The sequence below is a fragment of the Enterobacter cloacae complex sp. P14RS genome (genome assembly GCF_014895895.1).
Lineage (GTDB): Bacteria > Pseudomonadota > Gammaproteobacteria > Enterobacterales > Enterobacteriaceae > Enterobacter > Enterobacter bugandensis.
Genome location: NZ_JADBQM010000012.1, coordinates 1 through 53,937, shown reverse-complemented (window position 1 = coordinate 53,937; position 53,937 = coordinate 1). Strand labels below are relative to the sequence as shown.

58 protein-coding genes, 2 tRNA genes, 1 pseudogene and 1 riboswitch (1 of these 62 only partly in view) are annotated in these 53,937 nt (G+C 58.9%); of the genes and pseudogenes, 31 read left to right on the top strand and 30 right to left on the bottom strand.

Going from position 1 to position 53,937, the window contains the following annotated elements; all coding sequences use genetic code 11:
* Together uraD and uraH are read left to right on the top strand one after the other, a co-directional pair.
* Nucleotides 1–264: the 3' portion of a 2-oxo-4-hydroxy-4-carboxy-5-ureidoimidazoline decarboxylase gene (uraD, locus tag IM295_RS11170; RefSeq protein ID WP_193066695.1), read on the top strand. Its footprint begins 237 nt before the window's first position; 264 of the gene's 501 nt are visible here — the last part of the coding sequence; its start codon lies off the left edge, out of view; it ends in the stop codon at nucleotides 262–264.
* The gene (gene uraH / locus IM295_RS11165; protein WP_045630051.1) at nucleotides 261–584 is read left to right on the top strand and encodes a hydroxyisourate hydrolase; all 324 of its coding nucleotides are present in this window, start codon (nucleotides 261–263) and stop codon (nucleotides 582–584) included. The genes uraD and uraH overlap by 4 nt, the downstream gene beginning before the upstream one ends.
* On the opposite strand, the gene guaD is transcribed toward uraH, so the two are convergent.
* Nucleotides 564–1,880: a guanine deaminase gene (gene guaD, locus IM295_RS11160; RefSeq protein ID WP_193066694.1), complete on the bottom strand. Its 1,317-nt coding sequence runs from the start codon at nucleotides 1,878–1,880 to the stop codon at nucleotides 564–566. The two genes, uraH and guaD, sit on opposite strands and share 21 nt — an antisense overlap.
* 101 nt (nucleotides 1,881–1,981) lie before the next feature.
* A complete protein-coding gene (locus IM295_RS11155) occupies nucleotides 1,982–3,478 on the bottom strand; it encodes an NCS1 family nucleobase:cation symporter-1 (RefSeq protein WP_047364244.1) in 1,497 nt (498 codons plus the stop codon).
* Between the two features lie 144 nt (nucleotides 3,479–3,622).
* On the opposite strand from IM295_RS11155, the gene IM295_RS11150 reads away from it, so the two are divergent.
* From IM295_RS11150 to puuE, 3 genes and pseudogenes are all read left to right on the top strand, one after another.
* Nucleotides 3,623–4,339 (top strand): GntR family transcriptional regulator, encoded by a 717-nt coding sequence (locus IM295_RS11150; RefSeq protein ID WP_045630054.1) that lies wholly within the window; start codon nucleotides 3,623–3,625, stop codon nucleotides 4,337–4,339.
* Nucleotides 4,339–5,212 (top strand): annotated as a pseudogene (gene hpxA / locus IM295_RS11145) (allantoin racemase). Before IM295_RS11150 ends, hpxA begins: the two are co-directional and overlap by 1 nt.
* The gene (gene puuE / locus IM295_RS11140) at nucleotides 5,130–6,029 is read left to right on the top strand and encodes an allantoinase PuuE (protein WP_370551810.1); all 900 of its coding nucleotides are present in this window, start codon (nucleotides 5,130–5,132) and stop codon (nucleotides 6,027–6,029) included. The pseudogene hpxA and the gene puuE overlap by 83 nt, the downstream one beginning before the upstream one ends.
* A gap of 48 nt (nucleotides 6,030–6,077) precedes the next feature.
* On the opposite strand, the gene hpxZ is transcribed toward puuE, so the two are convergent.
* The 4 genes from hpxZ to hpxW are packed head-to-tail and all read right to left on the bottom strand — an operon-like array spanning nucleotide 6,078 to nucleotide 9,637.
* Nucleotides 6,078–6,464 carry an oxalurate catabolism protein HpxZ gene (hpxZ, locus tag IM295_RS11135; protein WP_045261685.1) on the bottom strand — a complete coding sequence of 129 codons (387 nt, stop codon included), beginning with the start codon at nucleotides 6,462–6,464 and terminating at the stop codon, nucleotides 6,078–6,080.
* Nucleotides 6,461–7,858, bottom strand: coding sequence for an AtzE family amidohydrolase (locus IM295_RS11130; protein WP_193066691.1), 1,398 nt, complete (start codon nucleotides 7,856–7,858; stop codon nucleotides 6,461–6,463). The genes hpxZ and IM295_RS11130 overlap by 4 nt, the downstream gene beginning before the upstream one ends.
* Nucleotides 7,855–8,043 carry an oxalurate catabolism protein HpxX gene (gene hpxX, locus IM295_RS11125; RefSeq protein WP_028012637.1) on the bottom strand — a complete coding sequence of 63 codons (189 nt, stop codon included), beginning with the start codon at nucleotides 8,041–8,043 and terminating at the stop codon, nucleotides 7,855–7,857. Before hpxX ends, IM295_RS11130 begins: the two co-directional genes overlap by 4 nt.
* A 10-nt stretch (nucleotides 8,044–8,053) precedes the next feature.
* Entirely contained in the window at nucleotides 8,054–9,637 is a 1,584-nt protein-coding gene (hpxW, locus tag IM295_RS11120; RefSeq protein WP_193066690.1) for an oxamate amidohydrolase, read from the bottom strand.
* Nucleotides 9,638–9,780: 143 nt separating this feature from the next.
* Between hpxW and hpxU the strand changes: the two genes are divergently transcribed.
* The 7 genes from hpxU to hpxK all read left to right on the top strand — a co-directional run bounded on the left by hpxU (nucleotide 9,781) and on the right by hpxK (nucleotide 16,152).
* A complete protein-coding gene (gene hpxU, locus IM295_RS11115; RefSeq protein WP_045261682.1) occupies nucleotides 9,781–10,620 on the top strand; it encodes a MurR/RpiR family transcriptional regulator HpxU in 840 nt (279 codons plus the stop codon).
* Between the two features lie 191 nt (nucleotides 10,621–10,811).
* A complete protein-coding gene (locus IM295_RS11110; RefSeq protein WP_045261681.1) occupies nucleotides 10,812–11,594 on the top strand; it encodes a transporter substrate-binding domain-containing protein in 783 nt (260 codons plus the stop codon).
* A gap of 4 nt (nucleotides 11,595–11,598) precedes the next feature.
* Complete coding sequence (locus IM295_RS11105) at nucleotides 11,599–12,264, top strand: amino acid ABC transporter permease (protein WP_041912033.1); 666 nt, start codon at nucleotides 11,599–11,601, stop codon at nucleotides 12,262–12,264.
* Entirely contained in the window at nucleotides 12,264–12,920 is a 657-nt protein-coding gene (locus IM295_RS11100; RefSeq protein WP_014883296.1) for an amino acid ABC transporter permease, read from the top strand. Before IM295_RS11105 ends, IM295_RS11100 begins: the two co-directional genes overlap by 1 nt.
* Nucleotides 12,901–13,638, top strand: coding sequence for an amino acid ABC transporter ATP-binding protein (locus IM295_RS11095; protein ID WP_008499843.1), 738 nt, complete (start codon nucleotides 12,901–12,903; stop codon nucleotides 13,636–13,638). The genes IM295_RS11100 and IM295_RS11095 overlap by 20 nt, the downstream gene beginning before the upstream one ends.
* A 13-nt stretch (nucleotides 13,639–13,651) precedes the next feature.
* The gene (locus IM295_RS11090) at nucleotides 13,652–14,893 is read left to right on the top strand and encodes an alanine--glyoxylate aminotransferase family protein (protein WP_028012642.1); all 1,242 of its coding nucleotides are present in this window, start codon (nucleotides 13,652–13,654) and stop codon (nucleotides 14,891–14,893) included.
* Nucleotides 14,890–16,152 (top strand): allantoate amidohydrolase, encoded by a 1,263-nt coding sequence (gene hpxK / locus IM295_RS11085; RefSeq protein WP_193066689.1) that lies wholly within the window; start codon nucleotides 14,890–14,892, stop codon nucleotides 16,150–16,152. The genes IM295_RS11090 and hpxK overlap by 4 nt, the downstream gene beginning before the upstream one ends.
* Here hpxK and IM295_RS11080 read toward each other — a convergent pair.
* The gene (locus tag IM295_RS11080) at nucleotides 16,118–17,119 is read right to left on the bottom strand and encodes a magnesium transporter (protein ID WP_193066688.1); all 1,002 of its coding nucleotides are present in this window, start codon (nucleotides 17,117–17,119) and stop codon (nucleotides 16,118–16,120) included. The two genes, hpxK and IM295_RS11080, sit on opposite strands and share 35 nt — an antisense overlap.
* Before the next feature lie 60 nt (nucleotides 17,120–17,179).
* Nucleotides 17,180–17,349, bottom strand: a riboswitch (M-box (ykoK) riboswitch).
* Between the two features lie 154 nt (nucleotides 17,350–17,503).
* Here IM295_RS11080 and IM295_RS11075 point away from each other — a divergent pair.
* Nucleotides 17,504–18,007, top strand: coding sequence for a DedA family protein (locus IM295_RS11075; protein ID WP_193066687.1), 504 nt, complete (start codon nucleotides 17,504–17,506; stop codon nucleotides 18,005–18,007).
* A gap of 1 nt (nucleotide 18,008) precedes the next feature.
* Here IM295_RS11075 and IM295_RS11070 read toward each other — a convergent pair whose 3' ends face one another.
* A complete protein-coding gene (locus IM295_RS11070) occupies nucleotides 18,009–18,758 on the bottom strand; it encodes an SDR family oxidoreductase (protein WP_028012645.1) in 750 nt (249 codons plus the stop codon).
* Nucleotides 18,759–18,858: 100 nt separating this feature from the next.
* On the opposite strand from IM295_RS11070, the gene IM295_RS11065 reads away from it, so the two are divergent.
* Nucleotides 18,859–19,218: a helix-turn-helix domain-containing protein gene (locus IM295_RS11065; protein WP_023335206.1), complete on the top strand. Its 360-nt coding sequence runs from the start codon at nucleotides 18,859–18,861 to the stop codon at nucleotides 19,216–19,218.
* 1 nt (nucleotide 19,219) lies between these two features.
* Here the strand turns inward: IM295_RS11065 and IM295_RS11060 are convergent, their stop codons facing one another.
* A complete protein-coding gene (locus IM295_RS11060; protein ID WP_028012646.1) occupies nucleotides 19,220–20,014 on the bottom strand; it encodes an SDR family oxidoreductase in 795 nt (264 codons plus the stop codon).
* Between the two features lie 125 nt (nucleotides 20,015–20,139).
* Nucleotides 20,140–20,583, bottom strand: coding sequence for a helix-turn-helix domain-containing protein (locus IM295_RS11055; RefSeq protein WP_193066686.1), 444 nt, complete (start codon nucleotides 20,581–20,583; stop codon nucleotides 20,140–20,142).
* 152 nt (nucleotides 20,584–20,735) lie between these two features.
* On the opposite strand from IM295_RS11055, the gene agp reads away from it, so the two are divergent.
* Nucleotides 20,736–21,977 carry a bifunctional glucose-1-phosphatase/inositol phosphatase gene (gene agp, locus IM295_RS11050; protein ID WP_193066685.1) on the top strand — a complete coding sequence of 414 codons (1,242 nt, stop codon included), beginning with the start codon at nucleotides 20,736–20,738 and terminating at the stop codon, nucleotides 21,975–21,977.
* 32 nt (nucleotides 21,978–22,009) lie between these two features.
* Here agp and IM295_RS11045 read toward each other — a convergent pair whose 3' ends face one another.
* Together IM295_RS11045 and wrbA are read right to left on the bottom strand one after the other, a co-directional pair.
* Nucleotides 22,010–22,237, bottom strand: a complete 228-nt coding sequence (locus tag IM295_RS11045) for a YccJ family protein (protein ID WP_028012649.1) — start codon at nucleotides 22,235–22,237, stop codon at nucleotides 22,010–22,012.
* Nucleotides 22,238–22,255: 18 nt separating this feature from the next.
* A complete protein-coding gene (gene wrbA / locus IM295_RS11040) occupies nucleotides 22,256–22,852 on the bottom strand; it encodes an NAD(P)H:quinone oxidoreductase (RefSeq protein WP_041910554.1) in 597 nt (198 codons plus the stop codon).
* A 390-nt stretch (nucleotides 22,853–23,242) separates the two neighbouring features.
* On the opposite strand from wrbA, the gene IM295_RS11035 reads away from it, so the two are divergent.
* The 4 genes from IM295_RS11035 (at nucleotide 23,243) to IM295_RS11020 (ending at nucleotide 25,306) form a co-directional block, all read left to right on the top strand.
* Nucleotides 23,243–23,413, top strand: coding sequence for a general stress protein (locus IM295_RS11035; RefSeq protein WP_001273664.1), 171 nt, complete (start codon nucleotides 23,243–23,245; stop codon nucleotides 23,411–23,413).
* A gap of 116 nt (nucleotides 23,414–23,529) precedes the next feature.
* The gene (locus IM295_RS11030) at nucleotides 23,530–24,447 is read left to right on the top strand and encodes a DMT family transporter (protein WP_193066684.1); all 918 of its coding nucleotides are present in this window, start codon (nucleotides 23,530–23,532) and stop codon (nucleotides 24,445–24,447) included.
* 61 nt (nucleotides 24,448–24,508) lie between these two features.
* Nucleotides 24,509–24,778: a DUF1778 domain-containing protein gene (locus IM295_RS11025; protein WP_008499829.1), complete on the top strand. Its 270-nt coding sequence runs from the start codon at nucleotides 24,509–24,511 to the stop codon at nucleotides 24,776–24,778.
* 27 nt (nucleotides 24,779–24,805) lie between these two features.
* Entirely contained in the window at nucleotides 24,806–25,306 is a 501-nt protein-coding gene (locus tag IM295_RS11020; RefSeq protein ID WP_192971185.1) for a GNAT family N-acetyltransferase, read from the top strand.
* A 58-nt stretch (nucleotides 25,307–25,364) separates the two neighbouring features.
* Here IM295_RS11020 and rutG read toward each other — a convergent pair whose 3' ends face one another.
* Genes rutG through rutA form a run of 7 tightly spaced genes read right to left on the bottom strand, consistent with a single transcriptional unit; the run spans nucleotide 25,365 to nucleotide 30,799 of the window.
* Nucleotides 25,365–26,687, bottom strand: a complete 1,323-nt coding sequence (gene rutG / locus IM295_RS11015; protein WP_193066683.1) for a pyrimidine utilization transport protein G — start codon at nucleotides 26,685–26,687, stop codon at nucleotides 25,365–25,367.
* 21 nt (nucleotides 26,688–26,708) lie between these two features.
* Entirely contained in the window at nucleotides 26,709–27,203 is a 495-nt protein-coding gene (rutF, locus tag IM295_RS11010; protein ID WP_193066682.1) for an NADH-dependent FMN reductase RutF, read from the bottom strand.
* A gap of 9 nt (nucleotides 27,204–27,212) precedes the next feature.
* On the bottom strand, nucleotides 27,213–27,803 hold the full coding sequence (locus IM295_RS11005) for a malonic semialdehyde reductase (protein ID WP_023327079.1): 591 nt from the start codon (nucleotides 27,801–27,803) through the stop codon (nucleotides 27,213–27,215).
* Between the two features lie 9 nt (nucleotides 27,804–27,812).
* Entirely contained in the window at nucleotides 27,813–28,613 is an 801-nt protein-coding gene (gene rutD / locus IM295_RS11000) for a pyrimidine utilization protein D (RefSeq protein WP_023327080.1), read from the bottom strand.
* 7 nt (nucleotides 28,614–28,620) lie between these two features.
* On the bottom strand, nucleotides 28,621–29,007 hold the full coding sequence (rutC, locus tag IM295_RS10995; RefSeq protein ID WP_008499822.1) for a pyrimidine utilization protein C: 387 nt from the start codon (nucleotides 29,005–29,007) through the stop codon (nucleotides 28,621–28,623).
* An 11-nt stretch (nucleotides 29,008–29,018) separates the two neighbouring features.
* Complete coding sequence (gene rutB, locus IM295_RS10990) at nucleotides 29,019–29,708, bottom strand: pyrimidine utilization protein B (RefSeq protein ID WP_193066681.1); 690 nt, start codon at nucleotides 29,706–29,708, stop codon at nucleotides 29,019–29,021.
* Nucleotides 29,708–30,799: a pyrimidine utilization protein A gene (rutA, locus tag IM295_RS10985; protein ID WP_028012658.1), complete on the bottom strand. Its 1,092-nt coding sequence runs from the start codon at nucleotides 30,797–30,799 to the stop codon at nucleotides 29,708–29,710. Before rutA ends, rutB begins: the two co-directional genes overlap by 1 nt.
* A 245-nt stretch (nucleotides 30,800–31,044) precedes the next feature.
* On the opposite strand from rutA, the gene rutR reads away from it, so the two are divergent.
* Nucleotides 31,045–31,683, top strand: coding sequence for an HTH-type transcriptional regulator RutR (gene rutR / locus IM295_RS10980; RefSeq protein ID WP_028012659.1), 639 nt, complete (start codon nucleotides 31,045–31,047; stop codon nucleotides 31,681–31,683).
* Here the strand turns inward: rutR and IM295_RS10975 are convergent.
* Nucleotides 31,680–32,075 carry a lysozyme inhibitor LprI family protein gene (locus IM295_RS10975; protein ID WP_041910548.1) on the bottom strand — a complete coding sequence of 132 codons (396 nt, stop codon included), beginning with the start codon at nucleotides 32,073–32,075 and terminating at the stop codon, nucleotides 31,680–31,682. The genes rutR and IM295_RS10975 overlap by 4 nt on opposite strands.
* Nucleotides 32,076–32,126: 51 nt before the next feature.
* Complete coding sequence (gene putA, locus IM295_RS10970) at nucleotides 32,127–36,089, bottom strand: trifunctional transcriptional regulator/proline dehydrogenase/L-glutamate gamma-semialdehyde dehydrogenase (protein ID WP_193066680.1); 3,963 nt, start codon at nucleotides 36,087–36,089, stop codon at nucleotides 32,127–32,129.
* Nucleotides 36,090–36,511: 422 nt separating this feature from the next.
* Here putA and putP point away from each other — a divergent pair, with 422 nt between their 5' ends.
* A complete protein-coding gene (gene putP, locus IM295_RS10965; RefSeq protein ID WP_193066679.1) occupies nucleotides 36,512–38,020 on the top strand; it encodes a sodium/proline symporter PutP in 1,509 nt (502 codons plus the stop codon).
* A gap of 115 nt (nucleotides 38,021–38,135) precedes the next feature.
* A complete protein-coding gene (locus IM295_RS10960; RefSeq protein ID WP_193066678.1) occupies nucleotides 38,136–38,555 on the top strand; it encodes a DUF3574 domain-containing protein in 420 nt (139 codons plus the stop codon).
* A gap of 48 nt (nucleotides 38,556–38,603) precedes the next feature.
* Here the strand turns inward: IM295_RS10960 and IM295_RS10955 are convergent, their stop codons facing one another.
* On the bottom strand, nucleotides 38,604–39,788 hold the full coding sequence (locus IM295_RS10955) for a NupC/NupG family nucleoside CNT transporter (RefSeq protein ID WP_047368266.1): 1,185 nt from the start codon (nucleotides 39,786–39,788) through the stop codon (nucleotides 38,604–38,606).
* A gap of 251 nt (nucleotides 39,789–40,039) precedes the next feature.
* Between IM295_RS10955 and efeU the strand changes: the two genes are divergently transcribed.
* From efeU to phoH, 4 genes are all read left to right on the top strand, one after another.
* The gene (gene efeU, locus IM295_RS10950) at nucleotides 40,040–40,873 is read left to right on the top strand and encodes an iron uptake transporter permease EfeU (protein WP_028012665.1); all 834 of its coding nucleotides are present in this window, start codon (nucleotides 40,040–40,042) and stop codon (nucleotides 40,871–40,873) included.
* Nucleotides 40,874–40,913: 40 nt separating this feature from the next.
* A complete protein-coding gene (gene efeO / locus IM295_RS10945) occupies nucleotides 40,914–42,041 on the top strand; it encodes an iron uptake system protein EfeO (protein WP_028012666.1) in 1,128 nt (375 codons plus the stop codon).
* Nucleotides 42,042–42,046: 5 nt separating this feature from the next.
* A complete protein-coding gene (gene efeB / locus IM295_RS10940; RefSeq protein WP_193066677.1) occupies nucleotides 42,047–43,330 on the top strand; it encodes an iron uptake transporter deferrochelatase/peroxidase subunit in 1,284 nt (427 codons plus the stop codon).
* A gap of 499 nt (nucleotides 43,331–43,829) precedes the next feature.
* A complete protein-coding gene (gene phoH / locus IM295_RS10935; RefSeq protein WP_024908976.1) occupies nucleotides 43,830–44,618 on the top strand; it encodes a phosphate starvation-inducible protein PhoH in 789 nt (262 codons plus the stop codon).
* A 291-nt stretch (nucleotides 44,619–44,909) separates the two neighbouring features.
* On the opposite strand, the gene IM295_RS10930 is transcribed toward phoH, so the two are convergent.
* The 3 genes from IM295_RS10930 to IM295_RS10920 form a co-directional block, all read right to left on the bottom strand.
* A tRNA-Ser gene (locus IM295_RS10930) sits at nucleotides 44,910–44,997 on the bottom strand.
* Between the two features lie 137 nt (nucleotides 44,998–45,134).
* Nucleotides 45,135–45,812 carry an isochorismatase family protein gene (locus IM295_RS10925; RefSeq protein WP_025755865.1) on the bottom strand — a complete coding sequence of 226 codons (678 nt, stop codon included), beginning with the start codon at nucleotides 45,810–45,812 and terminating at the stop codon, nucleotides 45,135–45,137.
* A 20-nt stretch (nucleotides 45,813–45,832) separates the two neighbouring features.
* Nucleotides 45,833–46,693: a pirin family protein gene (locus tag IM295_RS10920; RefSeq protein WP_193066676.1), complete on the bottom strand. Its 861-nt coding sequence runs from the start codon at nucleotides 46,691–46,693 to the stop codon at nucleotides 45,833–45,835.
* Nucleotides 46,694–46,802: 109 nt separating this feature from the next.
* Between IM295_RS10920 and IM295_RS10915 the strand changes: the two genes are divergently transcribed.
* Entirely contained in the window at nucleotides 46,803–47,708 is a 906-nt protein-coding gene (locus IM295_RS10915; RefSeq protein WP_028012669.1) for a LysR family transcriptional regulator, read from the top strand.
* 242 nt (nucleotides 47,709–47,950) lie between these two features.
* Here IM295_RS10915 and IM295_RS10910 read toward each other — a convergent pair.
* Nucleotides 47,951–48,038, bottom strand: a tRNA-Ser gene (locus IM295_RS10910).
* Nucleotides 48,039–48,270: 232 nt separating this feature from the next.
* On the opposite strand from IM295_RS10910, the gene ghrA reads away from it, so the two are divergent.
* The 4 genes from ghrA to IM295_RS10890 all read left to right on the top strand — a co-directional run bounded on the left by ghrA (nucleotide 48,271) and on the right by IM295_RS10890 (nucleotide 51,185).
* Complete coding sequence (gene ghrA, locus IM295_RS10905; RefSeq protein WP_028012670.1) at nucleotides 48,271–49,209, top strand: glyoxylate/hydroxypyruvate reductase GhrA; 939 nt, start codon at nucleotides 48,271–48,273, stop codon at nucleotides 49,207–49,209.
* Nucleotides 49,210–49,293: 84 nt separating this feature from the next.
* A complete protein-coding gene (locus IM295_RS10900) occupies nucleotides 49,294–50,031 on the top strand; it encodes a phosphatase (protein WP_028012671.1) in 738 nt (245 codons plus the stop codon).
* Nucleotides 50,032–50,051: 20 nt separating this feature from the next.
* Nucleotides 50,052–50,606, top strand: a complete 555-nt coding sequence (locus tag IM295_RS10895; protein ID WP_028012672.1) for a molecular chaperone — start codon at nucleotides 50,052–50,054, stop codon at nucleotides 50,604–50,606.
* A gap of 96 nt (nucleotides 50,607–50,702) precedes the next feature.
* Complete coding sequence (locus tag IM295_RS10890; protein WP_072201771.1) at nucleotides 50,703–51,185, top strand: DUF1097 domain-containing protein; 483 nt, start codon at nucleotides 50,703–50,705, stop codon at nucleotides 51,183–51,185.
* 45 nt (nucleotides 51,186–51,230) lie between these two features.
* On the opposite strand, the gene csgG is transcribed toward IM295_RS10890, so the two are convergent.
* The 4 genes from csgG to csgD are packed head-to-tail and all read right to left on the bottom strand — an operon-like array spanning nucleotide 51,231 to nucleotide 53,572.
* On the bottom strand, nucleotides 51,231–52,064 hold the full coding sequence (gene csgG / locus IM295_RS10885; RefSeq protein WP_028012674.1) for a curli production assembly/transport protein CsgG: 834 nt from the start codon (nucleotides 52,062–52,064) through the stop codon (nucleotides 51,231–51,233).
* 26 nt (nucleotides 52,065–52,090) lie between these two features.
* Entirely contained in the window at nucleotides 52,091–52,504 is a 414-nt protein-coding gene (csgF, locus tag IM295_RS10880; RefSeq protein WP_028012675.1) for a curli production assembly/transport protein CsgF, read from the bottom strand.
* Nucleotides 52,505–52,527: 23 nt separating this feature from the next.
* Nucleotides 52,528–52,917, bottom strand: a complete 390-nt coding sequence (gene csgE, locus IM295_RS10875) for a curli production assembly/transport protein CsgE (protein WP_028012676.1) — start codon at nucleotides 52,915–52,917, stop codon at nucleotides 52,528–52,530.
* Between the two features lie 4 nt (nucleotides 52,918–52,921).
* Nucleotides 52,922–53,572, bottom strand: a complete 651-nt coding sequence (csgD, locus tag IM295_RS10870; RefSeq protein ID WP_028012677.1) for a biofilm master transcriptional regulator CsgD — start codon at nucleotides 53,570–53,572, stop codon at nucleotides 52,922–52,924.
* Nucleotides 53,573–53,937: the final 365 nt, after the last annotated feature.

The following is a 53,937-nucleotide window of genomic DNA, read 5'->3' as shown; positions in this document are numbered from 1 at the left end:
GAGGCGGCGCTGTCGCGTCAGGAGCAGGGCGCGGTGAATGACCGTGACGCGGCGCTTGCACAGGCGCTGCGCGAGGGTAACGCCTGCTACGAGGCCCGCTTCGGCCGGGTGTTTCTGATCCGCGCGAAGGGCCGGAGCGGCGAGGACATTCTACAGATACTGAATGCGCGGCTGGAGAACAGCGACGCGCAGGAAGTTCAGGCGGCGCTGGAACAGCTGCGGGAAATTACGCTGCTGCGGCTGGAAGGAGTGATTAGCGAATGAGCACGCTCAGCACCCATATTCTCGATATTTCAACGGGCAAACCCGCCGCGGGCGTGACGGTTCACCTAGAACGGGAGGGCGAAATCATGGCGACGGGCGTGACCAACGCTAATGGTCGCATCACCGAATTTGTCCCTTTCCTGCCAGCAGGCCGCTATCGGCTGGTGGCGGAGATCGGCGGGTGGTTTCGCGCAACCGGCCGGGAGACGATTTACCCCTGCGCGCAAATTGAGTTTGTGACGGGAGAAGCGGCAGACGAGCACTTCCATCTGCCGTTTGTGATTGCGCCAGGCGGGTGGTCAACCTACCGGGGCAGTTGACCACACCCGCTCGCCGTTGACCCAGGTCGCACTGATGTTGCGCTCGTCGCCCAGGGTCATCAGCACAAATAGCTGCTCGTAGATATCCTGACAGCGGCGATTGCGCAGGCGCTGCAGCGGCGTCACGTCAGGATCGATAACCACAAAATCCGCCTCTTTGCCGGGGGCGAAGTTGCCAATCTTATCGTCCAGCCTGAGGGCGTGCGCGCCGCCCAGCGTGGCGTGATAAAACGCCTCGCTGGCGCGCAGGCGGTAGCTCTGCAGCTGGCCGACCTTGTAGGCTTCTCCCAGGGTGCGCAGCATGCTGAAGGTGGTGCCCGCGCCGACGTCGGTGCCGATGCCCATCCGCACCTTGTGCTGCCAGCAGGCGGGCAGGCGAAACAGCCCGCTGCCGAGAAACAGGTTCGAGGTGGGGCAAAACGCCACCGCCGAACCGGTGTCGTGCAGGCACTGCCACTCGCTGTGGTGCAGATGAATCGCGTGGGCAAACACGCTGCGCTCTCCGGTCAGGCCGTAGTGGTGATATACGTCCAGATAGCGCTCGTGCTCCGGCCAGAGATCGTTCACCCAGGCCACTTCGTTTGGGTTTTCGCTGAGATGGGTCTGCAGCCAGGTATCCGGAAACTCCTCTCTGAGCAGGCTGACCGCGGCGAGCAGCTCGGGAGAGGACGTTGGGGCAAAGCGCGGCGTAATGGCATACCCCAGCCGACCCCGTTGATGCCAGCGCTGGATCAGCTCCCGCGTCTGCCGGTAGCTCTGCTTTGCATCTTCGCTCAGGTAGTCCGGCGCGTGCCGGTCCATCATCACCTTTCCGGCGATAAGGCGCATGTTGAGGCGCAGGGCTTCGGTAAACAGCGCTTCGACCGATTGCGGATGCAGCGTGCAAAACACCAGCGCGGTGGTGGTGCCGTTGCTCACCAGTTGGTTAATGAAAAATTCGGCGATCTCTTTCGCGTAGGCTTCATCGGCAAACTGGCTCTCCACCGGGAAGGTGTAGGTGGTTAGCCACTCCAGCAGCTGTTCGCCAAAGGCGCCGATCATCTCCGTTTGTGGATAATGAACGTGGGTGTCGACAAAACCGGGCAGCAGCAGCCTGCCGCGCAGGTCCGTGTAGCCTTTGTGGGGGTCGAGATACTGCTCGCCCTCCTGCCACGCCATGTGCGCCAGAATTTTTCCGTTCTGGATAAACAGCAGTCCGTCCTCAAGGTAGCGGGCGTGTTGGGCAATCGCGTCTGCGCTGTCGCAGACCTGGGCGATATCGAAAAATGCACCGCGTATCGCAGTCTGGTATTCCATCGTGGGTCCTGCCTTAGTGTTTGCGTAGCGGGGTGAAAAAGCTCAGCAAGAACGGTGCCAGAATGAACGGGCCGCAGATAAACTGCGGCCGGGGGGAGGGGTTACTCTTTTTGCGTCGCCACGCGGGAGCTGAACGAGGCCGCGCCTGCCGTCTCGCGCTCTTCCCGCGCCAGCCAGCGGTAGGTCACGCCGCCGAGGAAGACGCCGATAAACCAGCTGAAGTTTGCCACTTCATGCAGGGCCGGGATAAAGCCAATCACCAGACCTACGGCTACGGATGGGATCAGCGCGCCAATGGCCTTCGGGTTAAAGCCGTTGCGGTACCAGTATTTGCCCTTTGGCGTATCGTCGAAGAGATCGTCTACCGACACCTTGCCGCGCTTAATCAGGTAGAAATCGGCAATCAGAATGCCGAACAGCGGGCCGATAAACGCCCCGAGCACGTCCAGGGTGTAATGGATGAGCTCTGGCGAGTTGAACAGGTTCCACGGGGTGAGCAGGATCGAGCCGACGGCGGCAATCATCCCCCCGGTGCGGAAGCTGATCTTCTGCGGCGAGCAGTTAGAGAAATCAAACGCCGGTGAGACAAAGTTCGCGACGATGTTGATCCCGATGGTGGCGGTGATCATCGTCAGCAGGCCAATTGCCACGGCCAGATCGTTACCTACGCGGCTGACGGTTTCGATCGGGTCGGTGATCATGCGGCCAAACAGCGACTGGGTGCCGGAGACAATCACCACGGTGACGATGGAGAACAGCAGGAAGTTAAACGGCAGCCCCCAGCGGTTGCCACGGCGGATCTCACCCATGCTTTTGCCGTAGCGGGAGAAGTCGCCAAAGTTTAGAAGCGGGCCGGAGAAGTAGGAGACCACCAGCGCGGTCGCGGTGATCATCTGCCAGGTCTGCTCGCCCGCGCTCAGGGATTTGCTGGCGAGGGTGAAAGAGATCCCGTCAAAACCGGTCTTGTATACAATCCAGCCCGCGAGGGCCAGCATCACCACATAGACCGCCGGACCGGCGATATCAATAAAGCGCTTAATGGCGCTCATGCCGTGCCAGAAGACCATCGCCTGAAGAACCCACATGATGGCAAAGCAGATCCAGCCCAGCGGCGACAGGCCCAGGAAGGCACCGGTGGTAAGGCTCGCCAGAGAAGGCCAGAACTTCAGCACCACCAGCATCAGCGCGTTGGCGGCAAGCCAGGTCTGGATGCCGTACCACGCAAAGGCGATGAGCCCGCGGATCACCGCCGGAATATTGGCCCCGAAGACGCCAAACGCCTGACGGCTGATCACCGCATAGGGCACGCCCGCCATCTGGCTCGGTTTGGCTACCAGGTTGGCGCACAGCTGCACAATGCAGATCCCCACCAGCAGGCAGAGCAGTACCTGCCAGCTTGCCAGCCCGAGCGTAAAGAAGCTCGCGGCAACAACGTAACCCCCCATGCTGTGAACGTCGGACATCCAGAAAGAAAAGATGTTGTACCAGCTCCAGTTCTGGTCACGCGTCGGTGCCAGATCCTCATTGCAAAGACGTGGGCTGTAAACCGCACCGGAATCAGCGGCCGTACTCTGCTGTGCGTTTTGACTGTTTGGCATGAAACCTGCTCCTGTGAATGAAAACCCGTTGAGTGGGAGTGCAAACGGTGTTGCAGGATCCAGGCCAAAATAATAAATCTTGTATGCAATATTTAATTTTTATGTATACGATTCGATAACGGAAAGTAAAATTCGGAGTGGTGAATGAACAACATAAACGCCCTGCAGACCGCGCCAGACCTGCATGACAAAGACGAAACCATCTTCCAGGCGCTGATGACCGCGATTGTGGAACATCAGCTGCTGCCGGGGAGCAAATTGCCGGAAGAGGCGCTGGCCGAGGTGTTTGGCGTGAGCCGCACGGGCATCCGCAAGGTGCTTCAACGACTCGCCGCTGTGCAAATGGTCACCCTGACGCCCAAACGTGGTGCACACGTCGCCAGCCCGACGGTGGAAGAGGCGCGGCACATCTTCCGCACCCGCGCGCTGCTGGAGGTCGCTAACCTTCCGGACGTGCTGGCGCACTGTCAGCCGCCGCACCTTGCCGCGCTGGAGGCCATTATTCGTCAGGAGCAGCAGGCGCACGAGGCGTACGACGGCCCGGCGGCAATCCGACATTCCGCCAGTTTCCACATACAACTGCAGGCCATCTCCGGTAACCAGGTGCTGACGGAGATGGTGACAAGCCTGAGCCAGCGCTCCTCGCTGGTGATTGCTACCTGGGGCGCGCCGTGGCGTCAGGGCTGTCGCTGCAACGACCACGAACAGCTTGTAGATCTGCTGCGTCAGAAGGCGCTGCAGCCGCTAAGCGATGCCCTCATGCACCATTTTGAACATATCGTTGCCAGCCTCTGCTTCGAGCGGGCGGGCGAGTGCCTGCCTGATTTTGCCCGGCTGTTTGCCGGCCACAAGGAGTCGTAATGTCATCTGTCTGTATACAAGTGATCAACCCCAACACCAGCCTCGCGATGACGGAAACCATCGGCGCGGCGGCCCGCGCGGTGGCGGCGCCGGGGACGGAAATCCTCGCGGTTTGCCCGAGCGCGGGCGTGCCGTCTATAGAAGGCCACTTTGATGAGGCCATCGCCGCCGTCGGTGTCCTGGAACAGATCAAAAAAGGCAGGGAGCAGGGCGTGGACGGTCACGTGATTGCCTGCTTTGGCGATCCGGGACTGCTGGCGGCGCGCGAGCTGGCGCAGGGGCCGGTTATCGGCATTGCCGAAGCCGCTATGCATATGGCGACGCTGGTGGCGACGCGCTTTTCGGTGGTTACCACGCTGCCGCGCACGCTGATTATTGCCCGCCATCTGTTGCACCAGTATGGCTTTCAGGACCACTGCGCAGCGCTGCACGCCATCGACCTTCCGGTGCTGGCGCTGGAGGACGGCAGCGGTCTGGCGCAGGAGAAGGTGCGCGCGCGCTGTATACAGGCGCTGAAAGAGGATGGCTGCGGCGCCATCGTGCTCGGCTGCGGCGGCATGGCGACGCTGGCGCAGGAGCTGACCCGCGAGCTGCGCGTGCCGGTGATCGACGGCGTCAGCGCGGCGGTGAAGATGGTGGAGTCGCTGGTGGCGCTGGGGCTCTCGACCAGCAAGCATGGGGATCTGGCCTTCCCGGAGAACAAACCGTTAAGCGGGCATTTTCAGGCATTGAATCCATTTTAACTTTTGGGGGTGGTATGGGGCTTTTCGAACAGGATTATCCGCGGGATCTGCGCGGCTACGCGGGCAACCCGCCGCACGCGCGGTGGCCGAATCAGGCGCGCATCGCGGTGCAGTTTGTGCTCAATTATGAAGAAGGGGCGGAAAACCACGTTCTGCACGGCGATGCCGGGTCCGAGCAGTTCCTGTCGGACATCATCGGCGCGGCCAGCTACCCGGACAAACACATGTCGATGGACTCCCTCTACGAATACGGCAGTCGCGCCGGGTTCTGGCGGATCCACAATGAATTTCAAAAACGCGGCCTGCCGCTGACGGTCTTTGGCGTGGCAATGGCGCTGGCGCGTCACCCGGAGATCGTTGAGGCGATTAAGACGGCGGATTACGACGTGGTCAGCCACGGCTGGCGCTGGATCCACTATCAGAATATGGACATCAGCCAGGAGCGCGAACATCTGCACAAGGCGGTGCACGTTCTGACCGACCTGTTCGGCAAGCCGCCGACGGGCTGGTACACCGGGCGCGACAGCCCCAACACCCGCCAGCTGGTGGTGGAGCACGGCGGCTTTGACTACGACAGCGACTACTACGGCGATGATTTGCCCTTCTGGACGGAAGTGGCCTGCGGCGACGGCACCCAAAAGCCGCACCTGATCGTGCCCTATACGCTGGATGCGAACGACATGCGCTTTGCGACCGCGCAGGGGTTTAACACCGCCGAGCAGTTTTATACGTACCTGAAGGACAGCTTTGACGTGCTGTACGAGGAGGGGGAGAGCGCGCCAAAGATGATGTCCCTCGGCATGCACTGCCGCCTGCTGGGAAGGCCGGGGCGTTTTCGCGCGCTGCAACGGTTTCTGGATTACGTGCAGCAGCACGATCGGGTGTGGGTCTGTACCCGCCAGCAGATTGCTGACCACTGGCGGGAAGTGCATCCGTTTCAGAAGTAATTGTGCGATGTTTTGCCGGGTGGCGGTTGCGCCTTACCCGGCCTACGGCTACGACATCAAACTCACCTGCGCCGCCACGATCCGCCACCCGCAGGCAAACCTTACCCACGTCTGCTGCTGGCGGCCAATCCGCTCCGTACCTTCACGGGTAAACTCGGTGCTGCACACGGCATAATCCTCCCCGAAGGTGGTAATCACGGTGTGGCGCAGCGTCCGCTGAAGCCCGGCAGACGGGCGCGCCGCCCTAAAGGCGCGGATTTCATCGATCCCGTACAGATTTTCCCCCGCCCCCAGACGCACCGTGTTTTTGTCGTGCCAGAACAGCTCGTCCAGCACGGCAATGTTGTTACTCACCAGCGCGTCCTCGTAGCGGTAAAACGCGGCGGTCACCTCGGCAACCACCCACGGCAGGTTAATGTCATCGTGATTGATCATGCTGCAACCTCCGCCGGGCGGGCATCGGTGATGCCGCTCTCTTCCAGCACGCGCGCGACGCGCAGGCAGGCCTGCTCGTTAAACGGCGCGGCAATCAGCTGCAGGCCAATCGGCGCGCCATGTGCGGTGCGCAGCGGAACGGTGGTCACGGGCAGGCCCAAAAATGAAATCGGCTGGGTCAGCATCCCCATGCTGGCGCGGATGGGGAGCGGCTGACCGTTAATCTCCATGGTTTGCTCGCCGATCCGCGTGGCGCTGCGCGGCGTCGCGGGGGCGATCAGCACGTCGGCCTGGGCAAACAGCGCGTGAAACGCCTGCCGCGCCTGCGCGCGGAACCGCTGGGCCTGAATATACCAGGCGGAGGGGATCATCGCGCCTGCCAGCAGTCGCTCCCGGGAGTGCGGCTCAAAGCGCTCGGGCTCGCGGCGAAGCGCGGGCAGGTACTGATTTCCCCCTTCGGAGGCGCTGATGATAAACGCCGCGGAGCGCGCCAGCTCGGCGTCCGGAAACTGCAGCTCATCCTGCACGTCGAGCGCCTTCGCCACCCGCGCCACGGCGTCTCTGGCCTGTGCGTCGCACCAGGTGGTGAAGTAGCCGCCGAGCACCGCGCAGCGCAGGCCGTCAAGCCCGCGGTCTAGCAGGGGGCGCGTCTGCTCGCGCGAGCTCTCTGCCTGAAAACGGTCGCTGCTGTCCCGGCCCTGAAGCGCGTCGTACACGGACGCCAGGTCGCACACGCGGCGGGCGAAGGGGCCTATATGATCCAGGCTCGCGACAAACGGATGGCTGCCGGATCGTGACAGGCGGCCAAAGGTGGGCTTGAGGCCATAGATGCCGCACAGCGAGGCCGGAACGCGAATCGACCCGTTGGTGTCGGTGCCGAGCGAAAAGTGCACCAGCCCGGCGGCTACGGCGGCGGCTGAACCGCCAGAAGACCCGCCCGCAATGCGCGTCAGGTCGTGCGGGTTACGCGTCGCGCCGTAGTGGCTGTTCTCGGTGGTAAAGCCGTAGGCGTAGGCGTCCATATTCACCATCCCGGACAGCAGCCCGCCCGCGCTGCGCAGCTGGCGCACGGCGAAGCTGTCAGCGGCCGCTGCGGGACGCTGGCTGAACAGCTCGGCGCCAGCGAGGGGGGTGTGTCCGGCAACGTCGAACAGGTTTTTCACCGCGTAGGGCACGCCCGCCAGCGGCGGCAGGGGGCGCTTTTCGCGGCGCAGGGTGTCGATGTTCTCGGCCTCGGCGAGCATGCGTGCTTCCGTCACGGTGGTCCAGGCATTGATCTGCGGATTAACGCGCCCAATCGCCTCCAGCGTCTGGCGGGCAATCTCATGGGCGCTCAGCTCGCCCGCACTCAGCGCCTGTTGAATGTCGCTGATACTCATCTCGTGTAGCGTCATGCTTTATACACTCCTGCGATCTCCAGACGGTCGTCGAGCGGCAGCGCCATCAGCGGGGCGGCCATGCTGGCAATGCGGCTGAACTGCAACTGCAGCTCAGCGCGGCGGGCATCGTCCAGCGTCACGCCGAGCACGGACTCCATTTGCGCAAGATACGCCTGCCAGTCGGGTTGTTGTGTCGTCATTGTTTTCTCCTCAGTATCCGGCGGCCGCGCCGTTGCTGCGCGGGTCAAACGCCCCTTCAAACAGCCCGTTGGGGTGGCGGACAATCGCGCCCGCGTGGCCCATCGCTTCACTGAAGTCAGGGAATATTTCTACCTCATGTCCGAGTACCTGAAGCCGTAAGACCGTCTCAGCGGTAAAGCGTCCTTCCAGCTTTAACGTGTCTGAGGTTTGTCCCCAGGTGCGCCCCAGCAGCCAGCGCGGGCGGGAAATGCTTTCCTGCAAGGGCACGCCCTGAACCACGTAGCGGGTAAAGAGCGCGGCCTGGGTTTGCGGCTGTCCGTCACCGCCCATCGATCCGTAGACCATTACGCGCCCGTCCTTAAGACGCGCCGCCGCCGGGTTCAGGGTATGGAAAGGCTGTTTGCCCGGCGCGAGGGCCAGAAGATGAGCGGGGTCGAGGCTGAACGACGCCCCCCGGTTCTGCCAGACGATGCCGGTATCGGGCAGCACCACGCCGCTGCCGAACTCGTGATAAATACTCTGGATAAACGACACGGCAAGCCCGCTGTTATCCATCACCCCCATCCACACCGTATCGCCGGGCCCTTTTCCGGTTCCCCACGGTGCGGCGTGGCCGTCGTCAACCCTGTCGGCAAGCGCCTGCAGGGCGGCGGGATCCAGCAGTTTCTGAATCTCGGTTTTCAGTTCACGCGGGTCGGTAATGTGGGCATCGCGCAGGCCAAAGGCCAGCTTGGTGGCTTCAACGATGCGGTGAATGGTGTCCGCGTCGTCGGCCTCTGCCATATTCAGGCGGTCGGTGATGCCGAGTATCGCCAGCGAGACCAGCCCCTGCGTCGGCGGTGCGTGGTTAAAGATCTCCCCCTGCTGATGCTGCAGCTTCAGCGGCGCGGTGCGCCGGGCAACGTGCGCGTTAAGATCGGCCAGCGTCACGGGCATGCCCAGCGTCTCCATGCCGTGCGCCAGCACGTTCGCCAGCGGGCCGCGATAAAAGCTGTCCAGACCGTCCTCTACGAGGCGCGTCAGGGTTGAGGCCATGGCGGGCTGGTAAAAATGGCTCCCGACCTGGGGCGGCTTACCGTTCACCAGCCACGTTTCCGCGAAGCCGGGGATGGCCTTAAGCTCGTCGAATTTACTGGCCGTGGCATGGGCCTGTGAGGCCGTGACCGGGGTGCCGTGCTGCGCATAGTCAATGGCGTCGGCCAGCAGGCGGGCCAGCGGCAGCGACTTGCCGGTCATCTCGCGGGAGACTTTCAGCGCCTCGTCCCAGCCGCTCACCGTGCCGGCGACGGTCAGCGCCGCCTGCGGCCCGCGATGGGGAATGTGCGTGTGCCCGTCGTAGGCGGCAAGCGTCGCGCGCGATCCCGCCGCGCCGCTGGCGTCAATGGCGATGGGGTCGCCTTCTGGCGGCACGATAAGCCAGAAGCCATCGCCGCCCAGCCCGTTCATATGGGGGTAAACCACGGCGATGGTGGCCGCCGCCGCGACCATCGCTTCAATCGCGCTGCCGCCTTCGCGCAGCACCGCCAGCGCGCTCTGGCTGGCAAGATGGTGGGGCGCAACGGCCATGCCGTGCGTGGAGACGTTGCTTTGCATGAGAAGTCCTCGTAACACTGAAAGTCACAAGGCGCTGCAAAAGCTGTTCCAGTTCTGAAAGAAAAGTTTCAGTAAACTGGCACGTATAATGAATACGTATAAAGAAAGGTATAATGTGATGAAACAAAAGTTACAGAGGCGCTATGGAACAACTCGATGAACGTCTGAAAGCACAATACCCGTCGCTGTCGCCGCAGGAGCAACGGGTGGCAGACTTTATATTCGATCATTTTGACGACCTGATCAGTTACAACAGCGCCGAGCTGGCGCAGCTGAGCGGGGTGTCGAAAGCCACGGTCAGCCGCCTGTTTAAGCGTCTGGGCTATGAGAAATATAAGGATATGCGCGACGAGCTGCGCACCCTGCGCCAGAGCGGGATGCCGCTCACCGATAACCGCGACGCGGTGCAGGGCAACACGCTGCTGGCGCGCCACTACAAGCAGGAGATGGCGAACCTGACCCAGTGGGTCAATGCCCTTGACGCGCAGCAGTTTGCCGACGCCATGGCCTGCATGGTCAAGGCGCGGCGCATCGTCATTATTGGCATGCGTAACGCTTATCCGGCGGCGCTCCACCTGCGCCAGCAGCTGCTGCAGGCGCGCGGTCAGGTGCTGGTCCTGCCGCAGCCGGGCCAGAGCCTGAGCGAGGAGCTGGTGGACTTAACGCCGGACGATCTGGTGGTGATGATGGCCTTCCGCCGCCGCCCGCGCATCATTCGTCCGCTGATGCAGCAGCTTCAGAGTAGCGGTATTCCGGTGCTGCTGATGTGCGAGCCGCAGGCCCACAGCCTGTTTCCGCTGGCGAGCTGGCAGCTCTGCGCCCCGCTGGACAGCGTCTCCGCCTATGACAGCTACTCCTCCGTCAACAGCCTGATCAACCTGCTGGCGAACGCCTTCCTGCATGACATTCTCGATAAAGGCCGTCCGCGCATTCACGAGATTGCCTCCCTCTACCAGCAGCTGGACGAACTCGAACAACGATAATGGGGCATCAGACTGGTGCTTTGCATTGAAATGGTGCAATTGAACGGGGCGAAAATAGAGAGTATTTTCGCCCCGTCCGCGTTTTATCAGGCTTTAAGAGAAAATTCCCCGCTTCGCCTTATCTGGCACATTAGTTGCAAAATCACATTCAAAGAATCTTTTGTTTCATGTTAACGTTACGGGGAAGCACCATGAAAAAACTGTTTATTGCACTGGCCGGGGCCGCCTGTCTCTTCACTCAGCTGCCCGCAAAGGCTGACCAGCTTCAGGATATCGAGAAGCGCGGCACCATTCGCATTGCCGTTCCGCAGGATTTCCCGCCGTTTGGCTCGGTAGGGACCGATCTGCAGCCGCAGGGCTACGACATAGACATGGCGCGCTATCTGGCGAAACAGATGAAGCTCAAGCTGCAGCTGGTGCCGGTGACCAGCGCCAACCGCGTGCCGTACCTGCAAACCGATAAGGTGGACCTGGTCATTTCCAGCCTCGGTAAAAACCCGGAGCGCGAGAAGGTGATCGACTTCAGCCGCGCCTACGCGCCGTTCTTCCTCGGCGTGTTTGGCCCGAAAGGGGCCGAGCTGAAGGACGCCGCCGCGCTGAGCGGAAAAACCATCGGCGTGACGCGCGGGGCAGTGGAGGATATGGTGCTGACCGGCCTGGCACCGAAAGACGCCAACGTGAAACGCTACGAAGACAACAACACTACGCTCTCGGCCTACCTCTCCGGCCAGGTGCAGTACGTGGCGACCGGCAACCTCGTGGTGGCGGCCATTTCGCGCCAGAACGCGGATAAAGCCCCGGTGCCGAGCTTTATGCTGAAAGACTCACCGTGCTTTATCGGCCTGAAGAAGAACGAACCGGCCCTGAAGGCAAAAGTGGATGCGCTGATTGAGCAGGGCATCAAGGACGGCACGCTGAACGGCCTGTCTGAGCAATGGCTGAAGGCCCCGCTGCCGGCAAACCTTGGCGCCTGAGCCGATGACGGAGCAACTTGATTTTTCAGCCCTCTGGCCGCACTGGCCGGAGCTGCTGGCGGGATTGTGGGTCACCATTCAGCTGACGGTAATGGCAACCGTCGGTGGGCTGGCAATCGGGATTTTCGGCGCGGCGATCCGCAGCGGACGCACCACCTGGTACAGCCGGATCTGGGGCGGCTACGTGGAGATCATCCGCAACACGCCATTTGTGGTGCAGCTGTTTTTCATCGTCTTCGGCCTGCCGAATCTTGGCCTGAAGATGACGGCGGGGGAGGCGGCGCTGCTGGCAATGGTGGTGAACCTGGGCGCGTACAGCACCGAAATTATCCGCGCGGGCATTCAGGTCACGCCGAAAGGACAGTGGGAGGCCGGGCGCGTGCTGGGGCTAACCCGTCTGCAGACGTTTATTCGCGTGGTGCTGCCGCCCGCGCTGCAGCGCATTTATCCGGCGCTGGTGAGCCAGTGCATCATCGTGATGCTCGGCTCGTCGGTGGTGTCGCAGGTCTCGTATGAAGAGCTGACCTTCGCCGCTAACCTGATCCAGTCCAGAACGTTTTTGAGCTTTGAGGTCTATCTGGTGACAACCGGGATTTACTTAGCGCTGTCGATTACCCTGCGCCAGCTGATGATGGCGGCAGGACGCAAATGGCTGGGAGTGCAGGCATGATGACCACCTTTACCGACTGGGACATTATTCGCAACCTGCTGCTGGCCGGACGCTGGACGGTACTGCTGTCGCTGGTGGCGTTTGTCGGCGGGGCGGTGGTAACGCTGCCGCTCCTGCTGCTGCGCCTGACGGGCGGACGCACGGTGAAGCGCATTATCCGCGGCTATATCGAGCTGTTTCAGGGCACCCCGCTGCTGATGCAGCTGTTCCTGGCCTTCTTCGGCGTGGCGCTGTTCGGCATCGACGTCTCGCCGTGGACCGCCGCCTCGCTGGCGTTAACCTTCTACACCAGCGCATTTCTGCTCGATATCTGGTACGGCAGCATTCGCGCCCTGCCGAAGGGACAGTGGGAAGCCTCGCGCTGCCTGGGCCTGACCTTCGGCCAGACCCTGTTTCGCGTGGTCGCTCCTCAGGCGCTGCGCATCGGCATCGCCCCGACGGTGGGCTTTGCGGTGCAGGTGATCAAAGGTACCGCGCTGGCGTCGATTATCGGCTTCATCGAGCTGACCAAGGCCGGCACCATGCTGACCAACGTGACCTATCAGCCGTTTAAGGTCTTTGCGCTGGTGGCGCTGGGCTACTTTATTCTGTGTTATCCGCTGTCGCGCTACAGCCGCTATCTGGAGACCAAATTCAATGCCTCTCATCACCATTAATCAGGTGCAGAAGTACTACGGCGATAACCACGTGCTCAAGGGCGTCGATCTGGATATCGATATGGGCCAGGTGATCTCCATTATCGGGCGCAGCGGATCGGGCAAAAGCACGCTGCTGCGCTGCATCAACGGCCTGGAAGGGTATCAGGACGGAAGCATCAAGCTGGGCGGCATGACCATTACCGACCGGGATTCTCAGGCGCGCGAAATCAGCCGCTCGGTCGGGATGGTGTTCCAGAGCTTCAACCTGTTCCCGCACATGACGGCGCTGGAGAACGTGATGCTCGCCCCGCGTCGGGTGCTGAAGAAAAGCGCCGCCGAATGCCGCGAACTGGCCCAGCGCATGCTGGAGAAAGTGGGGCTTGGCGATCGTCTGGATTACTACCCGTCGAGCCTCTCCGGCGGCCAGCAGCAGCGCGTGGCGATTGCCCGCGCGCTGGCGATGTCGCCTAAAGTTTTACTCTGCGACGAGATCACCTCCGCGCTTGACCCGGAGCTGGTGGGCGAAGTGCTCAAAGTGCTGGAGCAGCTGGCGGCCGAGGGGATGACCCTGATTCTCGTGACCCATGAAATGAATTTTGCCCGCGAAGTGGGCGACCGCGTGGTGTTTATGCACCAGGGGAAAGTCTGGGAGCAGGGCGACAGCAAAACGCTGTTCGCCAACCCGCAGACCACGGAACTGAAGCAGTTCATCTCCTCCGTGCGCGGCCTCAACTGATAAGGACTTAACAATGGATATCGCACACTTTCCGCAAATCAACCCGCCCCAGCGCCTGCTGATGGGGCCGGGGCCGATCAACGCCGACCCGCGCGTGCTGCGCGCTATGTCGAGCCAGCTGATCGGCCAGTACGATCCGGCCATGACCCATTACATGAACGAGGTGATGACGCTCTATCGCGGCGTGTTTCGCACCGAGAACCGCTGGACGATGCTGGTGGACGGCACCTCCCGGGCGGGGATTGAAGCCATTCTGGTCTCCGCCATCCGCCCCGGAGATAAAGTGCTGGTGCCGGTCTTTGGCCGCTTTGGACACCTGCTGTGCGAAATTGCCCGCCGCTGCCGCGCGGAGGTGCATACCATCGAGGTGCCGTGGGGCGAGGTGTTCACCCCGGACCAGGTGGAGGATGCGATTAAGCGTATTCGTCCGCGCCTGCTGCTGACCGTGCAGGGCGACACCTCCACCACCATGCTGCAGCCGCTCGCGGAGCTCGGCGCCATCTGCCGCCGCTACGACGTGCTGTTTTACACCGATGCCACCGCGTCGCTCGGCGGCAACGCGCTGGAGACCGACGCATGGGGGCTGGACGCCGTCTCGGCCGGGATGCAGAAGTGCCTCGGCGGCCCGTCGGGCACGTCGCCGATTACCCTGAGCGCGCGCATGGAGGAGGCGATCCGCCGCCGCAAATGCGTTGAGGAGGGCATTCGCACCGACGCCCACAGAGACGGCGATGAGGAGATGATCTACTCCAACTACTTCGATCTCGGCATGGTGATGGACTACTGGGGGCCGGAGCGCCTCAACCACCACACCGAAGCGACCACCGCGCTGTTTGGCGCCCGCGAGTGCGCGCGTCTGATCCTGCAAGAAGGGCTGGATAACGGCATCGCCCGCCACAGGCTGCACGGCGATGCGCTGCTGAAGGGCATTCAGGCGATGGGGCTGGAGACCTTTGGCGATCTGAAGCACAAGATGAACAATGTGCTGGGCGTGGTCATCCCGCAGGGCATCAACGGCGACCAGGTGCGTAAGCTGATGCTGGAGGATTTCGGGATTGAAATCGGCACCTCGTTTGGCCCGCTGCACGGCAAGGTGTGGCGCATTGGCACCATGGGCTATAACGCGCGCAAGGACTGCGTGATGACCACCCTGAGCGCGCTGGAGTCGGTGCTGAACTACCTGAAATTCACCACCACGCAGGGCGCGGCGATGCAGGCCGCGTGGGACCACTATCGCCGCGAGACGCCGCAATGAGCCCGGCGGCAGAACGGGTGATGGCGCGCGCCGACGCGCTGGCCGCCATCAGCGAAACCCCGGATGCGCTGACCCGGGTCTATCTCTCGGTGCAGCATCTTCAGGCCAACCAGCTGGTGGGGCAGTGGATGAGCCAGGCGGGCATGACCGTCTGGCAGGACAGCGTGGGCAACATCTGTGGACGCTATGAGGGGGCGCAGGAAGGGGCGCAGTCGGTGCTGCTTGGATCGCATCTGGATACCGTGCGCAACGCGGGACGCTACGACGGCATGCTCGGGGTGCTCACGGCCATTGAAGTGGTGGACAGCCTGCATCAGCAGGGGGTGCATCTGGCGCAGGCCATCGAGATTGTCGGCTTTTGCGATGAAGAGGGCACCCGCTTCGGCATTACGCTGTTAGGCAGCCGGGGGCTGACGGGCACCTGGCCGCAGGGCTGGCTGGAAAAAACCGACGCCAGCGGCATCAGCGTGGCGCAGGCGATGACACAGGCGGGGCTCGATCCTGCCCGCGTGTCGCATGCCGCAAGGCGTCAGGAAGATTTCAGCGCCTATCTCGAGCTGCATATTGAGCAGGGGCCGTGCCTTGAGCAGGAGGCGCTCGCGCTTGGCGTGGTGGAAGCCATTAACGGCGCCCGTCGCCTGAACTGTCGCTTCACCGGCGAGGCCGGACATGCGGGAACCGTGCCGATGCTCCACCGCAGGGACGCGCTGGCCGCCGCCGCCGAGTGGATGGTTATCATTGAAAACGCTACCCGACAGCAGGGCGGCAATCTTGTGGCGACGGTCGGGGAATTGCGCTGTCTGCCGGGAGCGGTGAACGTGATCCCCGGTGAGGTTCAGCTCTCGCTCGATATTCGCGGCCCGCAGGATGCACCGCTGGACAGGTTGCTCAACGAGCTGCTGGAACATGCCCGGGCGATCGCATCGCGCCGCGGGCTGGCATTTAGCGCCGAGGAGTTTTACCGCATTGCCGCCACGCCGTGCGATCTGCACCTGCAGAACGTGCTGGGGGAGACCGTCAAATCGGTACAGGGACGCTCGCTGTCGCTGCCCAGCGGCGCGGGCCACGATGCGATTGCCATCGCGGAACGCTGGCCGGTGGGCATGCTGTTCGTGCGCTGCAGGGGCGGAGTCAGCCACCACCCGGCGGAATCGGTGATGGCTGAGGATGTTGCGCTGGCGATTGAGGCGTTTTCGCGTGCGGTGATTCAGTTGGCGGATCGCGTTACTCCAGCCCCAGCGTATACTGCGCGATCTTAAAGTAGATAATCAGCCCGGTACCGTCGATAAGCGTCGCGATAAACGGCGCGGAGACGACCGCCGGGTCAATGCCGCAGCGCTTGAGCACCATCGGGATCACTGACGACACAATCGCGCTCCAGAGCGTAATGCATACCAGCGTCAGGCTGACGATAAGCGTGATTTCCAGCCCGATACCCATCATCCAGGCGCGGATGCACCCGGCAATACCGAGCGTCACGGCAATCATCAGCGAGGTGGTCATCTCTTTGCGCAGCACGCGACCCACGTCGCGCAGATGCACTTCACCCAGCGCCATGGCGCGCACCAGCGTGGAGGTGATCTGCGTTCCGCTGTTGCCGCCCGTGCCGATCAGCAGCGGAATAAAGAACGCCAGCGCGATGGCAGACTCCAGCGCCTCTTCGAAGTGCTGGATCACCGAGCTGGTGTAGGCTTCCGCGACAAACAGCAGCAGCAGCCAGACGGAGCGTTTCTTCCACAGGCTGAAGGCGCTGGTTTCCAGATAGGGCTTCTCCAGCGGCAGCGTCGCCCCCTGAAGCTGGGCGTCTTCGGTGACGTCATCTTCCAGCAGATGGGCGATTTCGCGCTCGGTCAGGCAGCCGACGAGCTTGCCGTGGGTCACCACCGGCACGACGTCCGCGTCGCCGTGGGCCAGAAGTCCGGCGACATCGGCTCGTTCATCTTCCGGTTTGACCTGCAAAAACTGTGAAATCATCAGGCTTTTAATTGGCTGCGCGGTATCCGTGACCTGCAATAATTTGCGTACCGCAATCATGCCCGCCAGGCGTCCATGGTCTTCAATAAAAATATGCGACGGAATATCATCGTCTTTTAATTTTTCGAAGAATTGCTCGCGCGCCAGCGCCACGCATAATGAAACGTCGAGGACAATAAAATCGGTATTCATATATTGCGCGACCGCGCTGTCATTGAATGCCAGGTTGTGGTTGTGAATAGCGTAAGACATAGTGAATTCCCTTTGAATAATAAAATCTCTCAGGGGCGAGCAAGACAGGGCATGTCGGAAAGGAGATCCCCACGTCCTGGGTTCAGCACTGTACACCGTATCCCGCAAGGGAAGTTATACTGACAAAGCCTTGATTCGACAGTGCCTGTTTTACCCTGTGCCGGTTCTCTCGAACCCACCAGAGCGATAACGTGTATTTGTACAGGAGCCTCGCCATAACGAGATCGTTGTAAAGCGTGAGGAATAATACGCCTGTTTAAATTTATCGCTCAGGAAATTAAATAATGTTTAAGGAAGGTTTAGGTAAATCTTATTAATAAAATGTTGAGGGTTTATTTAAGGTTATTCCTTTTAAATGGAGGATTAATTAACGGGGGAAGGAAAATGGCGTGGTTTGATAATCTGCTGAATCATTTTGCGCTTTATCCGGCACATCTGTTCGCGCTGTTATTCATAATGGCGCTGAGCAAGTCCACGGTGCTGATCTCCTCCGTGCTGCCACCCGCCTCGGTGATGCTGCTGGCGGGCATCGGCGTCAGCCAGGGGAGCATGCACCCGGCGCTGGCGTGGCTCGCCGTGGTGCTGGGGGCAACGGCGGGATCGGTGCTGAACTACCATATCGGCCAGCTGATGGGGCACACCCGGCTGGTCGCGCGCTTTACGGCGAAGCATGCCGCTACGTTTTTACGGGTTCAGCATCAGCTGCAAAAAAACGGTGTCATCGTACTGTTTACGTCGCGCTTTCTGGCGGTGTTGCGTTATGTCGTGCCGCTGGCGGCGGGGATGCTCAGGCTGAACGCCGTCAAAGTTTACGTCGTCAGCCTGCTTTCCGCCTGTGCATGGGCGGCGCTGTATGTCGGCGCGGTCACCGGCATCAGCGCCTTTTGAGTTACAGGCTTCCCATTCCGCCGTCCACCAGCAGTTCCGTTCCTACCGTGTAGCTCGACTCGTCGGACGCCAGATAGAGCGCGGCTTTTGCCAGCTCCGTCGTCGAGCCCATTCTGCCGAGCGGCACCAGCTTGATGATCTCCGCCATCATCGCGTTAAGCGTCTCTTCGCTTAAGCCCGTCTTCGTAAATGCCGGCGTTTCCACCGGACCGGGGCTCAACCCGTTGACGCGGATCCCGCGCGGCAGCAGCTCCGCCGACAGCGTACGCGCCAGCGACAGGAGGGCGGCCTTGCTCGCGGCATACACGCTGCTGGTGGGCAGGCCGATGCGTGCGCTCACGGAGCCGCAGAGGATCACCGACGACGGGTTATTCAGCAGCGGCAGCAGCGCCTGAATTAAAAAGAACGGTCCCTTCAGGTTGATGCCCATCAGGCGGTCCCACGCATCCTCCTGCCAGGCTTCCAGCGGCGCGTGCGTCACGTCGCCAGCGTTGAGAAACACCGCGTCCAGGCGTGGCCAGCGAGCGGCGAGAGTTTCCGCCAGCGCTTTTTGCGACGCGATATCGCCTGCGTCGGTTGGGATCACCCAGGCCTTATCGCCCAGAATGCGCTCTGCTTCGGCGAGGGTGTCCGGGTTGCGTCCGGTTACGGCGACGCGCGCCCCTTCGGCGATAAACGCCTGCGCTGTGGCAAGACCAATGCCGCTGGTGCCGCCGGTAATCAGCGTATATTTATCGGTTAAACGACCCATGTTCTTCTCCTGAAATGTCACTGGAGAAAGCACTATAGAAACGTTAGTATCGAAAGGAAACCAGGTACCAAATGGATACTAACGAGGCAAGAGGTGTGCTATGGCAGAAATGCTGGAGGTGTGCTGCGAAAAAAAATCTGAGGCGTATACCTGCCCGATGACGCAGTTTGTCAACCTGATATCCGGTAAGTGGGCGATCCCCATTCTCTATCGCCTGATTGTGTTCAACACGCCCGTACGCTTTGGCGATCTGCTGCGTGCCGCTGCCCCCATCACGCAGAAAGAGCTGACGAAGCAGCTCCGCCTGTTTGAGCAGCGCGGGCTGGTGACGCGGACGGTCTACCCGGAGATCCCCCCGCGCGTGGAGTATCAAATTACCGAGCTGGGGTTAACCCTGCAGGACGCACTTTCGCCGCTGGCCGCCTGGATGAGCGAGTACGGCGACCAGCTTGAGCGTTAGGCTACTGTTTAACGTAGCGCGGTGCTGGAACCCCGGTGCGCGCGCTGTTAAACAGCTCAAGGCGCGCCGCTTCGTAGCGATCCCACAGGGCGGCGTCATGCATCGGCGGAATAGTGATCTGTTCGCCCTGATCCAGACCCGCCAGTGACGCATCGACCATATCGTCGGTGGTCATCACCGACCCTTCCGGCAGATCGTTCACCGTAACCCCTGAATGGCTCCAGATCTCCGTCGCCGTCGCGGCGGGCAGCACGGCCTGAATGCGCACGCTGCTATCGGCAAATTCTTCCTGCAGTCCGCGGGTAAAGCTCAGTACCCAGGCTTTGGTGGCGCTGTACAGCGCGCTGCCCGCACGGACATGGAGCGATAACACCGAGGCGATATTGATCAGCGTCCCGCGATTGTTCTGCGCCAGGCGGGGCAGGATGGCGTAGGTCAGACGCATCAGCGCCGTGGTGTTGAGGGTGTTGATGGCCTGATGCTGCGCCACATCGCCCGCGAGGAACGGGGCCATCTGCGCGGTGCCCGCGTTGTTTACCAGCGTATCGATGGCGGTATTGTGACGCAGTTCATTTTCCACGGCGCGGATCCCGGCTTCATCGCTGAGATCGGCCACCAGTATAGCGACGGCCACTCCATAGCGCGCGCGCAGGTCGGCGGCGAGGGTTTTCAGGCGATCCTCGCGGCGGGCGACCAGGACCAGGTTAGCGCCGCGCGCGGCCAGGCGATCGGCATAGACGGCCCCGATCCCGGAAGAGGCGCCGGTAATTAAGGCGGTGGTGATTTGCGTAGTCATCATGTGTTACCTCAAAGCAAAGTAGGTTATTTGGTTTCAATATGAAACTGAATTAACTCTCTGCTATTTGGTTTTATAATGCAACTATTTTGCCGGGCATTTTGTGCTTTTGCCGTTGGGAACGATCAGGAGGGGACTTTAGCCACGATCTCATCAGGCGTCAGCTCGCGCCCATCGTCGGCGATAAGCGCCAGTTTACGCAGGGGTTTGCGCTGTTCGCTATCGACGAGAACGGTGCCGCATTCGTTTTCCGCGAACAAAAATTCATTGCCCCACAGGGAGAGAGCAACCAGCACCGTCTGGAGCGCGCGTCCCTTGTCGGTCAGAACGTATTCCTGCCAGGCGCTGCCGTCGGAGGCGGGCTGAAGCCGGAGGATGCCTTCATCGACCAGCAGCTTCAGCCGCGAGGTGAGCATGTTTTTCGCGATACCGAGGCTTTTCTGAAACTCACCGAAGCGTTTAATCCCGCGCAGCGCGTCGCGAACGATCAGCAGCGACCACCAGTCGCCAATGATATCCAGCGAACGGGCGACGGGGCAGGTGCTCTCTTCAAGGCGGGTGCGTTTCACGGTCAGGTCTCCGGGGGGGTGTGGTTTTATTATAAAACTAATTAGCGCCCACCGTAAGCACGTTAATCATCAGTTTGAGAAATGCTTCCCGAAAAAACTGTCACGAATCTGTCACACTCACTGGAATATTAAAAAAACGTGAGGAACGAGGGATGAGAAAAGCACTACTCGCAGTGGCCGTGGCAGGTACCCTTTCAATGCCCTTTGGCGCACAGGCGCAGGAGACGCCGAAAGGCTATCAGCTGGAGCAGGTGTTAATCATGAGCCGTCACAACCTGCGCGCGCCGCTCGCCAACAACGGCAGCGTGCTGGAGCAGTCCACGCCGAAGCAGTGGCCGGAGTGGGACGTGCCGGGCGGTCAGCTCACCACCAAAGGCGGCGTGCTGGAAGTCTATATGGGCCATTACATGCGCGAGTGGCTGGCAGAGCAGGGGATGGTGAAGACGGGAGAGTGTCCGCCAGCGGATAGCGTTTATGCTTACGCCAACAGCCTGCAGCGTACCGTCGCCACCGCGCAGTTCTTTATCACCGGCGCGTTCCCGGGCTGCGACGTTCCCGTGCATCATCAGGAAAAAATGGGCACCATGGACCCGACCTTTAATCCGGTGATTACCGACAACTCGCCTGAATTCCGCGAAAAAGCACTGAAGGCGATGGAGTCCGAGCGGCAGAAAATGCAGCTTGGTGAAAGCTATAAGCTGCTGGAGCAGTTGACGAACTACGCTGACTCTCCGTCCTGCAAAGAGAAAAAGGTCTGCTCCCTGGCGGACGCGAAAGATACCTTCAGCGCCGACTATGAAAAAGAGCCTGGCGTATCCGGGCCGCTGAAGGTGGGTAACTCGCTGGTGGACGCGTTCACGCTGCAGTATTACGAAGGGTTCCCGGCCGACCAGGTGGCCTGGGGTGAAATCAAGACCGACCAGCAGTGGCGCGTGCTGTCGAAGCTGAAGAACGGCTATCAGGACTCGCTGTTTACCTCCACCGAGGTGGCGCAAAACGTGGCGAAGCCGCTGGTGAAATATATCGATAAAACGCTGGTCACCGAACAGGCGAAAGCGCCTAAGATTACTCTGCTGGTAGGGCACGATTCGAACATCGCTTCACTGCTCACCGCGCTGGATTTCAAGCCGTATCAGCTGCATGACCAGCAGGAACGGACCCCGATTGGCGGCAAGATTGTCTTCCAGCGTTGGCACGACAAAAACAGCAATCAGGAGCTGATGAAAATTGAGTATGTCTACCAGAGCGCGGAGCAGCTGCGCAACGCCAGCGTGCTGTCATTGCAGTCGCCCGCGCAGCGCGTGACGCTGGAGCTGAAGGGCTGTCCGGTGGACGCGAACGGCTTCTGTCCGGTTGATAAATTCAATGCGGTCATGAATAACGCGGCGAAGTAAAAGAGAACCCCCCGCATGGCGGGGGGAAACGCTTAGACGTTTTTACGTTCGATGGTTTGCTCGCCCCAGAAGAGCGAGTCTTTGTCCGTTTTTTCGAAGGCGCGAATCAGCACTTCATCGTTGCCTTCTTCCCAAATCTGCTCGGCCAGCTTTTCGTCGTAGTTCGCGACTTCAAAGATGGCTTCGGCAATCTCCGGTGAGGTGTTGCGTAAACTTGCCCATTCGCCCACGTGGTGAGCTTTGGATTCCTGTGTTGGCATACTTTTCCTCCTGTTGGGTTAGCCGTTCAGTTTTTTAGCGAGACCCGCGACGTATTCACCCTGATAGCGGGCGATAGAGAGTTCTTCATTGCTTGGCTGACGTGAGCCATCCCCACCAGCAATGGTGGTTGCGCCGTACGGCGTCCCGCCGCGCACCTGAGAAACGTCAAACAGCTCCTGCGCGCCGTAGCCAATTGGCACAATCACCATTCCATGATGAGCAAGGGTAGTCCAGGTTGAGGTAATCGTCTGCTCCTGGCCGCCGCCGGTGCCGGTAGAGCTGAATACGCTGGCGAGTTTGCCGTACAGCGCCCCGGATGCCCAGAGCCCGCCGGTTTGATCGAGGAAGGTACGCATCTGGCCAGACATATTGCCGAAGCGGGTCGGGGTGCCGAAGATAATGGCATCATACTCCGCCAGCTCCTGCGGGGTCGCGACCGGGGCATTTTGTGTTTTTCCCCCGGCTTTGGCGAACGCTTCCGCCTGCATGGTTTCCGGTACGCGTTTAACCACAACCTCAACGCCGTCCACTCTGTTTGCACCTTCTGCTACCGCGTGAGCCATGGTTTCAATGTGTCCATACATGGAATAATAGAGCACCAGAACTTTTGCCATTTTGCATCACTCCTCGTTGGTTTTTCTGACAGCGGATCGCTGCGTTCATTTAAAGATATGACATCACGGCCAGACTGCAAAAATGAACGGCATTTCTTTGATTTATAACAACATGGTTACAATACGGTGCTGTAGCAAAATGAAACAACTTTCTGGTCGTCGAATTTTAAAATGATAAGAAAGGCTTATAGATTTCCGTCGCGTTATCTGACCCGAAAGGCGGATATCATGTTGCAGAATATTACCCGTGGCTTGCCGGATAGCCTCAGTCCACTAAGCTTAGTTTCACGCGGCACAGATAAAGGCCCTGTCCTTTAGCCGCGAGGTGAAAGAATCCTCTTTTACTGAATGCAATATGATGTCTAATGTTTCACACTCTGGAGGTTAGAGATGGCAAACCATCGTGGTGGTTCAGGTAATTTCGCTGAAGACCGTGAAAGAGCATCAGAAGCAGGTCGTAAAGGTGGCCAGTCTAGCGGGGGTAACTTCAAGAACGACCCTCAGCGTGCATCAGAGGCTGGTAAAAAAGGGGGTAAAAATAGCCACGGCAGCAATAAGTAGTACGCCGGGTTGACTCCCTGCCGCCGGGTTTCCCGGCGGTTTTTTTATGTCTGCAACATTGAACTGTAACCAAAGGCAACGCACACTACAGAATTGATCTCACTTGTTGGTGTCGCATGTCCGTCACACGCTTTAAATTCTCCATAAAACCGCAGGAAGCCATCCTTATTCTCATCACCATGTTCTGGGGCGGGACCTTTCTTGCCGTCCAGTACGCGGTGACCCTCAGCGATCCGTTCTTTTTTGTCGGCCTGCGCTTTGCGACGGCGGCGATAGCCGTGGGGCTGATCTTCCTTAAAACGCTGCCGGGTCTTACGCTTAAGGAACTTAAGGCCGGCGTGGCGATTGGGATTGCGATAGCGATGGGCTACAGCCTGCAGACGTGGGGATTGCAGACCATCTCCAGCAGCAAATCCGCTTTTATTACCGCCATGTACGTGCCGCTGGTACCGCTGCTGCAATGGTTATGCCTCGGGCGGCTACCGGGGCTGATGTCCTGCATTGGCATCGTGCTGGCGTTTATCGGCCTGATTTTATTAGCCGGGCCGGAAAATAACCTGCTGGCGCTGGGGCCGGGCGAGATCATTACCCTCGTCGGGGCCATTGCCATCGCGGCGGAAATTATTCTGATCAGCGCCTGGGCTGGGAAAGTGGACGTCAAGCGCGTGACGGTGGTGCAGCTCGCGACGGCGTCGCTGGTGGCCTTCGCGACGATGGTGCCAGCCGGGGAATCCGTGCCGCCGATGTCCACGGGGCTGGTGGTGGTCGCGCTGGGGCTTGGCATCTTCAGCGCCATTATCCAGGTGACCATGAACTGGGCGCAGCGCAGCGTATCGCCAACGCGGGCGACGGTGATCTACACCGGTGAACCGGTCTGGGCGGGGATTTTCGGACGACTGGCCGGCGAGCGTTTACCGCTGCTGGCGCTGGTGGGTGCGGCGTTTATTGTCGCCGGGGTGCTGGTGAGCGAACTAAAGCTCAGAAAGCGGGGGCGTGAAGCGAGTCATTTGACTGCTGAAAAAGGTTTAGATTGAAAAAAAGCGCAACGTTACTTAGAGTGTGTACGGATTAAAACCGTACACGGTGATGTAAACCATGCCAGCACTTAAAAAACAGCGTATCGATCTTCGCTTAACGGACGAAGACAAAACAATGATTGAAGAAGCGGCGGCGATGACGAATCAAACGATCACCCAGTTTATGGTGAACAGTGCGTCAGAGCGTGCTGCAGAGGTCATCGAGCAGCACCGTCGTCTCGTGTTAAACGAAGCCTCCTGGAATGCGGTGATGGATGCCATCGACAATCCGCCAGAGCCAAATGAACGCCTCAAGCGCGCGGCAAAACGTCTTCGAAACATGGAGTGAAGCGTCTTGGCAAATCTCACGATTGAAATGTTTTCAGAGGGAACCGACTATGATTTCGGGGATTTTGATTGTGGTGAACCCTCGCTAAATGCCTTCCTGAGAGAACACCTGGTACGCCAGCACAATGGACGTATTCTACGAGCCTACCTGCTTAAAGAGCGCGACCATCCGCGCGTGCTGGGCTATTACACGCTATCGGGAAGTTGCTTTGAGAGAGCGATGCTTCCTTCTAAGACCCAGCAGCGTCGGATCCCTTATCTCAACGTACCCAGCGTGACGCTGGGACGTCTGGCTATTCATAAAGAACTACAGGGAAACGAGTGGGGAACAACGCTAGTTGCACACGCTATGCGGGTGGTTTACCTGGCGTCGCAGGCTGTGGGAGTAAACGGAATATTTGTTGATGCCCTTAGCGAGCAGGCTAAACGATTTTATCTGAAGCTGGGGTTCATCCCGCTGGCAGGCGAAAACAGCCATTCTTTGTTCTTCCCGACAAAAGCTATCGAACGACTGTTTGAGCAGGCGTGATCGCTCTTAAGGAGCATGCAGGTCGGGTAAGGCGTAGCCGTCACCCGACATATCGATTTCACGAATCCTGATGCGCCGCGGCGGCCTGCGGCGCGGCAGCCATCCGGCGGCTCAGCAGGGCGTTAAGCAGGATCGCGCCGAAGGTCGCCGTACCAATCCCGCCAATCGTAAACCCGCCCAGCGTCAGGGCAAAATCCCCCGCGCCCAGCACCAGCGTGACGGCCACCATGATCAGGTTACTGTTCTGGCTGAGGTCAACCCGATGCTGCACCCAAATGCGCGCTCCGGCCACGGCGATCAGCCCGAACACCACAATCGACGCGCCGCCGATGACCGGTGACGGAATGGTGTGGATCAGCGCGCCGAACTTTGGTGAGAAACCAAGAAGGATCGCCATTACCGCCGCCGCCACGAAGACCAGCGTTGAGTAGACCTTGGTCACCGCCATCACGCCGATGTTTTCCGCGTAGGTGGTCACGCCGCTGCCGCCCACGGAGCCTGAGAGCATGGTCGCCAGCCCGTCGCCGACGAACGCGCGGCCCATGTACGGATCCATGCTGCGCCCGGTCATTCCCGCCACCGCCTTCAGGTGCCCTAAGTTTTCCGCCACCAGGATCACCGCCACCGGGGCGATAAGCATCATCGCCTGCGTGTTAAAGGTGGGCGAGGTCACCTGCGGCAGACCGAACCAGGCGGCCTGATGAAGCAGGGTAAAATCGACCGGCTTGCCCATGCCGAACACGTTCGCCAGCAGGGCGTAGATTAGACAGGCGACAATCAGCCCGACCAGGATCAGCAGACGCTGGATCATCCCGCGCGTAAAGACTGCCACCAGGCCGATGCACAGCACCGTGATCACCGCCATCCAGCTTTCAAACGGCGAAGCGGAGACGCTTTTCACCGCAATCGGCGCGAGGTTCAGGCCTATTGCCATCACCACCGCGCCGGTGACCACGGGAGGCATCATGCGCTCGATCCAGCGCGTGCCGATCTTCATCACAACGAGACCAATCAGGGTATAGACCAGCCCGCAGGCGATGATGCCGCCGAGGGCCACGCTCAGGTTGGGGTTGATCCCCTGGCCGTTAAAACCGGTAGTGGCGATGACCACGCCGACAAAGGCGGCGCTGGAGCCCAGGTAGCTGGGCACGCGCCCGCCGGTAACAAAAAAGAACAGCAGGGTGCCGATTCCCGACATCAGAATAGACAGGTTGGGATCGAGCCCCATCAGCATCGGCATCAATACCGTCGCGCCAAACATCGCGACCGCATGCTGGACGCCCATCACCATGGTTTGCCCGAGCGGGAGGCTTTCATCCGGCGCGACCACGCCTGCTTCAGTGGAGGTCGATTTCAACTGCCAGTGGGGAAATCCGAACATGGTCTGTCTCCTTAAAGCGCCTTAGCAGGCGGGTCGCATAAGCGCGTGGTAGCTGCGGTCAAACCACACCAGACCTTGCGGTGCGGGGTGGCGAATAATCGATACGATGTCGCAAAACAGAATGTCGTGGGTACCGACGCTGACCACCTGGCTGATGCGGCAGTCAAACGAGGCCAGCGCATCCTCCAGACGCGGGCAGCCCGTGTCGCCCGTTTGCCAGCGGGCGGCGGCGAAGCGTTCTTCCATTGGCGTTTTGCCGCCAAACAGGTTTGAGAGCGGCTCCTGTCCGGCGCTGAGGGTATTCACGCAAAGGGTGCGGTTTTCGCTGAACGTCGGCCAGACGGACGCGCCGCGGTTCAGGCACACCAGCAGGGTGGGCGGTGAATCCGTAACGCTGCACACCGCGCTGGCGGTAAAGCCTGCCAGCCCCGCCGGGCCGTCGGTGGTGATGATGTTCACCGCCGCGCCAACGCAGGCCATGGCGTCGCGAAAGGTTTGCTTATCCGGTGTCGTCATGATCGCTCCTTACGCCAGCCCGCAGGCATCGTCGAAGGTCAGGCGCGGCAGGCGCCCGTAAAGTTTGCCCGGGTCGCCGTAGCCAATGTTGATCAGAAGATTGCTTTTAAGCGTCGTGCCGGTGAAAAAGGCCTCGTCGACCTTTTGTCGGTCAAAGCCCGACATCGGGCCGGTGTCCAGCCCCAGCGCGCGACAGGCGAAAATCATGTACGCGGCCTGCAGCGAGCTGTTGCGAAAGGCGGTCTCTTCCGCCAGCGCGGGGCTTGCGGTAAACCAGCTTCTGGCATCGCCGTGCGGGAACAGTTCAGGCAGGCGCTCGTAGAATTCACTGTCCCAGGCCACAATCGCCGTGACCGGGGCGGTGAGCGTTTTCTCCAGGTTGCCGCTGGAGAGCGCCGGGCGCAGCTTCTCTTTTCCCTCCGCGCTTCGCACAAACACAATGCGCGCCGGTGAGCAGTTGGCGGAGGTTGGCCCCCATTTCATCAGGTCGTAGATTTCGCGCAGCGTCTCGTCGCTGACGGCAATATCCTGCCAGCCGTTATGGGTGCGGGCGCCGGTGAACAGCGTTTCCAGCGCGGTGGGATTAATGGCTTCGCTCATTACAGCTCCTTATAAAGCGGGTTCATGACTGTGCAGCAGGCTGGCCAGCCCGTTAAGCAGCAGGGTGTTAAAGGTGTCCGGCTCGGTGACGTTGCAGGCATGGCCGCCCTGACGCATCACCGCGCTGTGGCTGTGCGGGATGGCCGCCTGCAGCTCAGACGAGCAGACAGAGGGCACCAGCATGTCGTCGGCGGAACAAATGATCTGTACCGGGCAGCGGATGCGTGCGGCGTGGCGGCTGAAGTCGGCCTTTTTCAGGGCGCTGAGCCGGTGCAGCAGGTTGGCTTTTCCCTGGAAATGGGCCAGCGCCAGCGCTTCTTCGGCCTCCAGACGGGGGGCGCGAGCGGCCATCCAGTCTGCCGGGTAGAGAAACAGCGGCTGCGCCTCAACCCACGCCTGCGGGCCGCCGTAATGCAGCAGGCGCTCGCGGATCTGAAAGCAGCGGCGGGTATGTGCGTTGAGGGTCAGCCAGCCGTTGACGCACACCAGCGCGGTGAGAGCGTCGGGGCGGTCGAGGGCCAGCTGCAGGCCGACCAGTGCCCCCAGCGCATGGCCGACGACGCTGTAGCGGGCAATCCCGGCCTCAGCCAGCGCCTGGGCCAGTTCGTCCGCCATCTGTGCCAGGCTGTATCCTTCCGGCAGGGCGTCGGGGTTATTGCCCGTTCCGCGCTGGTCATAACACACCACCTGATACTCCGGTTCCAGCGCGGCCAGCTGGGGCAGCCAGTAGCTGCCGCTGCCGCCGAGACCGGCAATAAGGACCACCACGGGCGCACCCTCATACGGGGGCGGTGAGACGGAAAGTTTCATGGCCGCCTCACTTCGCGATGTGCGCAACGGTGGCGATCTCAACCAGCGCGTCCGGCTTCACCAGCCCGCACTGAATGCAGAACCGGGCCGGCTTATCGCCGGGGAAGAACTCCGCGTAGATTTCATTAATCGCGGCGTAGTTTTTCCAGTCGGTAATAAAGATGCTGTTGAAGGTCACGTCTTCCATCGTGCCACCCGCCGTTTCGATCACGGTTTTGATCGTCTCCAGCACGTGGCGGGTTTGCGCCTTTGGGTCGTTGATAAACACCACGTTGTTGTCTTTATCAAACGGCAGCGTGCCGGAGACATACACCACGCCGTCGGCGAGGGTGCCGGGGACAAACGGGGCGATGGGCGTGCTGGTGCCCGGCGGGATGATTACGGATTTCGGCATCGTGTGTCTCCTCAGGCGATACGGGCGAGCGGAGGCGTCAGGGCGTCGCAGAACTCCGCAACGTTACTGACCCAGCCAAAAAAGGTTTCGATATTGAACAGGGCCGCCTTCTGGGCGAAATCCGGCCCGGCCTGATGGGTCGCGTCTTCCAGCACCACGCCGAAATACTCGAGGAAAAAGCCGTCGCGCAGGGTCGACTCCACGCAGACGTTGGTGGCAATGCCGGTGAAGACCAGGTGGCGAATGCCCCGGCTGCGCAGCAGGCTGTCGAGCGGCGTGTTGAAAAAGCCGCTGTAGCGCGGTTTCGGCAGGACAATATCGTCCGCCTGCGGGACCAGCTCATCCACCAGCTGATAATCCCAGCCGCCTTTGGCCAGCAGCTTGCCCTGCAGTTCGGGCCGTTTACGCATGGTTTTCAGGGCGTTCGACTTGTGGAAGTTCGGTGAACCGGGGCCACCGGCCTCAACGTACTGGTCGTCCCAGCCGTTCTGGAACCATATGATAAGCATGCCCGCGGCGCGCGCGGCGGCGACGGCGGTTTTGATATTCGCTACCACAGGCTGCGTAGCGGAGACGTCGAAGCCCGCCAGATCAAGATAACCACCGGGGCTGGCGTAGGCATTTTGCATGTCCACCACGATCAGCGCGCTTTGCTGGGGCGTGAAGGTAATGGCTTCCGGGCGTGCGTTAAGGGTTGTCATTACGCCACCTCCTTGGTGACGGCAGGGATGTGGGCGCGGCACTGCATCAGCGGCTGGATGCGCTCGCCAAAGGTTTCCACGCCGGTGAGGAAATCATCGAAGGTCAGCAGGACGCCCTCCGCGCCGGGTACGGCCGCCACTTCGTCCAGCATTCTGGCGACGCTGGCGTACGAGCCCACCAGGGTGCCCATGTTGATATTGACGGCGGAGGTCGGGTCGGCCATCTGGCGAACGTTGGTGTCCGCGCCGGAGCGGGTATCCTTCTGGCTTTGCTCGGTCAGCCAGCTCAGGGCTTCGTCGTCAGCGCCGTCCTTATACCGCTCCCATTTGGCGCGCGCGGCGTCGTCGGTTTCGTCGGCAATGACCATGAACAGCACGTACGAGCCCACATCGCGCCCGGTTTTGTCGGCGGCCTCCTTCATGCGTGCCGCGGTAGGGGCAAAGGCGGCAGGGGTGTTAACGCCTTTGCCGAAGCAGAAGTTAAAGTCGGCGTATTTCGCGGAGAATTCCATGCCCGCGTCGCTCTGCCCGGCGCAAATCACCTTCATCGGTACCGACGGCCGCGGGCTGACGCGGCAGTCGTTCATGGTAAAGAAGTCGCCTTTGAAGTCGCTTTTGCCGGTGCCCCACAGGTCGCGCAGCACCTGCACGTATTCGGTCAGGTAGTCGTAGCGACGGGAGAAGTAATCGTCGCCCGGCCAGAGTCCCATCTGCTCGTACTCCGGTTTTTGCCAGCCGGTGACCAGGTTAACGCCAAAGCGCCCGCCGGAGATGGAGTCGATGGTGGAGGCCATGCGTGCCACGATCGCGGGCGGAAGGGTGAGGGTGGCCGCGGTGGCGTAGATCTGGATCCGCGAGGTAACCGCTGCCAGTCCGGCCATCAGTGTGAAGGACTCCAGGTTGTGATCCCAGAATTCAGTTTTGCCGCCAAAGCCGCGCAGCTTGATCATCGAAAGCGCAAAGTCGAAATGGTAGTGCTCCGCTTTCTGCACGATGGCTTTGTTCAGCTCAAAGGTCGGCATGTACTGCGGTGCAGTGGTCGAGATAAGCCAGCCGTTGTTGCCGATGGGTACAAATACGCCAATTTTCATCACGAACCTCTCTTCATTACGTCGCAGGTGTAACGGTGGTTTTGCAAAGGCAATGCCAGTTTTGAAAACGCTTGTGTTATTAATGTGTTAATAAGAGGTTGGGGGATTGATGCCGCTAAATGTGGACTAAATGGTCAAAAACATTGCACAGAAAACAGGCACTCATGCGCGATGGGAGTGCAGAAGGTCGTGGCGAGGCGGGGGTTTTGCTATGCTGAGCGCAGGAAAGAAAATGGAGAGCGGAAATGACACAAGGCGCAGTGAAAACACCCGGAAAACGTTCGCAGGCGGTGAGCGCCAAGAAGCAGGCGATCCTCAGCGCCGCGCTGGAGACCTTTTCACAGTTTGGCATTCACGGCACGCGCCTGGAGCAGGTGGCGGAGCAGTCCGGGGTGTCTAAAACCAATCTGCTCTACTATTACCCGTCGAAAGAGGCGCTGTATGTGGCGGTGATGCAGCAGATCCTCGATATCTGGCTGGCGCCGCTCAAGGCATTTCGCGAAGAGCTGGCCCCGCTGGTGGCTATCGAGGAGTACATTCGCCTGAAGCTCGAGGTGTCGCGCGATTACCCGCAGGCGTCAAGGCTGTTTTGTCTTGAGATGCTGCAGGGCGCGCCGCTGCTACAGGCGGAGCTGACGGGGGATTTAAAGCAGCTGGTGGACGATAAGTCGGCGATTATCGCCGGATGGGTTGCCAGCGGAAAGCTGGCCCCGGTCGACCCGCAGCACCTGATCTTTATGATCTGGGCCGCTACCCAGCATTACGCTGACTTTGCGGCCCAGGTTGAGGCGGTGACCGGTAAAACGCTCCAGGACGAGGCGTTTTTCCAGAGCACACTCGAAAACGTGCAGCGGATGATTATCGAAGGGATCCGCGTGCGTTAATTGCCCGGCGGGAGAGGGCAGCTTAAGTCACCCTCTTCACACTGCATCAGCGAGGCCAGAAACGCCTCGCGCTCCACGGTTTTTTCCGCCAGGCACTGGTTAACAATCATTGGCTGGACGCTCCCGCCTTCCGTCCCCGAACCGATAAACGCGCAGTCCGCGTCGCGCAGGGTAATCCACGCCTGCTGCGCTTTTTTCAGCAGGTCGCGCTGGGGGGCCGCCGCGCGTTTGATGGCGGCCTGATAGGTCTGGTTGAGTTTTTTATCGGCTGCCTGGTACTGCTGCGCGCTACAGGTATTCAGTTCAAGCTGCGTAGTGGCGTTGTCGCACTCGTTGGCAAGCGCGCTGGTGCTGAGCAGCAGTGCCGCACCGGCGATAAGATATCGTTTCATATACTCCCCAATAAAATAAGGCTCCGTCTCCGGAGCCTTATTAGCACAGCGTTAGCCGATTGTCATCAGGCTGGCGTTACCGCCCGCCGCTGCGGTGTTGACGCTGAGCGAGCGCTCCACGTACAGACGCTCCAGCAGCAGGTTGGTTTCCCCGCGGGCGAAGCCCTGCACGGAAACAATCGCCCCGCTGCGGGCCGCCACCTGCTCGCACAGCTCGCGCAGCTGGTCGGAATCACCGTGGTAGATCACCGCGTCAAACGGCTGGGTCAGCAGGGCATCGGCCTTCGCAAAGCGAATGCGGGCCGAAACCGCTTTCGGCAGCTGTTTGGCGAGATCGCGATGCAGCGCATCGTCCGGCCACAGCACTTCACACCCGGTGGCCATCGCCGCGGCCAGCTGTACCAGCGCGTCCTGCTCGTTATCCGCCACGCACAGTACGTGCTCGCGCGGCATCAGCGTCCAGGTGTTGCGCTCGCCGGTTGGCCCCGGCAGCAGACGCTGGGTACCGGCCTGCGCCAGCTCGCCGTACTGCTGGGCAACCGCACGCAACTCTGGACGATTATCAGCCCACTTAATCAGCGCCTCCAGCGGCTGGGTCAGCACGGTTTTCACCTGCGTATCTACGGGATAGTGTGCGTCCTGACGTGCCAGCGTCACGCCCAGCGCATTTTCCGGACGGTTTGCCAGCAGGCGGTACAGGTAGAGCGGGCCGCCCGCTTTCGGACCCGTACCAGAGAGGCCTTCGCCGCCGAACGGCTGCACGCCCACGACCGCGCCAACCATGTTGCGGTTGACGTACAGGTTGCCGACTTTGGCCGTGCCGGTGACCTGCGCAATGGTCTCGTCGATACGGGTATGCACGCCGAGCGTCAGGCCGTAGCCGGAGGCGTTGATCTGGTCGATAAGCGCGTTGAGGTTGTTACGGTTGTAACGCACCACGTGCAGCACCGGGCCGAAGACCTCTTTTTTCAGCTCGTCGAAGCTTGCCAGCTCGATCAGCGTAGGCGGCACGAAGGTGCCAGTCTGCCACTCGCGGGCATCTTCGCTGTTCTCGCGCACCGCCTGGAACACCGGACGGCCTTTGGCGCGCATGGCCTGAATGTGGTTTTCAATGTTGGCTTTGGCTTCCGCGTCGATCACCGGCCCGATGTCGGTGGTGAGACGGCCCGGGTTGCCCATGCGGCATTCCGCCATCGCGCCGCGCAGCATCTTCAGCGTGTGGTCAGCCACGTCATCCTGTAAGCACAGCACGCGCAGGGCGGAGCAGCGCTGACCAGCGCTATCGAAGGCGGAGGCCAGCACGTCAACCACCACCTGCTCGGTGAGCGCGGAGGAGTCAACAATCATGGCGTTCATGCCGCCGGTTTCGGCGATAAGCGGGGTAGGACGACCCTGCGCATCCAGACGGGTGGCGATGTTGCGTTGCAGCAGGGAGGCCACTTCGGTCGAACCGGTAAACATCACGCCGCGCACGCGGTTATCGGAGGTGAGTTTGGCGCCCACCGTTTCACCGCGCCCTGGCAGCAGTTGCACCACGCCCGCCGGAACGCCTGCTTCCAGAAGAATGTTGATGCCCTGGGCGGTAATCAGCGGGGTTTGCTCTGCCGGTTTCGCCAGCACGCTGTTGCCTGCGGCAAGGGCGGCGGCAATCTGGCCGGTGAAGATCGCCAGCGGGAAGTTCCACGGGCTGATACAGACCACCGGACCGAGCGGACGGTGCGTTTCGTTGTCGAAATCATCGCGTACCTGACCAGCGTAGTAGTGCAGGAAGTCGACCGCCTCGCGCACTTCGGCGATGGCGTTGCTGAAGGTTTTCCCCGCCTCACGCACCAGAATGCCGATGAGCTGCTGCATCTGATCTTCCATCAGCACCGCCGCGCGCTCCAGGATGGCGGCACGCTCCTGCGGCGGCGTGGCGAACCAGATTGGGGCGTTATTCACCGCGCTCTCCAGCGCCTGTTCCACTTCCGCTTCGGTTGCTTCACGCGCGTAGCCGACGATGTCCTTCGGCTCTGCCGGGTTGATCACCGGCTGCATTTCACCGTCCTCAACGGACTGCTCAAGGATCGGTTTGGCCTGCCACTTCTGCAATGCGCTGTTGAGCAGGGCAGAGGAGAGCGACGCCAGACGGTGTTCGTTCGCCAGATCCAGGCCCGCCGAGTTGACGCGGCCCGCGCCGTACAGCTCGCGCGGCAGGGCAATTTTCGGATGCGGCAGACCAATCTGGCCTTCCTGTGCCGCCAGCTTCTCTACGGCCTGCACCGGATCGGCCACCAGTTCGTCGAGCGGCAGCGTGGTGTCTGCGATGCGGTTAACGAAGGAGGTGTTCGCCCCGTTCTCCAGCAGACGACGCACCAGGTACGCCAGCAGGGTTTCGTGGGTGCCCACCGGGGCATAGATGCGGCACGGGCGGTTCAGCTTGCCGTCCGCCACTTTCCCGGTGACCTGCTCGTACAGCGGTTCGCCCATGCCGTGCAGGCACTGGAACTCGTACTGGCCCGGATAGTAGTTCTGCCCGGCCAGGCTGTAAATGGCCGCCAGGGTATGGGCGTTGTGGGTCGCGAACTGCGGATAAATCAGGTTCGGCACGCCGAGCAGTTTTTTCGCGCACGCGAGGTAAGAGACATCGGTGTAGACCTTGCGGGTATAGACCGGATAGCCTTCCAGACCTTCCATCTGGGCGCGTTTGATTTCGCTGTCCCAGTAGGCGCCTTTCACCAGGCGGATCATCAGGCGGCGACGGCTGCGGCTGGCCAGGTCAATCAGGTAATCAATGACGAACGGACAGCGTTTCTGGTAGGCCTGGATGACGAAACCAATCCCGTTCCAGCCCGCCAGCTCCGGTTCGAAACACAGTTTTTCCAGCAGATCGAGGGAGATCTCCAGACGGTCAGCCTCTTCGGCGTCGATGTTGATGCCGATGTCATACTGGCGCGCCAGCAGGGTCAGGGACTTCAGGCGCGGATAGAGCTCTTCCATCACCCGGTCATACTGCGCACGGCTGTAGCGCGGGTGTAGGGCGGAGAGCTTAATAGAGATGCCCGGACCTTCATAAATACCGCGACCGTTGGACGCTTTACCGATGGCGTGGATCGCCTGCTGGTAAGAGACCATGTAGGCCTGCGCGTCGGCGGCGGTGAGCGCCGCTTCGCCCAGCATGTCATAGGAGTAGCGGAAACCTTTGTCTTCCAGCTTGCGGGCGTTCGCCAGCGCTTCGGCAATGGTTTCCCCGGTGACGAATTGCTCGCCCATCAGGCGCATCGCCATGTCCACGCCCTTGCGGATCAGCGGCTCGCCGCTCTTGCCGATAATGCGGTTCAGAGAGCGTGACAGGTTGGCTTCGTTATGGGTGGAGACCAGCTTGCCGGTAAACAGCAGACCCCAGGTGGCGGCGTTGACGAACAGCGACGGGCTGCGGCCAATGTGGGAGTGCCAGTTGCCGTTGCTGATCTTGTCGCGGATCAGCGCGTCGCGGGTAGCTTTATCCGGAATACGCAGCAGCGCTTCCGCCAGGCACATCAGCGCCACGCCTTCCTGTGAGGAGAGGGAGAACTCCTGCAACAGGCCCTGCACCATCCCGGCGCGGCCGGTGGCGGTTTTCTGGTTGCGCAGCTTGTCGGCTAACTGATACGCCAGGCTGTGCGCCTGGGCGGCAATGGCTTCCGGCAGGCGGGCCTGCTCCAGCAGCATCGGCACGGCGTCGGTTTCGGCGCGGCGGTAAGCCCCGGTAATGGCGGCGCGGCTGACGGACTGCGGCAGGATCTGCTCGGCAAATTCGAGGAACGGCTGGTGGTTTTCTTCCACCGCCGTCGCGGCGTCTTCGCTTTCGTTCGCTGCGCCCGCCAGCAGGGCAGGCAGCTCAGGCAGGCCGTCTTCGCTCTCCAGCCTTTCCAGATAGTTAAAAATCGCCTGCTTGATTAACCAGTGCGGTGTGCGGTCAATGCGGGTTGCTGCGGTCTTAATCCGTTCGCGGGTGGCGTCATCCAGCTTAACCCCCATGGTGGTCATCCCCATGCCAAAACTCCTGTTGTTCTGTAATAGCGTTCTGTTGATAGCGTGAAATATCCACCATGTTGCAACTTTGTGCAACCGTGTTAAATGTGACCTGGTTTGCAAGCTGGAAAATGAATGGATTGTTAACGAATAGTTAGCTGGAAAAAAGCGCTGGCTTCTGCATGCGAAGCCTGTTTTTATGCGGTGCTTAACACTTTTCAAAGGTGCAACCCATATAAATGTGAGCGAGTGCAACCTATAGGAAAGACGTATAAAACCAGGGATGAAATTCATGTAAATGCAGTGTTAAATCGTTTGTCAGTGGGGAGCGTATACGGCAGGATAGCGCGCCCAACGGAAACACATACACACATCACTACGTTCCGGTGATGACATAACAAGGCAACCCGGACGGTTGTCGCTCGACATTTTGGAGAATTTGAATGGCTATTAGCACACCGATGCTGGTGACATTTCTCGTTTATATTTTTGGCATGATCCTGATAGGGTTTTTGGCATGGCGTTCCACTAAAAACTTTGACGACTACATCCTTGGCGGGCGCAGCTTAGGCCCAATGGTCACCGCGCTCTCTGCGGGCGCATCCGACATGAGCGGCTGGCTGCTGATGGGGCTGCCGGGCGCGATTTTCATCTCTGGTATTTCCGAAAGCTGGATCGCCATCGGCCTGACCGTCGGCGCGTGGATCAACTGGAAGCTGGTGGCAGGCCGTCTGCGCGTGCATACCGAGGCCAACAACAACGCCCTGACGCTGCCGGACTATTTCACCGGACGCTTTGAGGATAACAGCCGCGTGCTGCGCATTATCTCCGCGGTGGTGATCCTGGTGTTCTTCACCATTTACTGTGCCTCCGGCATCGTGGCCGGTGCGCGTCTGTTCGAAAGTACCTTCGGCATGAGCTACGAAACCGCCCTGTGGGCCGGTGCGGCGGCAACCATCCTCTATACCTTCGTGGGCGGCTTCCTGGCCGTCAGCTGGACCGACACCGTGCAGGCGAGCCTGATGATCTTCGCCCTGATCCTGACCCCGGTGATTGTGATTTTCACCGTTGGCGGCTTTGGCGAATCGCTGGAAGTGATCAAGCAGAAGAGCATCGAAAACGTCGACATGCTGAAAGGGCTGAACTTCGTTGCCATCGTCTCCCTGATGGGCTGGGGGCTGGGCTACTTCGGTCAGCCGCACATTCTGGCGCGCTTTATGGCGGCGGATTCTCACCACACCATCGTTCATGCACGTCGCATTAGCATGACGTGGATGATCCTGTGTCTGGCGGGCGCGTGTGCGGTCGGCTTCTTCGGTATTGCCTACTTCAGCAATAACCCGGCGCAGGCGGGCGCGGTGAACCAGAACGCCGAACGCGTGTTCATCGAGCTGGCGCAGATTCTGTTTAACCCGTGGATTGCCGGTATTTTGCTCTCCGCGATCCTGGCGGCGGTGATGTCCACCCTGAGCTGCCAGCTGCTGGTCTGCTCCAGCGCAATTACCGAAGACCTCTATAAGGCCTTCCTGCGCAAGGGCGCGAGCCAGAAAGAGCTGGTGTGGGTAGGGCGCTTTATGGTGCTGCTGGTGGCGCTGATTGCCATTGCGCTCGCGGCCAACCCGGAAAACCGCGTGCTGGGTCTCGTGAGCTACGCGTGGGCGGGCTTCGGTGCCGCGTTTGGGCCGGTGGTGCTGTTCTCCGTCATGTGGTCACGCATGACCCGCAACGGCGCGCTGGCGGGGATGATCATCGGTGCGGTGACCGTCATCGTCTGGAAGCAGTTCGCGTGGCTGGGCCTGTACGAAATCATTCCGGGCTTCATCTTCGGCAGCATCGGTATTGTGGTGTTCAGCCTGCTGGGTAAAGCGCCGTCTGCCTCTATGCAGAAGCGCTTTGCGGAAGCGGATGCGCACTACCACACTGCGCCGCCGACTAAGCTTCAGGCAGAATAATTTTCCCACGTAACACCGTAGGCCGGGTAAGCGCAAGCGCACCCGGCTTTTTTCTTGCCAAAATCCGTATTTTCCTGTGATATCCATATGCTTATAACAATGAGGATAGCGATACATGACCATCAAAACAGGGGTAATGGCAGCGGCATTATTGATGCTGGCGGGTTGTAACACACCCTCGCAGCGTGCGGCGGTGGAGACCTGCAAAGCGGATAACCAGATGCAGCAGACCACGCTCTATTTTGGCTTGAATCGCCCGGCAGGGGCGCAGATTACCGGCAGCGAGTGGCAGCAGTTTGTTGACCAGGACGTGACGCCGCGTTTTCGCGATGGCTTAACGGTGTTTGATGCGCGCGGGCAGTGGCTGGGGAACGACGGGAAAGTGGCGCGTGAATCCAGCAAAGCGTTAATGCTGATCCACGGTAAAGATGCGCAGAGCGAGAAGAACATCGAAGCGTTGCGCGGGATCTATAAGTCTCGTTTCGCGCAGGAATCGGTGATGCGGGTCGACCAGCCGGTGTGCGTACAGTTTTAATAAAAAACGGCGGGATAACCCGCCGTTGTTGTTTTGTAGCAAAGCTATTTACAGCACTAATCCCGCAAAGCTCGCCGACAGCAGGCTCACCAGCGTCGCACCGTATACCAGGCGCAGACCAAACCGCGACACCACGTTGCCCTGCTGCTCGTTCAGCCCCTTAATCGCCCCGGCGACGATGCCGATGGAGGCGAAGTTGGCAAACGAGACGAGGAAGACGGACAAAATACCCAGCCCGCGCGGTGACATTTCATGAGCAATTTTTTGCAGCTCAATCATCGCTACAAATTCATTCGCCACCAGCTTGGTTGCCATAATGCTGCCCGCGTTTAACGCATCGCTGAGTGGAATCCCGATAAGCCACGCCAGCGGATAAAACACATAGCCCAGGATCTGCTGGAAGCTCATGCCGAATACGCTGGAGAAGAGGGCGTTAACGGCGCTGATGAGGGCGATAAAGCCAATCAGCATTGCCAGAATAATCATCGCCACCTTAAAACCGGCCAGAATATACTCGCCCAGCATTTCAAAGAAGCTCTGGGATTCGTGCAGTTTTTCCAGCTTGATATCCGGCTCGGCTTCCGGACGCACCGGGTTAATGACCGAGAGAATAATAAAGGTGCTGAACATGTTCAGGATCAGCGCGGCAACGACAAATTTGGCGTCGAGCATGGTCATATAGGCACCGACAATCGACAGGGAGACCGTCGACATGGCCGTGGCCGCCATGGTGAACAGACGACGCGAGGAGAGATCCCCCAGCACGCCTTTATAGGCAATGAAGTTTTCCGACTGGCCGAGGATCAGCGAGCTCACCGCGTTGAACGATTCCAGCTTGCCCATGCCGTTCAGCTTTGACAGCAGCGTTCCGATGATTCGAATAAAAATCGGCAGGATCCGCCAGTGCTGGAGAATACCAATCAGTGCGGAAATAAAAATAATCGGACACAGCACGCCGAGGAAAATAAACGCCAGCCCTTTTTCTCCCATTCCGCCAAAGACGAAATTCGTCCCTTCCGAGGCAAATTTCAGCAGTGACTCAAAGAAGCCGGAAACGTATTTAATCAGGAATAGCCCGCTTTCGGCGTGCAGGAAAAAGAACGCCAGGGCAATTTCAATAACAATCAGCTGTAAAACATAACGAATGCGAATTTTTCGGCGGTCGAAACTCACCAGCCAGGCAAGCGCAAGAATAATCACCAGCGCCAGCAGGAAATGGACAATCTTAAACATGGAATATTTTCGGTTGGTTTTTGAGGCGGATATTTAGCCACAGCACTGGTTAACCGTAAATGGGCATTTTTATTATAACTTATAAACTTAACGGTAACGGTGGCAACTATTAACAGGCTTTGAGTTTACAACTCGTCATCAAATCACCACACATTTCGCTTGTGTTTCCTTCCGCCGTAATGATAATCACTATCACAAGAATTTACCTTTCTTTGCATCAGTTGACCGCGATAAACATTTAAGGTGTCGGCATGTTTGTTCCATTTCTCATTATGTTACGTGAAGGCCTTGAAGCGGCCCTGATTGTCAGCCTTATCGCCAGCTATCTGAAGCGCACCCAGCGTGGGCGCTGGATTGGCGTGATGTGGGTTGGCGTCTTCCTTGCCGCGGCGCTCTGCCTGGGCTTAGGTATCCTCATCAATGAAACCACCGGCGAATTCCCGCAGAAAGAGCAGGAGCTGTTTGAAGGTATCGTCGCCGTGATTGCGGTGTTCATCCTGACGTGGATGGTCTTCTGGATGCGCAAAGTTTCCCGCAACGTGAAGGTGCAGCTGGAGCAGGCGGTGGATAACGCCCTGCAGAAGGGGAATCACCACGGCTGGGCGCTGATCATGATGGTCTTTTTCGCCGTGGCGCGCGAGGGTCTGGAATCGGTTTTCTTCCTGCTGGCGGCATTCCAGCAGGACGTTGGCATCTGGCCGCCGCTGGGCGCCATGCTCGGTCTGGCAACGGCGGTGGTGCTGGGCTTTCTGCTCTACTGGGGCGGCATTCGCCTCAACCTGGGCGCCTTCTTTAAGTGGACCAGCCTGTTCATTCTGCTGGTGGCCGCGGGGCTGGCGGCAGGGGCGATCCGCGCCTTCCACGAGGCGGGCCTGTGGAACCACTTCCAGGACGTGGCGTTCGATCTTAGCAACGTTCTCTCCACCCATTCACTGACCGGCACCCTGCTCGAAGGCATCTTCGGCTACCAGGAAACGCCGAGCGTCAGCGAAGTGGCGATGTACTTTATCTATCTGGTTCCGGCGCTGGTGCTGTTCGCGATGCCGCCGCGTACCGGTTCGCAGGCGTCGCGCGTTGCGCCGTAATTATTGTTTTAGTTACAACATACTTTTTAAGGGAAGAGTCATGGCAATTCAGTTTCGTCGTAGTGCATTGTGCGCAGGCATTGCCGCGCTGTTCGCTTCTGCATTCGCTGCGCAGGCTGCGGATATTCCGCAGGTAAAAGTCACCGTTAACGATAAGCAGTGTGAGCCGATGACCATCACGGTTAACAGCGGTAAAACCCAGTTTATCATTCAGAACCACAGCCAGAAGGCGCTGGAGTGGGAGATCCTCAAAGGCGTGATGGTGGTGGAAGAGCGCGAGAACATCGCGCCGGGCTTCAGCCAGAAGATGACCGCCAACCTGCAGCCGGGTGAATACGACATGACCTGCGGCCTGCTGACCAACCCTAAAGGCAAGCTGATCGTCAAAGGTGCAGCGACGGCGGACGCGGCCAAAGGCACGGCCCTGCTGAGCCTGGGCGACGCCATTACCGCCTATAAAGCCTACGTCACCAAAGAGACGGCGGACCTGGTCACGGGTACCAAAGCCTTCACCGACGCCGTGAAAGCGGGCGATATCGAAAAAGCGAAATCCCTGTACGCGCCAACCCGTCAGCACTACGAGCGTATCGAGCCGATTGCCGAGCTGTTCTCTGACCTCGACGGCAGCATTGATGCCCGCGAAGATGACTACGAGCAGAAGGCCGCCGATCCGAAATTCACCGGCTTCCACCGTCTGGAAAAAGCCCTGTTTGGCGATAACTCCACCAAAGGAATGGAGAAATACGCCGGGCAGCTGAACACCGACGTGCTGGAGCTGCAAAAGCGCATCAGCGAGCTGGCCTTCCCGCCGTCGAAGGTGGTGGGCGGCGCGGCCGGTCTGATTGAAGAAGTGGCCGCGAGCAAAATCAGCGGTGAAGAAGATCGCTACAGCCACACCGACCTGTGGGACTTCCAGGCCAACGTCGACGGTGCGCAGAAGATTGTCGAGCTGCTGCGTCCTCAGCTGCAGAAAGAGAACGGCGAACTGCTGGCGAAAGTAGATGCCAACTTCAAAAAGGTCGATACCATCCTGGCGAAGTACCGTACCAAAGACGGGTTCGAAACCTACGACAAGCTGACCGACGCCGACCGTAACGCGCTGAAAGGCCCGATTACGACGCTGGCGGAAGATCTCTCCCTGCTGCGCGGCGTACTGGGTCTGGACTAAGCACGATGAACAAGCACGAAGAATTCGACGTGGCGGAACCTTCCCGACGTCGTTTGTTAAAAGGGGTAGGGGCGCTGGGCGGCGCGTTTGCCCTGGCGGGAGGTTGCCCGGTGGCGCATGCGGCGAAACCGCAGAGCGCGCCCGGTACGCTCTCGCCGGATGCCCGCATGGAGACCCAGCCGTTTTATGGCGCGCACCAGGCGGGTATTCTCACGCCGCAGCAGGCTTCCATGATGCTGGTGGCCTTTGATTCGCTGGCCAGCGATAAGGCGGATCTGGAGCGTCTGTTCCGCCTGCTGACGTCGCGCATCGCGTTTCTTAGCGCGGGCGGGCCGGCACCGGATACGCCGAACCCGCGCCTGCCGCCGATGGATTCCGGTATCCTCGGGGCGTTTATCGCGCCGGATAACCTGACCATTACCGTGTCGGTAGGGGAGTCGCTGTTTGACGGCCGCTACGGCCTGGCAAAACAGAAGCCGAACGCGCTGCAGAAGATGACGCGCTTCCCGAATGACTCCCTCGACGCGGCGCTGTGCCACGGCGATCTGCTCCTGCAGATTTGTGCCAATACTCAGGACACGGTGATCCACGCCCTGCGCGATATCATCAAGCACACGCCGGATCTGCTGAGCGTGCGCTGGAAGCGGGAAGGGTTTATCTCTGACCACGCCGCCCGCAGCAAAGGCAAAGAGACGCCGGTTAACCTGCTGGGCTTTAAGGACGGCACGGCCAACCCGGACAGCAGCGATGCGGCGCTGATGAAAGACGTGGTGTGGGTGACGGCAGATCAGGGGGAACCCGCATGGGCTGTGGGCGGCAGCTACCAGGCTGTGCGCATTATTCAATTCCACGTGGAGTTCTGGGACCGCACGCCGTTGAAAGAGCAGCAGACGATTTTTGGCCGCGACAAGCAGAGCGGGGCGCCGCTGGGCATGAAGCACGAGCATGATGTGCCGGACTACGCGAACGACCCGGATGGCGACGTTATCGCGCTCGACAGCCATATTCGCCTTGCCAACCCGCGCACCAAAGAGACGCAGTCCAGCCTGATGATGCGCCGTGGCTACAGCTATTCGCTGGGCGTGACCAATTCTGGCCAGCTTGATATGGGGCTGCTGTTCGTCTGCTATCAGCACGATCTGGAGAAAGGCTTCCTGACCGTGCAGAAGCGGTTAAACGGCGAAGCGCTGGAAGAGTACATTAAGCCCATCGGCGGCGGCTATTTCTTTGCTCTGCCCGGCGCGCGCGATGCTGGCGCGTATCTCGCACAAGGTCTGATGGAAGCCTGATAATCGTCCCTGCGATAGTTCGCGGGGACATTATTTTTTCATATGACTATCTTGTTGTTATATTTCTGTAATATTCATATATAAGACTGATTCCGCTGCAGGAACAGTCTTAAAAGTTGCATTCAGGTAAAATAAATGTTGCATTTATGATAACTCCTGATGTACTTAAGATAAGACGGCGGTAGTTCCCGGCAGTGATGCTGAATCACTATGGAGATCGCGAATGGTTGCGTCCTGTACTGGACAAGGTAAACATAACAACCGCAGCACCCGGCGCGGAGGCTCAGACTCCGGCAGCGATTTCCTCACCACTAAATTCTCCCCCACACCTCAAGAATCTGATTCGACCGACGTGCAGACCGGTGCGCGTAGCCGTTCTGTATCGTCATCTGATAAAGCAAGCAATGGCTTACAAGGAAGCCAACCCTCTGATGTTCGTGCGCATAATCGTGCCGAAGCTGGCGCGTGTGATGAATACCAACAACTCAAGGTGCTATCCATGGGAAGACAAAAAGCAGTGATCAAAGCTCGTCGCGAAGCAAAACGTGTGCTGAGACGGGACTCACGTAGCCATAAACAGCGTGAAGAAGAATCGGTCACCTCGCTTGTGCAGATGAGTGGCGTAGAAGCAATTGGCATGGCCAGAGACAGCCGTGATAATTCTCCAATTGTGGCGCGCAATGAGGCTCAGGCGCACTACCTGAATGCTATCGAGAGTAAACAGCTCATCTTTGCAACCGGTGAAGCCGGATGCGGGAAAACCTGGATCAGTGCAGCCAAAGCAGCGGAAGCGCTGATCCATAAGGACGTGGAGCGCATTATTGTTACCCGTCCTGTACTGCAAGCTGATGAAGATCTCGGCTTCCTGCCCGGCGATATTTCGGAGAAGTTTGCTCCGTACTTCAGGCCCGTCTATGACGTGCTGGTGAAGCGACTGGGTGCATCCTTTATGCAGTACTGCCTGCGACCAGAGATTGGCAAGGTGGAAATCGCGCCGTTCGCCTATATGCGCGGACGTACATTTGAAAATGCGGTCGTTATTCTCGACGAGGCTCAGAACGTGACCGCTGCGCAAATGAAGATGTTTTTAACGCGCCTCGGGGAGAACGTGACGGTTATCGTTAACGGCGATATTACCCAGTGTGACCTGCCGTCGGGCGTGAAGTCCGGCCTCAGCGACGCCATGTCACGTTTTGAGGAAGATGAGATGATTGGGGTGGTTCGTTTCACCAAAGAGGACTGCGTGCGCTCGGCGCTCTGTCAGCGCACGCTGCAAGCGTATTACTGAGTTTGCTGTTGTGTTCAAGGCCCGGGAAACCGGGCTTTGTTTTATGTGCAATTTATTCCCTCTCCCCTGGGGAGAGGGTTAGGGTGAGGGTCTCAGGCCGCACCGAGCTGAATATAGCACCGGGGGGGATTGACTCGCTTCGCTCGCCCTGCGGGCAGCCTGTTCGCTTTGCTCACAGTCTGTCCAACTGGCTGCGCCAGTTGTCGAACCCCGGTCGGGGGTTCTCATCCCCCCTTACGAGAATATAAAAGAAAAAAGCCCGTACTTTCGTACGAGCTCTTATCTCAAATATGGCGGTGAGGGGGGGATTCGAACCCCCGATACGTTGCCGTATACACACTTTCCAGGCGTGCTCCTTCAGCCACTCGGACACCTCACCATATTGTTTTGCTGCCTGACCGCTTGGGGGGCAACGGGGCGCTACTATAGGGAGTTGCGCGAAAGCGGTCAAGCAGATTTTCTGCATTCGTGCTTGTTCGGTTAAGCCTTAATCAGCTTATGACGCACAGCGCAGGATTAACGCTGCGAATCGAGCACTTCGCTGTTTTTCACCACCTCCTGCGCTTTGCCGTAGCTTTCGATCAGCAGCTGGTAGGCCGGGAAGATGTGGGTGTATACCTCAGCCCATTCAGCCGCATCTTCACGGTTCCAGGTTCGCTGGATCTCAGAGGCCACAGCGGCGGTATCCATCGGCACCACGCCTGCCTGGACCACGCGGGCCAGGGTGATCTCCTGCGCCATTTTGCTGTAGGTGCCGGAGGCATCAATCACCGCAAACACTTTATATCCGTCCGCCACCGCGCTGATGGACGGGAAGGCCATGCAGACGCTGGTGATCGTGCCTGCAATAATTAACGTCTTGCGACCGGTAGCTTTTACCGCCGCCACGAATTCCGGGTTATCCCAAGCGTTGATCTCACCTTTGCGGGCCACATACTGCGCATGCGGCGCGTTGGCGTGGATCTCCGGGATAAGCGGGCCGTTCGGTCCCTGTGGAACGGAGGCGGTGGTGATCACCGGGATCTTCGCCAGCGTGGCGATCTTTGCCAGCGCCGCGGCACGGGCGCGCAGCTCCGGCATGGGCATGTCGCCGACGGTCTGGAACAGCCCGCTCTGGTGGTCGATAAGCAGCATGACGGCATCATTTACGTCAATGACGGGACGTGCACCGTTGAAGTTTGCAGGGGTAGACATATTGCGCTCCTTAATTACGTTCAGATCTGGCCAAAGCGGCCGGAGTTGAAATCACGAATGGCTTCCGCGATCTCGGTTTTACTGTTCATCACAAACGGGCCGTAGCCCACAATAGGTTCATTCAGCGGCTCACCGGCCATCAGCAGCAATTTCGCGTCGCTGTTCGCTTCCAGATGCAGCTTTTCACCGCTCTGACTTAGCACAACCAGCTGCGCTTCACCCGCTGGCGTGGTGCCGTTCACCGTTACGCTGCCCTCAAGTACCACCAGCGCCGTGCTCCAGCCTTCGGGCTGGTTGAGCGTCAGATGGCTGCCCTGGTTAAGCGCGATGTCCCAGACGTTCAGCGGTGAGAAGGTATGGGCCGGGCCCGTCACGTCCTCAAGGCGACCGGCGATGACCCGCAGCGTGCCGCTGTTATCCGGCAGCGTGACCACCGGGATATCCGCTTTGGTGATGCTCTGGTAGCCGGGCGCCGCCATTTTGTCTTTGGCGGGCAGGTTGACCCACAGCTGCATCATTTTTAGTTCACCGCCTTTCTGCGCGAATGCGCTGGAGTGGAACTCCTCGTGCAGGATGCCTGCGCCCGCCGTCATCCACTGCACGTCGCCGGGGCCAATAACGCCGCCTCTGCCGGTGGAGTCGCGATGCTCCACTTCGCCGGCGTAAACGATGGTCACCGTTTCAAAGCCGCGATGAGGATGCTCGCCCACGCCGCGTTTCGCGCCGTCCGCCGGGAAGGTGTACGGTCCGGCATAGTCCAGCAGCAGAAAAGGGCTCAGCGGCTCGCCGTGCGTCTGGTAAGAAAACATTGAACGAACCGGGAAACCGTCACCGACCCAGTGCGGACGAGGTGCGGTGTAAACGCCTGTTACGTTTTTCATGATGAACTCCTGATGTTCTGTTGATGTAATTAGCTTATATTCAGGGTTAATATCCTGGTAGATAGTGAAAATGACATGCACTGTTCTGAATATGGAACGATGAGGACGTATGCAGGATCTCAATGATTTCGCGTGGTTTGTGAAGGTGGTGGACCATGGTGGATTTGCGGCGGCGGGTCGGGCGCTCGATCAGCCCAAGTCAAAACTGAGTCGCCGGATTGCCCAGCTGGAAGAGCGCCTTGGCGTGCGGTTGATCCAGCGCACCACCCGACAGTTTACGGTGACGGAAGTGGGGCAGACGTTCTATCAGCACTGTAAAGCCATGCTGGTAGAGGCCGAAGCTGCGGAAGAGGCGGTGGCGGCGTTGCAGGCCGAGCCACGCGGCGTGGTCAGGATCACCTGTCCGGTCACCTTGCTGCACGTGCACGTGGGGCCCATGCTGGCGCGGTTTATGGCGCGCTATCCGGGGATCAATCTTCAGCTTGAGGCCACCAACCGGCGGGTTGATCTGGTGGGTGAGGGCATCGACGTGGCGATCCGCGTTCGTCCACGTCCGTTTGATGACAGCGACCTGGTGTTAAGAGTGCTGGCAGACAGGGGACACTGCCTGGTGGCGAGCCCTGCGCTGATTGAGCGGATGGGTCACCCTGCCGTGCCCTCTGAGCTGAGCGAGTGGCCGGGTTTGAGCATGGGGGTGGGAAAGCAGCTGCACAGATGGGAGCTGAGCGGGCCGGAGGGAGCGAAAGCCGCGATTCATTACACGCCGCGCTTTATTACCACCGACATGCTGGCGCTGCGTGAAGCGGCGATGGCGGGGGTGGGCGTGGTGCAGCTGCCGATTTTGATGGTCAAGGATCAGCTGGCATCCGGGGAACTGGTAAGGGTGCTGGACGCATGGGAACCCCGACGGGAAGTGATTCACGCTGTTTATCCTTCCAGGCGAGGTTTGCTGCCGTCCGTCAGAACGCTGGTGGATTTTCTTACTGAAGAGTATGCGCGGATGGTGGAGGAGTAACGATCCCCTCGCCGCTTTGGGGAGAGGGTTAGGGTGAGGCGCTCAGGCTGTACCGAGCTGAATATAGCACCGGGGGGGATTGACTCGCTTCGCTCGCCCTTCGGGCAGCCTGTTCGCTTCGCTCTCAGTCTGTCCAACTGGCTGCGCCAGTTGTCGAACCCCGGTCGGGGGTTCTCATCCCCCCTTACGGAGAATATAAAAGAAAAAAGCCCGTACTTTCGTACGAGCTCTCATCTTGAATATGGCGGTGAGGGGGGGATTCGAACCCCCGATACGTTGCCGTATACACACTTTCCAGGCGTGCTCCTTCAGCCACTCGGACACCTCACCATATTGTCATCCCGTTGTTGCTGGGACGGGCGCTAATGTAAGGAAAAGCCGAACTGCCGTCAACCCACTTTTTCAGTAATTTAGCGCGTTTAGACAAACTTCAGGCAACATGATTCTTAAATGTGCTGAAAGCGTCTTTTTTATCAACAACACGATCACGCAATAAATTTGCTATGCTGACCGTCCAGTTAAAAAGCAAAATAAATCAGCGCAATAAAAGGCAGGATTGACTATGGATATACTCTTCTATCACCCCACTTTTGATACGGCTTACTGGATTAAGGCACTTTCTGCGGCACTGCCGGGCGCTCGCGTTCGTGAGTGGAAGCGGGGCGATAACGAACATGCTGACTACGCGCTGGTCTGGCATCCGCCGGTAGAAATGCTCCAGGGCCGTAAGCTGAAGGCCGTGTTCGCGCTTGGAGCCGGCGTGGATTCCATTCTGAGCAAGCTGAAAGCACACCCTGAAATGCTGCCGGAAGATATTCCTCTGTTCCGCCTGGAAGATACCGGTATGGGCCAGCAAATGCAGGAGTATGCCGTCAGCCAGGTGCTGCACTGGTTCCGCCGCTTTGATGACTATCAGGCGCTTAAGCAGCAATCCCGCTGGGAGCCGCTGCCTGAATATCCGCGCGAAGCGTTTACCGTTGGTATCCTCGGCGCAGGCGTGCTGGGTTCGAAAGTGGCTGAAGCGCTCGCGCCGTGGGGCTTCCCGCTGCGCTGCTGGAGCCGCAGCCGTAAAGACTATCCGGGCGTTGAGAGCTTTGCCGGAACGGATGAGCTTCCGGCCTTCCTGAACGGCACGCGTGTGCTGATTAACCTGCTGCCCAATACGGCGGAAACGGTGGGGATTATCAATGAAGGCCTGCTCAACCAGCTGGACGACCAGAGCTACCTGATGAACCTGGCGCGCGGCGTGCATCTGGTCGAGCCGGATCTGCTGAAGGCGCTGGATAGCGGGAAGCTGAAAGGCGCCATGCTGGATGTCTACAGCCGTGAGCCGCTGCCGGAGGAAAGCCCGCTGTGGCGACACCCGCGCGTGGCAATGACTCCGCACGTTGCCGCCGTGACGCGACCTGCCGAGGCAGTGGCCTATATCTCGCACACGATCGGTGAAATAGAGAAGGGTAACCCGGTCACCGGACAGGTCGACCGACAGCGCGGCTACTGAGAGAAACCCGGCGTTCGCCGGGTTTTTGCTAATATTCGCCGCTGATAACTGCTATCCTTTGGAAAAAACGCAGAGGAGAGAAAGATGTATCCCGTTGACCTGCATATGCACACCGTCGCCAGCACCCACGCGTATAGCAACCTCCATGATTATATCGCCCAGGCGAAGCTTAAGGGCATCAAGCTGTTCGCGATAACCGATCACGGCCCGGATATGGCGGATGCGCCGCACTACTGGCATTTTGTGAATATGCGTATCTGGCCACGTCTGGTGGACGGGATTGGGATACTGCGCGGCATTGAGGCGAACATCAAAAACACCGACGGTGAAATTGACTGTACCGGCCCGATGCTGACCTCCTTAGATCTGATCCTTGCCGGTTTCCATGAGCCGGTTTTCCCGCCGCAGGATAAAGAGACCAATACCGCGGCGATGATTGCCACTATTGCCAGCGGCAATGTGCACATCATCAGCCATCCGGGCAATCCGAAATACCCGATTGATATTCAGGCCGTGGCGCAGGCCGCGGCGAAACACCGCGTGGCGCTGGAGATTAATAACTCCTCGTTCGTGCACTCGCGTAAAGGCAGTGAAGCCAACTGTCGCGAAGTGGCTGCCGCCGTGCGTGATGCGGGTGGCATGGTGGCGCTGGGCTCTGATTCGCACACGGCCTTCACGCTGGGGGATTTTAGCGAGTGCCTGAAAATATTGCAGGATGTGGATTTCCCGGAAGAACGCATCCTGAACGTCACGCCGCGTCGTATGCTTGATTTCCTCGAGTCGCGTGGCATGGCGCCGATTGATGAATTTGCCGATCTTTAATTGAATAACGGAATAGAACAATGAATGAATTTTCCATCCTTTGCCGCGTGCTGGGCTCCCTGTATTACCGCCAGCCGCAGGACCCGCTGCTGGTGCCGCTGTTTACGCTGATTCGCGAAGGTAAACTGGCGCAGAACTGGCCGCTGGAACAGGATGAGTTACTGGAGCGCCTGCAGAAAAGCTGCGATATGCAGCAGATCTCAACGGACTACAATGCTCTGTTCGTGGGCGAAGAGTGCCGCGTGTCGCCGTATCGTTCCGCCTGGCAGGAAGGAGCGACCGAAGCGGAAGTGCGGGCATTCCTTTCAGAACGCGGGATGCCCCTGAGCGATACCCCAGCCGATCATATCGGTACGCTGCTGCTGGCCGCGTCCTGGATCGAAGACAACGCTGGCGACGATGAAAATGAAGCCATCGGGATCCTCTTCGAAACCTATCTGCTGCCGTGGGTGGGGACCTTCCTGGGTAAAGTGGAAGCTCATGCCACCTCTCCGTTCTGGCGAACGCTGGCCCCGCTGACGCGTGACGCCATTGCAGCAATGTGGGATGAGCTGGAAGAAGAGAGCGAGGAGTGATGTAAATCACAAAAATCCTGCAACGATACATTTCAACTTGCACGTAATGTGCTTCTGATCGCATTTCTACGGCGCGCTTCTGCTAAGATGCGCGCCATGAACATATTACTTTGTATTGCAATCACGACGGGCATCCTCTCCGGTATTTGGGGATGGGTAGCGGTGTCTCTCGGTCTGTTAAGCTGGGCTGGCTTCCTGGGCTGCACGGCCTATTTCGCCTGTCCTCAGGGCGGGCTGAAAGGGCTCTTTATCTCAGGCTGCACGCTGATGAGCGGCGTTATCTGGGCGCTGGTCATCATGAAAGGCAGCGCGCTGGCGCCGCATCTGGAGATGCTGGGGTACGTCATGACGGGTGTCGTCGCGTTCCTGATGTGCATCCAGGCGAAGCATCTGCTGCTGTCGTTTGTGCCGGGAACCTTTATGGGGGCCTGCGCAACCTTTGCCGGGCAGGGGGACTGGAAGCTGGTGGTTCCTTCCCTGGCGCTGGGGCTGCTGTTTGGCTACGCCATGAAGAACAGCGGTCTTTGGCTGGCGGCGCGAAGGGAAAAAACGCAAAACATCACCGCGGTGAGTGAATAAAAAAAAGGCGAGATAATCATCTCGCCTTTTTTTATGCGCTGCCTGTCAGGATTCCGGAGGCACCGACATATCACGGTATTTCACCAGGATCGGGTTCTGCACGTCCGCTTTGTTTTGCAGATCCCACAGCCCGCGATCGATACCATCGTTGATTAAGAAGATCACGCCGGTTTCAATGGCTGACATCAGACACATCATGACCGGTTCGTTAGAGGTGTAGCCAATTTCTCCCTCCAGCAGGCGCTGGTAATCAATAAAGCGGAATACCCCAGCCTGAACTTCATAAGACAATATCGTTTTGCTGGTGTTGACCGAAGAGAGCACTTCACCGGTACTGACGTTCACGACGCGCAGGTTAACCGCAATTTGGTCGAGTTGGTACTGGGTATCTGCGCCGATACCGAAGTAGCGCGCGCCCACGCCACCCGATTTCACATTGCTCTCGTAACCGATAATCGACCCTTCAATCATCACGTTTGCGGCGGCCAGAGACTGCAGAGGCATCCGGTTATTGTCCGCAACGGTGCCATTCTCCTGCGCGGCACGAATGATTTTTCGTTCATTTAACAGGTTCTGAAGCCCCTGGCGTTCCAGCGGAATAAACCAGTGCGAATCTTTAAGTGCAGTCACCAGCATGGCGGTGGCGCTTTGCGGCACCGCGGTGGAGAAGTTACTTGCCGGATAAGGCTTAAATTGTCCGGTTTCATCCTGAATGTTGTATACCGAGACAAATATCTTGCCCGTAGGTGAAGGCAAATGGGTTAAATCACGGTAACTTTGGGCCCGCGGCATTAATGTGGGTTTTGCAGCTTCTTTAGGCGGAGCAGTTAAACAACCGCTCAATAAGCACACTGCAACAAATATCAGGAAGCGCTGCATGGTCGTTGTCCTTATTTAGCTATTGTTTAAAAGTCAGTTGAATTATTTTGCAGGCCGGAAACCTCTATGGTGGAAGTTTTTCCGGTTTTACGATCGGTCACATTCAACTGGAGCTGTCCGTCCCTGTTGGCGATGTCGACGATAAAGTCGTTGGTCATCATTCGGCCGGGTTTGCCGGTATTAATGTTGGTCAGCAATCCCCCTAAAATCTGCGACTGGATAGCCTGGGTGAAGTTATCCAGTGCGGAAGGGGTATCAACGGTAAAATCCTGAAAGCTCGGATCTTTATAGGAGTTTTGTGCCTGAGCTTGATTCAGCAGAAAGGCACCGTTGTTGGGGTTACCGCCAAAGTTAGGGTTACGGAACTGGAAGGTCATATTTCCGGCCCAGCTCAGGGGAGCAATAAGCATGATCGAAACAACTGCATATGCAATACGCATGACAGCCTCCGCATATCGGTTCGCTAGAACTCATCTTTTGCTAAATCGCTGGTGCTTAATAGGGCTTTATCTATTTGCAGGCGATTAATAGCGTCTTCAGTTTGAGCCAGTGCTAAGGCTACGTTTTTTTCGAAGTCTGTTTTCGAGGGGAATAAAAAAGTTTGATAAATAACGTCCTGATTGGCCGTTATGGTTATCCAGCTTCCCCATCGTGCACTGGGCCGCTCGTTGATTGTTAAATTACCCGTGTAGGGACTGTCCCATTTATCGCTGAAGGCCCGGTAAAAACTGTGCCCGATCGATGAGACAGTGTGGTCAGTTAACAATCCGGGAACTTCGACCTCAACGGCCTGCAGGTTCCCTGCAGCGAGCAGGAGACTCGCTGCGGCGATCCAACTCAACGTGCGCTTCATGTGATTAACGCCTGAGGTTATCGTTTGCCCATGAAACCGCCTGAGTTCGGTTTTTAACAGCTATCTTCTTGAAAAGATTATAAAGGTGCGTCTTTACCGTATTTTCGCTGATAAATAACGAACGGGCGATTTCAATATTTGAAGCACCAATGCGTAATTTGTTCAGGATCTCTTTCTCACGGTGGGTGAGCAGCGCTGATTCCGAACTGTTATAGCGGTAATTTCCGGAGTGCGTGATGAGGTAGCTGGCCAGCTTTTGCGAGAAATAGCATTCGCCGCGCAATATGCCTTGCAGACCATCTACCACCCGAACTTCTTCTTCAGTGACGTAGAACACGCCATTGATATGCGGCCAGCTTTCAATATCTCTGAAAGGATATTCATCAGGCGTATTCAATAATAACACGCGGATATTATTGTTTTTCCTGCTTAAGTTATCTTGCCAGTAATGGATAAGCTTTTTATCGGCTTCCATCATATCAAACAGAATGATGCTGCCAGGCGCAATATCATCAAAAGAACGTTGAATATTATGCAATTTCCCGTTCAGTGATAGAGATTGCTTTAAATGTTGTAATAAAGCTGTCGCTTGCAGAGAAGGTTTTGTGATCAACAGTAATGTATGACCATGTAAACTATGGACTTCATTATACATGATGAAACCCCACTTATTTTTGGCACCTGACAGCCGCCCTCTCTGTAAAGAAGAGGGTACCAGAAGTACTGACAGATGTTGCACTGCTGTGTGTAGAATCAGAACATAACCTCCACAGGGAGGTAAATATAAAACCAATTTCGTACATCTAATTTCAATCTAGCTTTTACGAATTTTAAAGCAAGTGTTAATCATGTAACAAGATGTAAAAATCAATATTAATTTGTGAAAATTGCAGATTTTGAATGTTGTTATTTGATATGAAAGTTGTACATGGAAATATTGGTGCATAGATTTTAAAAATCATACAAATATAATTAACTGGTTAATATTTATAAGTATTTATTATTTTATTTAGTTTGTGC

Excerpts from the sequence above, each read along its gene's own strand:
- uraH (WP_045630051.1), top strand. The coding sequence starts at position 261 with ATGAGCACGCTCAGCACCCATATTCTCGATATTTCAACGGGCAAACCC.
- guaD (WP_193066694.1), bottom strand. The coding sequence starts at position 1,880 with ATGGAATACCAGACTGCGATACGCGGTGCATTTTTCGATATCGCCCAG.
- IM295_RS11155 (WP_047364244.1), bottom strand. The coding sequence starts at position 3,478 with ATGCCAAACAGTCAAAACGCACAGCAGAGTACGGCCGCTGATTCCGGT.
- IM295_RS11150 (WP_045630054.1), top strand. The coding sequence starts at position 3,623 with ATGAACAACATAAACGCCCTGCAGACCGCGCCAGACCTGCATGACAAA.
- hpxZ (WP_045261685.1), bottom strand. The coding sequence starts at position 6,464 with ATGATCAATCACGATGACATTAACCTGCCGTGGGTGGTTGCCGAGGTG.
- IM295_RS11130 (WP_193066691.1), bottom strand. The coding sequence starts at position 7,858 with ATGACGCTACACGAGATGAGTATCAGCGACATTCAACAGGCGCTGAGT.
- hpxX (WP_028012637.1), bottom strand. The coding sequence starts at position 8,043 with ATGACGACACAACAACCCGACTGGCAGGCGTATCTTGCGCAAATGGAG.
- hpxW (WP_193066690.1), bottom strand. The coding sequence starts at position 9,637 with ATGCAAAGCAACGTCTCCACGCACGGCATGGCCGTTGCGCCCCACCAT.
- hpxU (WP_045261682.1), top strand. The coding sequence starts at position 9,781 with ATGGAACAACTCGATGAACGTCTGAAAGCACAATACCCGTCGCTGTCG.
- IM295_RS11110 (WP_045261681.1), top strand. The coding sequence starts at position 10,812 with ATGAAAAAACTGTTTATTGCACTGGCCGGGGCCGCCTGTCTCTTCACT.
- IM295_RS11105 (WP_041912033.1), top strand. The coding sequence starts at position 11,599 with ATGACGGAGCAACTTGATTTTTCAGCCCTCTGGCCGCACTGGCCGGAG.
- IM295_RS11100 (WP_014883296.1), top strand. The coding sequence starts at position 12,264 with ATGACCACCTTTACCGACTGGGACATTATTCGCAACCTGCTGCTGGCC.
- IM295_RS11095 (WP_008499843.1), top strand. The coding sequence starts at position 12,901 with ATGCCTCTCATCACCATTAATCAGGTGCAGAAGTACTACGGCGATAAC.
- IM295_RS11090 (WP_028012642.1), top strand. The coding sequence starts at position 13,652 with ATGGATATCGCACACTTTCCGCAAATCAACCCGCCCCAGCGCCTGCTG.
- hpxK (WP_193066689.1), top strand. The coding sequence starts at position 14,890 with ATGAGCCCGGCGGCAGAACGGGTGATGGCGCGCGCCGACGCGCTGGCC.
- IM295_RS11080 (WP_193066688.1), bottom strand. The coding sequence starts at position 17,119 with ATGTCTTACGCTATTCACAACCACAACCTGGCATTCAATGACAGCGCG.
- IM295_RS11075 (WP_193066687.1), top strand. The coding sequence starts at position 17,504 with ATGGCGTGGTTTGATAATCTGCTGAATCATTTTGCGCTTTATCCGGCA.
- IM295_RS11070 (WP_028012645.1), bottom strand. The coding sequence starts at position 18,758 with ATGGGTCGTTTAACCGATAAATATACGCTGATTACCGGCGGCACCAGC.
- IM295_RS11065 (WP_023335206.1), top strand. The coding sequence starts at position 18,859 with ATGGCAGAAATGCTGGAGGTGTGCTGCGAAAAAAAATCTGAGGCGTAT.
- IM295_RS11060 (WP_028012646.1), bottom strand. The coding sequence starts at position 20,014 with ATGACTACGCAAATCACCACCGCCTTAATTACCGGCGCCTCTTCCGGG.
- agp (WP_193066685.1), top strand. The coding sequence starts at position 20,736 with ATGAGAAAAGCACTACTCGCAGTGGCCGTGGCAGGTACCCTTTCAATG.
- IM295_RS11045 (WP_028012649.1), bottom strand. The coding sequence starts at position 22,237 with ATGCCAACACAGGAATCCAAAGCTCACCACGTGGGCGAATGGGCAAGT.
- wrbA (WP_041910554.1), bottom strand. The coding sequence starts at position 22,852 with ATGGCAAAAGTTCTGGTGCTCTATTATTCCATGTATGGACACATTGAA.
- IM295_RS11035 (WP_001273664.1), top strand. The coding sequence starts at position 23,243 with ATGGCAAACCATCGTGGTGGTTCAGGTAATTTCGCTGAAGACCGTGAA.
- IM295_RS11030 (WP_193066684.1), top strand. The coding sequence starts at position 23,530 with ATGTCCGTCACACGCTTTAAATTCTCCATAAAACCGCAGGAAGCCATC.
- IM295_RS11025 (WP_008499829.1), top strand. The coding sequence starts at position 24,509 with ATGCCAGCACTTAAAAAACAGCGTATCGATCTTCGCTTAACGGACGAA.
- IM295_RS11020 (WP_192971185.1), top strand. The coding sequence starts at position 24,806 with ATGTTTTCAGAGGGAACCGACTATGATTTCGGGGATTTTGATTGTGGT.
- rutG (WP_193066683.1), bottom strand. The coding sequence starts at position 26,687 with ATGTTCGGATTTCCCCACTGGCAGTTGAAATCGACCTCCACTGAAGCA.
- rutF (WP_193066682.1), bottom strand. The coding sequence starts at position 27,203 with ATGACGACACCGGATAAGCAAACCTTTCGCGACGCCATGGCCTGCGTT.
- IM295_RS11005 (WP_023327079.1), bottom strand. The coding sequence starts at position 27,803 with ATGAGCGAAGCCATTAATCCCACCGCGCTGGAAACGCTGTTCACCGGC.
- rutD (WP_023327080.1), bottom strand. The coding sequence starts at position 28,613 with ATGAAACTTTCCGTCTCACCGCCCCCGTATGAGGGTGCGCCCGTGGTG.
- rutC (WP_008499822.1), bottom strand. The coding sequence starts at position 29,007 with ATGCCGAAATCCGTAATCATCCCGCCGGGCACCAGCACGCCCATCGCC.
- rutB (WP_193066681.1), bottom strand. The coding sequence starts at position 29,708 with ATGACAACCCTTAACGCACGCCCGGAAGCCATTACCTTCACGCCCCAG.
- rutA (WP_028012658.1), bottom strand. The coding sequence starts at position 30,799 with ATGAAAATTGGCGTATTTGTACCCATCGGCAACAACGGCTGGCTTATC.
- rutR (WP_028012659.1), top strand. The coding sequence starts at position 31,045 with ATGACACAAGGCGCAGTGAAAACACCCGGAAAACGTTCGCAGGCGGTG.
- IM295_RS10975 (WP_041910548.1), bottom strand. The coding sequence starts at position 32,075 with ATGAAACGATATCTTATCGCCGGTGCGGCACTGCTGCTCAGCACCAGC.
- putA (WP_193066680.1), bottom strand. The coding sequence starts at position 36,089 with ATGGGGATGACCACCATGGGGGTTAAGCTGGATGACGCCACCCGCGAA.
- putP (WP_193066679.1), top strand. The coding sequence starts at position 36,512 with ATGGCTATTAGCACACCGATGCTGGTGACATTTCTCGTTTATATTTTT.
- IM295_RS10960 (WP_193066678.1), top strand. The coding sequence starts at position 38,136 with ATGACCATCAAAACAGGGGTAATGGCAGCGGCATTATTGATGCTGGCG.
- IM295_RS10955 (WP_047368266.1), bottom strand. The coding sequence starts at position 39,788 with ATGTTTAAGATTGTCCATTTCCTGCTGGCGCTGGTGATTATTCTTGCG.
- efeU (WP_028012665.1), top strand. The coding sequence starts at position 40,040 with ATGTTTGTTCCATTTCTCATTATGTTACGTGAAGGCCTTGAAGCGGCC.
- efeO (WP_028012666.1), top strand. The coding sequence starts at position 40,914 with ATGGCAATTCAGTTTCGTCGTAGTGCATTGTGCGCAGGCATTGCCGCG.
- efeB (WP_193066677.1), top strand. The coding sequence starts at position 42,047 with ATGAACAAGCACGAAGAATTCGACGTGGCGGAACCTTCCCGACGTCGT.
- phoH (WP_024908976.1), top strand. The coding sequence starts at position 43,830 with ATGGGAAGACAAAAAGCAGTGATCAAAGCTCGTCGCGAAGCAAAACGT.
- IM295_RS10925 (WP_025755865.1), bottom strand. The coding sequence starts at position 45,812 with ATGTCTACCCCTGCAAACTTCAACGGTGCACGTCCCGTCATTGACGTA.
- IM295_RS10920 (WP_193066676.1), bottom strand. The coding sequence starts at position 46,693 with ATGAAAAACGTAACAGGCGTTTACACCGCACCTCGTCCGCACTGGGTC.
- IM295_RS10915 (WP_028012669.1), top strand. The coding sequence starts at position 46,803 with ATGCAGGATCTCAATGATTTCGCGTGGTTTGTGAAGGTGGTGGACCAT.
- ghrA (WP_028012670.1), top strand. The coding sequence starts at position 48,271 with ATGGATATACTCTTCTATCACCCCACTTTTGATACGGCTTACTGGATT.
- IM295_RS10900 (WP_028012671.1), top strand. The coding sequence starts at position 49,294 with ATGTATCCCGTTGACCTGCATATGCACACCGTCGCCAGCACCCACGCG.
- IM295_RS10895 (WP_028012672.1), top strand. The coding sequence starts at position 50,052 with ATGAATGAATTTTCCATCCTTTGCCGCGTGCTGGGCTCCCTGTATTAC.
- IM295_RS10890 (WP_072201771.1), top strand. The coding sequence starts at position 50,703 with ATGAACATATTACTTTGTATTGCAATCACGACGGGCATCCTCTCCGGT.
- csgG (WP_028012674.1), bottom strand. The coding sequence starts at position 52,064 with ATGCAGCGCTTCCTGATATTTGTTGCAGTGTGCTTATTGAGCGGTTGT.
- csgF (WP_028012675.1), bottom strand. The coding sequence starts at position 52,504 with ATGCGTATTGCATATGCAGTTGTTTCGATCATGCTTATTGCTCCCCTG.
- csgE (WP_028012676.1), bottom strand. The coding sequence starts at position 52,917 with ATGAAGCGCACGTTGAGTTGGATCGCCGCAGCGAGTCTCCTGCTCGCT.
- csgD (WP_028012677.1), bottom strand. The coding sequence starts at position 53,572 with ATGTATAATGAAGTCCATAGTTTACATGGTCATACATTACTGTTGATC.